The organism is Sphingomonas caeni (genome assembly GCF_026013415.1).
Classification (GTDB): Bacteria; Pseudomonadota; Alphaproteobacteria; order Sphingomonadales; family Sphingomonadaceae; genus Sphingomonas; species Sphingomonas caeni.
Map to the genome: position 1 here is coordinate 1 of NZ_JAPDOK010000002.1, position 56,307 is coordinate 56,307.

The following is a 56,307-nucleotide window of genomic DNA, read 5'->3' on the forward strand; positions in this document are numbered from 1 at the left end:
CGCGCCGCATACTTCCTCGCCTTCATCCACCTCGCCGCAGCCATGATCTGGATGCGTTGAATGTCGATTCGTCCTAGTTGACCGCATCCGCTCCCTGCTTACAACGATGTAAGCTCAGGAGAGGATCGCATGGCCGAAGCCTATATCGTCGAGGCGGTTCGCACCGCCGGAGGCCGCCGCAACGGCAAGCTGATGGGCTGGCACCCCAATGATCTGGGCGGGGCGGCGCTGTCGGCGATCGCGGCGCGCAGCGGGATCGATCCCAAGGCGATCGACGATGTGATCATGGGCTGTGTCGGCCAGGCGGGCGAGCAGGCGCTGCATATCGGGCGCAACTGCGTGCTGGCTTCGACGCTGCCGCAATCGGTGCCGGCGGTGAGCATCGACCGGCAATGCGGCAGCTCGCAGCAGGCGATCCAGTTCGCGGCGCAGGCGGTGATGAGCGGCACACAGGACGTGGTGATCGCCGCGGGGGTCGAACATATGAGCCGCGTGCCGATGGGGACCAGCGTCGCGGGCGGCAAGCCGTTCAGCGACGCGGTGTTGGCGCGATTCGGGGTACGCGGGTTCAGCCAGTTCACCGGCGCGGAGATGATCGCGAGGAAGTACGGCTATTCGCGCGAGCAGCTCGATGCCTATGCGCTGGAGAGCCACCGCCGCGCCGCTGCGGCGACCGAGCGGGGGGATTTCGATGGGGAGATCGTGCCGCTCGAGATCGAGGGCGGACATCATACGATCGACGAGGGCATCCGCTTCGACGCGACGCTCGACGGACTGGCCTCGCTCAAGACCCTGGTCGAGGGCGGCGCGATCACCGCGGGCAATGCCAGTCAGATCTGCGACGGATCCTCGGCGGTGCTGGTGGTGTCGGAACAGGCGCTCAAGGATCACGGGCTGACCCCGCTGGCGCGGATCGTCAACCTGACGGTGACCGCGGGCGATCCGGTGATCATGCTCGAAGAGCCGCTGTTCGCGACCGACAAGGCGCTCAAGCGCGCCGGGATGACGCTCGCCGATATCGACCTGTACGAGGTCAACGAGGCCTTCGCCCCGGTGCCGCTCGCGTGGCTGGAGCACACTGGCGGCGACCCCGCGAAGCTCAACGTCAATGGCGGCGCGATCGCGCTGGGGCATCCGCTGGGGGCCTCGGGCACCAAGCTGATGACGACGCTGATCCATGGCTTACGCAGGCGCGGGCTCAAATACGGGCTCCAGACGATGTGCGAGGGCGGCGGCATCGCCAATGTGACCATCGTCGAAGCGCTGTGAGGCTGGCCTTCTTCATTCCTCCCCGGAACGGGGAGGGGGACCGCCGCCGAAGGCGGTGGTGGAGGGGGCCCCGCTCTCCCCAAATTCCAGCGCTCGCGGATGGCGGGGCTCCTCCACCAGCCTGCGGCTGGTCCCCCTCCCCGTCCCGGGGAGGAATTTAGTGGGCGCCCTTACCGGCGTCCGCATCATCGAGTTCGCCGGGATCGGCCCCGCGCCGTTCGCGGGTATGATGCTGGCGGATCATGGCGCCGAGGTGATCCGGATCGAGCGGCCGGGCGAGGGCTTCATGCCGCACTCGCTGGCGCGCGGGCGGCGGTCGATTTCGCTCGATCTCAAGACTGCCGAGGGCGCGGCGCTGGCCCGCCAGCTCTGCGCGACGGCCGACGGGCTGATCGAGGGCAACCGGCCCGGCGTGATGGAACGGCTGGGGCTGGGGCCCGAGCTGCTGCTCGGCGACAATCCGAAGCTCGTCTATGGCCGCATGACCGGCTGGGGACAGAGCGGGCCGCTCGCCCAGGCGCCGGGGCACGACATCAATTACATCGCCGTGTCGGGCGTGCTCGAGGGGGTCGGCCATCCGGGCGGACGGCCGGTGGCGCCGGTCAATTATGTCGGCGATTTCGGCGGCGGGGGCATGCTGCTCGCCTTCGGGATGGTGAGCGCGCTGCTCGCGGTGAAGATGGGCGCGCCGGGGCAGGTCGTCGATGCGGCGATGACCGATGGCTCGGCTTTGCTCGCGACGATGAGCTGGGGGTTCAAGCGCGCCGGCCTATGGCCCGACGGTCCCGGCAACGCCATGCTGAGCGGCGCGGCGCCCTTCTACCGGACCTATGAATGCGCCGACGGCAAGTTTGTCGGGGTCGGCGCGATCGAGCCGCAATTCTGGGCGGCGCTGCTCGCCGGATTGAGCCTGAGCGACGATCCCGATTTCGCGCAGCAGCGCGATCCCGCGGCCTGGCCCGCGCAGACCGCCAAGCTCGAAGCCCTGTTCGCCGAACGCACCCGTGACGACTGGGCCGGGCATTTCGCGCCCGAGGCGTGCGTGTCGCCGGTCCTGACCTTCGACGAAGCCGCGGCGCATCCGCACAATCTCGCGCGCGGAACCTTCGCCTCGGGAGAGCCGGCCCCCGCCCCGCGCTTCTCGGCCACCCCCGCCGCCGCGCCTCGCCCGCCGGTGGTCGAAGCGGCGGACGCGGTGATCGCCGAACGCAAGGAACGCTGACATGCCCGTGCTCGACGTACCCCCTCCGGCTTGCATGCAGGACCCCGAGATCGTGCTGCTCGCCGACGCCGCCGCGCGCTTCTTCGAACGCGAGGCGACGCCCGAGCGCATCCAGGGCTGGCGTGACGCCGGACAGGTCGAGCGCGCCTTTTGGCGGCAGGCGGGCGAGGCGGGGCTGCTCGGCGCATCGATCCCGGCCGAATATGGCGGCGGCGGGGGCGATTTCCGGCATGAGGTCGCGCTTGTCGAGCAGGTCGCGAAGCATGGCGTCGAGGGCTTCGCGCTCTCGCTCCACAACGTCATCATCCTGCCCTATGTCCTCGCGCACGGGACCGACGAGCAGAAGCAGCGCTGGCTCCCGAAGCTCTGCTCGGGCGAGAGCGTCGCCGCGATCGCGATGAGCGAGCCGGGCGCGGGATCGGACCTGCAGGCGATCCGCACCACCGCGCTCAAGGACGGCAATGGCTACCGGATCAACGGCGCCAAGACCTTCATCTCGAACGGGCAGATTGCCGACTTCATCATCGTCGTCGCCAAGACCGATCCGGCGGCGGGCGGCAAGGGCGTGTCGCTGCTGATCGTCGATACCAACGATGCCGAGGGCTTCCGCCGGGGCAAGGCGCTCGACAAGATCGGGCAGGATGCGCAGGACACGTCCGAGCTGTTCTTCGACGATGTCTGGGTGCCCGCCGACAATCTGCTGGGGCACAGCGAGGGCCAGGGCTTTCGCCAGCTGATGGCCGAACTCCCCCGGGAAAGGCTGATCATCGCGGTCGGCAGCATCCAGACGATGGAACGCGCGCTTGCGTGCACGATCGACTATGTCAAGGAGCGCGAGGCGTTCGGCCAGCGCATCTTCGATTTCCAGAACACCCAGTTCAAGCTCGCCGAGTGCAAGGCCAAGGCGACGGTGGCCAAGGTGTATGTCAACGACTGCGTCCAGCGCTACATGGACGGGACGCTGGACCTGACCACCGCGGCGATCGCCAAATTGTTCGCCACCGAGGCGGAGTGGGAGGTGGTCGATGCCTGCCTCCAGCTGCATGGCGGCTATGGCTATATCAACGACTATCCGATCGCGCGGCTGTGGCGGAATGCGCGGGTCCAGCGCATCTATGGCGGATCGAGCGAGATCATGAAGCTGCTGATCGCGCGGTCCTTGTAGGCGGGCGGTGCCGCCCTATGTCGGGGAGGTGACCGAACCGCGCGCCTCTGACCCGAGCGACGTGCCGACGCCGCTGCGTTCGGCGGCCGGCGCGGTGTTCGGGATCGCGGCGGCGCTGCTGCTGTCGCTGCTCGGCGGGGGCGTCCATGCCACAAGGGCGCATTCGGCGGTCAGCGTCGCGGTGGCGGATCAGTGCCTGCCGAGCGCGGGCGACCGCGCCGGCGATGCGCGGCGGGCGGTCCATCCCAAGGGGGCGAACGCACGGCGCCCCGATTTCGACAGCGGGCTCGCGCTGGCCGCGTTCGGTTTCGCGCTTCCCTGCGCCGCTCCGCAAACGGCGCGGCACCGGGCGGTCGCCGGCGCGCAAGCCCGGACAAGCTGGCCCTCCACCACTCGGGCACGCGCGCCTCCGCGCGCCTGAGTCCTTCCCCCGTTGACGCAATCGCCCGCCCGGCCCCGCGCCGCGCGGGTTCCGACGACTGCGCGCGGCCGCCCCCAGGGAGCGGCTGCGCGAAAAGAGGCAATTCGCATGATCATCGAACATGAAGACAATCCGAGCTGGTCCGTCCCCGCCACGCGCAAGCCCGCGCCGGGCCCGGTCGACGAGGTCGAGACCCTGCTCAAACGCTATCCACTGCTGAGCACCGAGGAGACGCGGCGCTGCGTCGCCTTCCTCGCCGAGGCGCCGATCGCCGAGCGCGGCAGGCTCTCGGCGCGGCCCGGCATGGCGGCGAAGATGGACCAGCTCCGCCGCGACCATCCCAAGCCGTTCAAGCCCTCGATCGCCAGCTATCTTATGTTCGGCACGCTGATCGCCGCGATCCTGGTGTCGGGTTTCCTCGTAGCTGGATGATGCCCCAAGGTCCGCGCGCGACTTCCCGGTGCGCGCGGACCCCGGCGCGGCGTGGCGCCCCTCCCGTCTTTCCCCGGGGGGCGTCACGCCGTTGACCGGCGGCTAGAGATCGAACTCCACGCCCTGCGCGAGCGGCAGCGTCCGGCCGTAATTCACATTCTGGGTCTGGCGGCGCATATAGGCTTTCCACGAGTCCGAGCCCGACTCGCGCCCGCCGCCCGTCTCCTTCTCGCCGCCGAACGCGCCGCCGATCTCGGCGCCGCTGGTCCCCATATTGACGTTGGCGATGCCGCAATCGGAGCCGGTGGCCGACAGGAACGCCTCACCCTCGCGCAGATCGTTGGTGAGGATCGAGGAGGAAAGGCCCTGCGGCACGTCGCGCTGGATCGCGATGGCCTGGGCGAAGTCGGTGTAGCGCAGGACATAGAGGATGGGCGCGAAGGTTTCCTCGCGCGCCAGGTCGCTCTGCGCGGGAAGTTCGGCGAGCGCGGGGCGGACATAATTGCCGTCGAGCTGCTCGCCGCCGGTGACCTCGCCCTCGGCGCGGGCGCGGGTCAGCGCCGAAGCCATCGCGGCGACGGCCTGGCTGTCGATCATCGGGCCGATCAGCGTCTCGGGATCGCGCGGATCGCCGATACGGAGCGACGCGAACGCCTTTTTCAGCCGCGGGATCAGCGCGTCATAGACCGAGTCATGGACGATCAGCCGGCGCATCGTCGTGCAGCGCTGGCCGGTGGTGCCCGCCGCGCTGAAGGCGATCGCGCGCACGGCGAGATCGAGATCGGCCGAGGGGCAGACGATCGTCGCGGCATTGCCGCCGAGCTCGAGCAGCGAGCGGCCGAGCCGGGCGGCGACGGCCTGCGCGAGCGCGCGGCCCATCGGCACGCTGCCGGTGGCGGAGACGAGCGGGATGCGCGGGTCGGCGGCGAGCGCCGCGCCGGTCTCGCGGCCGCCGGTGACCAGCTGGGCGAGGCCTTCGGGAGCGCCGAAATCCTTGGCGACGCGGTCGAACAGCGCCTGGACGGCGTGGGCGGTGACGGGGGTCTTCTCGCTGGGCTTCCACAGGACCGAATCGCCGCAGACCAAAGCGATGCACGCGTTCCACGCCCAGACCGCGACGGGGAAGTTGAACGCGCTGATCACCGCGACCGGCCCCAGCGGATGCCACAGCTCGCGCATATGATGCTCGGGGCGCTCGCTGGCGATGGTGAGGCCGTAGAGCTGGCGCGAAAGCCCGACCGCGAAGTCGCAGATGTCGATCATCTCCTGCACTTCGCCCACGCCTTCGGAGAGGGGCTTGCCGGTTTCGATGGTGACGAGGCGGCCGAGCGCGTCGCGGTGGGTGCGCAGCGCCTCGCCGAACTGGCGGACGAGTAGGCCACGGACCGGAGCCGGCACGCTGCGCCAGGCCTCGAACGCGGTCACCGAGGCGGCGATGGCGGCGGCGGGATCGGCATGGTCGGGAACCTGCGGCATCGGCGTGCCGTCGATGGGGGAAGGCAGACCGGTTTGCGGGAGGGGACAGCCCAGGACCTCGAGGATGGCGGCGGCCTCGGCGCCGGCGGGGGGGAATGTGCTCATGATGGCTTCCCTACCCTCACCGTCATCCCGGCGAAAGCCGGGGCCCAGAACCACAGGCGACGCGGCAGCGTTACGCTGGGTCCCGGCTTTCGCCGGGATGACGATTTAGGGGCAGGGTTGAAGCCGGTTCGGCCGAGGCGTACCTCGCCTCCATGACCGACTCCACCGCCCCGCTCGCCTATATCGAGAGCCATCTCGACGACACGCTCGACCGCCTTTTCGCGCTGATGCGCGTCCAGTCGGTCTCGACCGACCCAGCCTATGCGCCCGAATGCCTAAAGGCGGCGCAATTGCTTGCCAACGAGCTGACCGGGCTCGGCTTCGATGCCCGCGTCGCGCCGACGCCGGGGCACCCCATGGTAGTCGCGCATCACGACGGCCCCGGCCCGCATATATTCTTCTACGGCCATTATGACGTCCAGCCCGTGGACCCGCTCAACCTGTGGCGGCGCGATCCGTTCGACCCCGCGATCGAAACCAAGGCCGATGGCGCCAGGATCATCGTCGGGCGCGGCGCCTCCGACGACAAGGGGCAGTTGCGGACCTTTGTCGAGGCGTGCCGGGCGTGGAAGGAGACGACGGGCGCCCTCCCCTGCAAGGTGACGATCCTGTTCGAGGGCGAGGAGGAATCGGGATCGGTCAGCCTCGATCCCTTCCTGCGCGCCAATGCCGAAGAACTGAAGGCCGATTTCGCGCTGATCTGCGACACGCTGATGTGGGACGCGGACACGCCCGGCCTGACCATTGGCCTGCGCGGCATGGCGGCGGGCGAGGTGACGATCCACGCGGCCAGGCGCGACCTCCACTCGGGCCTGTACGGCGGCGCCGCGCGCAATCCGATCCAGCTGCTCGCGACGATCCTGGGCGAGATGAAGGACGCCGACGGCCATGTCACGCTCGACGGCTTTTACGACGGCGTCGATCCGGTGAGCGCCGATGTCCGCAAGTCATGGGACGCGCTCGGCTTCGACGATGGCGAGTTTCTCGGCGATGTCGGCCTGCGCGTCCCGGCGGGCGAGAAGGGCACCGACGCGCTCGAACAGATCTGGGCGCGGCCGACCGCCGAAGTGAACGGCATCTGGGGCGGCTATACCGGCGAAGGGTTCAAGACGGTGATTCCCGCCGAGGCGCATGCGAAAGTCAGCTTCCGGCTGGTCGGGCGGCAGGACCCCGACAAGGTCTGGGCGGCCTTCGAAAAACATGTCCGCGATCGCCTCCCCGCCGATTGCAGCGCCGAGTTCGCCTCGCGCGGCCCCGGCAGCCCGGCGGTCAGCGTGCCGAGCGACAGCCCGCCGCTTGCCGCCACCCGGGCGGCGCTCGACGCCGAATGGGGCAAGGCGGCGCTGATCGGCTGCGGCGGGGGCATTCCCGTCGTCACCTCGATCCGCACCATCCTGGACATGGACACGGTGCTGGTCGGCTTCGCGCTGCCCGACGACAATATCCATTCGCCCAACGAGAAGTACGAGCTGAAGAGCTTCCACAAGGGAATGCGCAGCTGGGTGCGGATCCTGGGCGCGCTGGGCGAGATGAAGGCCGCGAAAACGGTACAGGCGGCTGCGGCGTGACATTGTCCTCACCCCGGCGAATCGGCTAGAATCGCCGCGTTCGGGGTTGGGGAGTTGCTCATGTCGCGTTTGCTTGCCCTATCTGTGTTGGCGTCCGCCGCGCTGTTGCTCGCCGGCTGCAACCCCGCTGCACCGCCGCCCGCCAACAATGATGCGGCCGCGCTGGTCAACGAGGCCGAGCCCGCCGCGCCGCCACACCTCGCCGACACCGCGCCGCTGCCCGCAGGGGGCTTGAGCGAATGGCTGGTCGGCACCTGGTCGTTCGAGAAGGAATGCGCGAGCGACTTCGTAGTCCACTACAACGCCGACGGCAGCGTCGATAATTCGGGCGATGTCGGCACCTGGAAGGTCGCCGACGGCAAGATCACCGAGACGATCACCGAGCGCGGCGATCTGGGCGGCGAGGCTGCGCAGAAGGTCAATCCGCCCGAGGTCCGCAGCTTCGCGGTCGAGCGGATCGACCAGAATCACGGCGTGGTGACCTCGCCCTTCAACGGCAAGAAGGTCCCGATCCTGCGCTGTTGAGCCCGCCGCTGGCGGGGTGTTGAGCCCGCCGCTGGCGGGGTGTTGAGCCCGCCGCTGGCGGGGTGTTGACGGCGTGGGGCGTCAGGGCGATAGCAGGGCATGGTTCCCCTTTCGTTCGCCGGCCACGATCTGATGGCGCTGCCCGAGGGCGCGCTCTACTGGCCGGCGCGGCGCGCGCTGCTGGTGGCGGACCTGCATTTCGAGAAGGCGAGCTGGTTCGCTGCGCGCGGGCAGATGCTGCCGCCCTATGATTCGATCGCGACGCTGAGCGCGCTGGGCGGCCTGGTCGCGCGGACCGGCGCGGCGGAGCTATGGTGCCTGGGCGACAGCTTCCACGATTCGGCCGGGTGCGAGCGGCTGCCGGCGGAGGCGCGGACGTTGCTCGAGGGGCTGACCGCGCGGCTCGACTGGCACTGGATCACCGGCAATCACGATCCCGTGGTCGATCCGTTCGGCGGGTCGATCGCCGAGGAGGCCGAGGTCGACGGGCTGCTGCTGCGCCACGAGGCCGACCCATGCGAGGTGCGGCCCGAACTGTCGGGGCATTTCCACCCCAAGCTGCGCGTCAGCGTGCGCGGGCGGCTGGTGTCGCGGCGCTGCTTCGTCGCGACCGGCACCAAGCTGATCCTGCCCGCGTTCGGTGCGCTCACCGGCGGGCTCGACGCGCATCACCCCGAGATCGTGCGCGCAGTGGGGCCCCGGGCGGAGGCTTTGGTCGCGGTCGAGGGGCGGCTGCTGCGGTTCCCGCTGGCGGCCTAGGGAGGCCGTGCTCCGGCGAAGGCCGGAGCGCTGTGTTCGAGGGACATCGGTTGCGGCCAAGGCTCCGGCCTTCGCCGGAGCACGGGATCGATTCAACGCGTCCGGATGATCTGGCCCGCGCATTCGACGGGCCCGGGGCCGCTGATCGTGCAGGTCGGAGTCCCCCCGATGGTCACCCGCCCCAGCCCGAGCGCGAAGACGCGGACCGTATAGCGAACGCCGAGCCCGATATCGCCCGAGCTTTCCGAGACGATCGTCGCGTCCCCCGCCTGCAGCTTCGCCGCATCGATCTGCCCTGCCCCGTTCAGCCGCAGCCGGGCGCGGCGCGCGTTTCCGGCGGCGGCGATCCGGCCGGTGCCGATCAGGGTGAGGTTGAGATCGTCGGTCTGGAGCGCGGCGATATCGATCGTCCCCGCGCCGCTCACCGCGACATCGATGCGGTCGCCGCGCATATCCTCGACCTTCACCTGCCCGCCGCCATTGACGAGCAGCCCGCGCAGCGCCGGGGTGGTGAGGATGATCCGGGGCGACCCCGCCGCCTCGCCGCGGGCGAGGTTCCAGCCCTGCGCGCCTGCGCCGACGACGAGGGTAGTTCCATCGACATGCAGGTCGAGCCGGTCGAGCAGCTTCGAATCGCCCTCGGCGCTGGCGTGCGTCGGCCCGCGCACGATCTCGACCGTGAACGGCCCGTCGACGCGGACGCGGTCGAAGCCCGAGACGATGAAGGTCTTTTCCTGCGGCGATGCCGAGGCGGTCAGCAGGAACAGAGCGACGAGGGCGAGCCAGCGCATGACGCTGACTCGCACTCCGTTACGTCACGCGCAAGGCGCCGGCCGCCCAAATTATCCGCAATGCGCCTCGCCCGATCCGATCGTGCTGACCTTGCACTTGGCCGCGCCGCCCAGATCGACATCGCCCGAGCCCGTGATGCTGATATCGGCGTCGCCCTTGACGGTGCCGGTCACGTTGCCCGATCCAATCACCGAGACGCGCGCGCTGGTCGCGGTCATGCCCTTGGCGTCGATATCGCCCGAACCCGCAACCGCCGCCGAAAGCTGGCTCGCAGTGCCCGAGACCTTGAGGTCGCCCGATCCGCCGATCGCGAGATCGACATTGCCGCCGGCCACCGCCGCGACGGTCAGATTGCCCGATCCGGCCACGGCGCCCTTGAAGTCGCCCGAGACCTTGTCGACGTCGAGATCGCCCGAGCCCGAGACGGTCGCCCCGCTGAGCGCCGGCATGGTGACATGGATGCGAATGCCATCGTGATCGCCCCAGTTCCAATGGCTGTTGCCCTTGCGGCTGATGCGGAGCGTGCCGTTGGTGACCGTGATCTCGAGCTCTTCGAGCAGCTTGGAATCGCCCTCGGCCTTGACCGAGAAGGCGCCGCCGACCTTGACATCGACATCGTCCGATCCGCGCAGATCGATCGCGGTGAAGCCGGTCGCATCATAGCTGCGGCTGGCTGCGACACCGCTCAGCTTTCCGTCGTGGCGGCTGGCGCCGTCATGGTCCCAGCTCGCATGGCAGGCGCCCAACAGCGGCAGGCAGGCGGCGATCAACAGGATGCGCATGGCTTTCCCTCTCTGATATCTCGTGTGTTGGTGATGCAATACACTAGTTCGCGGGCGATGGGAAGACCCTTCCCCTTCCGTCATCCCCGCGAAAGCCGGGACCCAGCTTCTTCTCCGCGCGTCAGCACAATTCAAAAAGAGGAAGGAAGAGGCTCACGCAAAGACGCGAAGGCGCAAAGAGCGTGATCCTTGCTGAAACCTCTTCGCGTCTTCGCGTCTTTGTGGGAAATCTGGAATCAGCTGGGTCCCGGCTTTCGCCGGGATGACGGTTGGTTAGGCTACTGTCCGGACAAAACAAAAGGGGCGGCCACAAAGGGCCGCCCCTGTTGCTTGCCGGAAAGGTCCGCGGCTTATGCCGGCACCTTGTCCTTGTTCCAGATCGCCGCAGACTTGCGCAGGATATCGAGGATCTTCTCGAGCGCGGCCGGCTCGAGCACTTCCTCCATCGCGGCCAGCTCGCGGGCGAGGCGCGAGGCCGCCGCTTCGAAGATCTGGCGTTCGGAATAGCTCTGCTCGGGCTGGTCGTCGGCGCGGAACAGGTCGCGGACCACTTCGGCGATCGACACCAGGTCGCCCGAATTGATCTTCGATTCATATTCCTGGGCGCGGCGCGACCACATGGTGCGCTTGACGCGCGGCTTGCCCTTGAGCGTCTCGAGCGCTTCCTTGAGCGTCTTGTCGCTCGACAGCTTGCGCATCCCGACGCTCTCGGCCTTGTTGGTCGGAACGCGGAGCGTCATCCGCTCCTTTTCGAAGCGGAGCACATACAGCTCAAGCTGCATGCCCGCGATTTCCTGTTTCTGAAGCTCGATCACACGGCCAACGCCGTGCTTGGGGTAAACGACATAATCGCCGACATCGAAGGACAGCGCCTTGGCAGCCATTTGCACTTAGCCTTTCCGTGAATACCGGCCCCGACGGGTTAGTGGCGTCGCTCGCTGGCGCGAAGCGGCGCTGCGGGCGGCGAATCGGGGCAATTTTCCTTGCGTTCTCCGGACGAAGGGCAATTTTTCCTCCGTCTCCGCCCATTTAACACGTTTGCAACAAAATTACCAGTGTTGCATCGCACACACGCGCAAGAAAGTTGCGCGATGCTGAAGGTTCCTGTGGACGGAGCGCAGGGCGCCTTGTGGATAACCGCCAAAACGGCGGGGAATTACGATCCCGAGCCCGGATTCGACGAGAAATATTTGTCGAACTTGCCGTCTTCGCCCTTGTGCGCATCGGCATCGGCGGGAACGTCGCCCTTCTGGGTGACGTTGGGCCATTCCTCCGAATAGGTCTTGTTGAGCTCGAGCCACTGCTCCAGCCCGTTCTCGGTATCGGGCAGGATCGCCTCGGCCGGGCATTCGGGCTCGCACACGCCGCAATCGATGCACTCGCTCGGATTGATGACGAGCATGTTCTCGCCCTCGTAGAAACAGTCGACCGGGCAGACCTCGACGCAGTCCATATACTTGCACTTGATGCAGGCGTCGGTGACGACATAGGTCATGGCGATGCGGCTCCGTACGGTGTTGCGCTCCTGCTATGCCCGTGATTCGCGCCCGTCAATCAATCGGGGCTTTCTGCGAGACGTTCTTATCTTTTTGCGCTGCGCTGGGCCGCGGCACCGGCCCGCTCGTCGAGCGTCAGCTCGACATAACAAGCCCGCGCCTCGGCCGGGGGGCCGCGGCGCGTGGGGAGCGCTTCTATCCGGACGACGCGGATCTTGTGGTCATGGGTCAGGAAGGCAAGGACGTTGCCGGGGCGTACGGCCGCCGCGGCCTTCTCGATCCTGCGGCCGTCGATGCGGAGATGGCCGCCATGCGCCAGATCCTGCGCCCAGCCGCGCGTCTTGGTGAGCCGCGCGAACCAGAGGAAGCGATCGAGGCGCATGCTGTCAGCCATCGCGCAACCCTGCGAGCGCGGCGAAGGCGTTGCCCTCGGGCGCGGCCTTGGGCTTGGCCGCGGGGGTGAGGCCCTGCCAGATCCACGCGCCCTCCCTGCCCCGCGCGGTGCGGAAGCCGAGCTGCGCCATCAGCCGCGCGAGCGTCTCGGGCTGGAGCCCCATCGAGGTGGCGAGCGCGGGATCGGGGATGAAGGGCTTCCTCCCTTTGCGCGACTCATGCGCGGCGCAGGCGATGCGCTCGACCAGATCGACGCGGACGGCCTGGCTCCCAAGCGGGCGGAAGCCGTGCGCGAGATCGGCGCCGGGGGCGCCCCGCGGGAGGACGGTGGCGCCATCGGGCGGGCCGGTGTCGAGCCCCACCAGCATCCGCCGCCAGCGCGCGGCCCCTGGCTTGAGCAAGCCCGGGGCGAACAGATCGAGCGTGCCGATGGTCACCCCGATCCGGCGCAGCGCCTGCCGCGCCTGGGTGTCGAGCGCCTCGACCATCGGCCCCGCGGCCCGGCGCGGAAGCAACCCGCCCGCTTCGATCAGCGCGCCGGCGATGGCGCGCAGGCGCGGGCCGGCCTGCGGATCGCGGGTGGCGGCGTCGAGCTTGGCGAGGACGGGGAGATGGCGCGCGAGCTGGGCGGCGAACCACGCCTCGAGGCGCGCCTGGATCGCGCCGCGGGCCTGTGCATCGAGGACATCGAGCGCGCGGTCGAGGATGATGCGCGGCCGGGCGAGGTTGGCGCCGGGGTGAAGTTTGGCCACCACGCTACCCTCCCAAACCACCGTTCGCCCTGAGCTTGTCGAAGGGCTGTTCTTCTTCTCGGCGGAAGGGAAGGACTGTGCTTCGACAAGCCCAGCACGAACGGATTGAAGGGTCAGTTCGTGATCCTCAGCTCCCGCCAGCGCCTCCCCCCGCTTCCTCAACTCCGCCCCCAGCCGTTTCTCCGCCGCCGCGAGCAGCATCCGCTTGTCCGCCGCACGCGCATCGGGATCGACGATGAAACGGAACCCCTCGAGCCGCCCCAGCGCATGTTCCTCGACGCTCACCTCGCCATCGTCGCCGATCGTCACCGGCAGGCTGCTCGCCCCCGCCCCGATCTGGCGCAGCAGCACCGTGGTGCGCTTGTCGACGAAACGCTGGGTGAGGCTGGCGTGGAGCGCGTCCGAGAGCCGCTCCTCGATCGCCCGCGTTCGCTCGGCCCAATGCTCGGGGCTCTCCAGCCAGTCGGACCGGTGCGCGATATAGGCCCAGCTGCGCGCCGCGGCGATGCGGCCGGCGATCGTCTCGACATCGCCGCCCATCTGATCGAGCCGGGCGATCTCGTCGGCGAACCATTGATGGGGGACGTGGCCCTGCCCCTCGCTCAGATGCCCGAACAGCCGCCCAACGAAACGCGCATGCGGATCGGCGCCGAGCTTGCGGAAATCGGGCAGCCCGCACGCCGCCCAGAGCCGCCGCACCATGACCCGAGAACCTACTCTGTCGCGCACCCAGGGCTCGTCGGCGAGGCGCTTGAGCACCGCGAGATCGACCGCCTCGGGGGCAGCGCGGAGCACCGGTTCGAACGGCTTGCGCTCGAGGCTGGCGATGAGGTCGTCGATGCTCGAAAGGTCGGGCTCGCCCTCGCGCCAATAGAGATGTTCGAGCCGGGGCACGCGGTGCGCCTCGATCGCGAGCACCTCTTCCGGGGTGAAGGCCTCGGGCCCTTGCTCGTGAAGCGCGCCGAACGTCCCGTCCTTCTGGTGCCGCCCCGCGCGCCCGGCGATCTGCGCCATTTCGGCCAGCGTCAGGCGGCGCTGGCGGCGCCCGTCGAACTTGTGGAGCGAGGCGAAGGCGACATGCGCCACGTCCATGTTGAGCCCCATCCCGATCGCGTCGGTCGCAACGAGATAATCGACCTCGCCCGCCTGGAACATCGCGACCTGGGCGTTGCGGGTGCGGGGGGAGAGCGCGCCCATCACCACCGCCGCGCCGCCGCGCAGGCGCCGCAGCGCCTCGGCCACGGCATAGACTTCCTCCGCCGAGAAGGCGACGATCGCCGAGCGGCGCGGCAGCCGCGACAGTTTCTTCGCCCCGGCATAGCCGAGCGTCGAGAAGCGCGGGCGGCCGACGATCTCGGCCTCGGGGACCAGCGCCTTGAGCATCGGCTTCAGCGAATCGGAGCCGAGGATCATCGTCTCCTCGCGGCCCCGCGCGCGGAGCAACCGGTCGGTGAAGACGTGGCCGCGCTCCGGGTCCGCGCCCAGCTGCGCCTCGTCGAGCGCGACGAACGCCAGCTCGCGGTCCAGCGGCATCGATTCGGCGGTGCACAGGAACCAGCGGGCATTGGCGGGCAGGATCTTCTCCTCGCCCGTGAGCAGCGCGACTTCGCCCGGCCCCTTCATCCGGACGACGCGCTCATACACTTCCCGCGCGAGCAGCCGCAGCGGGAAGCCGATCATGCCCGAGGCATGACCGCATAGCCGCTCGACCGCCAAATGGGTCTTGCCCGTGTTGGTCGGTCCGAGAACGGCAGTGATGGAGGAACGCGCGAACCGACTCATTATGCTCTTTTGCTTGATCGCCTCTCGGCGATGAGCGGTGCCGGCCCGCTCCCCCACCCGGCCTCCCATAGGCTACTAGAGTAAGGGAGGCCGGGTGGGGGAGCGGGCCGCACCGCGACTCAAAGACAGTATAATCTCGTACCGAGTCGCGCCTTAAGCAACACTCCCGGATAGCCATTTGTCGTTAACCATGTTGGTTTAGTTAGCGAATATCGTGAAAGCTTCCCTTCATCTTGGGTGTGGCACAGGTCACCGCAGGGTGAGCTGCCGTAAGGGCCGGTTAGTTTGACTTTAAGCACCTCCTTCCACAGTGATCATGGCCATGCCGGGGGTTACGGCACGACCATCGACAACGATCCTTTGTGGGGGCAGCGCGCCTTGTTCACGCGCAATGACTATGGACTGGAAGGTGGCGGCGGGAGCGCGAAGGCGCGGCCCGGACTGATCCAGCGCCATTTCCCCGATCTCGATCTCACCCCCGATCTCGGCTCGCGGATCGGCACGCTCACTTGGTATCGCGGCGCCGCGACCTGCATCGGGCTTTGCGCGCTCACCTTCCTGATGTCGCCGGGCTTCGAAAATCCGATCTACGGCTTCGCCCCCGCCGCGCTCAAGGGCAAGGACTATGAGGCGACCAGGGCGCAGTCGATCGCGCCGCTCGCGAAGGGCGCCACCACCGGCTATCACATGGCGGCGACCAAGTTGGTCGCGCCGCTCGCCGACACCCCCGAACGCCCGCAGATCGAGATCAACGCCAAGCTCGCCCAGGGCGGCTCGCTGATGAGCGTGCTCAAGCGCTCGGGCGTGGGCGGCGGCGATGCCGATGCGACGGTCGCGCTGATCGGCAAGGCGCTGGCGCTCGGCGATATCGAGGGCGGCGTGCCCGTCGACATCACGCTCGGCCGCCGTTCGGACAAGACCCAGCCGCGGCCCCTCCAGGCGCTGGCCTTCCGCGCGCGCTTCGATCTCAATCTCCAGATCACCCGCGGCGCCAATGGCGAGCTGTCGCTCAAGGAAATGCCGATCCGGATCGATAACACGCCGCTGCGCGTCCAGGGCGAGTTCGGGCAGAGCCTCTATCGCGCCGCGCGCGCGGCGGGCGCGCCGGCCAAGGCGGTCGAATCCTTCATCCGATCGGTCGGCACGCGGATGCCGATCAGCCGCATGGGCGCGGGTTGCCGCTTCGACATCATCGTCGAGCAGGCGCGCGCCGAGACCGGCGAGGTCCGGATGGGCGAGCTGATGTATGCCGGGATCACCGGCTGTTCGAACAAGATGCAGCTCGTCCGCATGACGATCGACGGGCGCGACGAATGGGTCGACAGCTCGGGCCGCGGCGAGCGCCGGGGCAGCATGGCGATGCCGACCCCCGGCCGCATCTCCTCGGGCTTCGGGATGCGCCGCCATCCGATCCTCGGCTATGTCCGCATGCACAAGGGGATGGACATCGCCGCGCCCTGGGGCACCCCCGTCTATGCCGCGAGCGACGGCGTGGTCCAGTTCGCGGGCCGCGCGAGCGGCTATGGCAACCTCATCCGCATCGCGCATGCCGGACCCTATGGCACCGGCTACGGCCATCTCAGCCGCATCACCGTCCGTCCGGGCCAGCGCGTCCGGCGCGGCCAACTGATCGGCGCGGTGGGCAATGTCGGCCTCTCGACGGGGCCGCACCTCCATTACGAACTTTACCGCAACGGCATTCCGATCAATCCGCGCTCGGTCGCCTTCTCGGTCGAACGCCAGCTCGACGGCGGTGCGATGGCCGCGCTACGCTCGCGGCTCGGACGGCTGATGGCGGTGCCCGTCGGCGCCGGCGCACGCCCGCACGAGGACGACGAGGACTGAGTCACCTCCCGCGAAGCGGGAAATCAGCTGAACCTTCTTCTCTTCGTGTCTTTGCGTCTTTGCGGAAATCTATTTTTCTAGAATTTCCGCAAAGACGCGAAGACGCAAAGAAGAAGCCGGATCCCGCTTTCGCGGGGATGGCGTTTTGGGGTGGGAACTTATTTCCCCTGCGAGCGCCAGCGCTTGATCGTGCGTTCGAGGATGCCGTCCTCGCCGCCTGTCTCGCGCCACAGTTCGGAGAAGAGCGGATCCTCGGAGGCCGGGCGCTTGCTCTCTTCGAGACTGTCGAACAGCAGGCGGACCGGGGTCGAGACGCCCTCGCCCACCGCGATGCATTCGCGGTTCCGAAGCGCGGGAATCGAATCGAGGAAGCCGCGCGCGCCCTCGGGCATCGCCGCGCGGACGAACGCCTGGTCGCGCTCGTTGTTGAGGCGCATCGACAGGATCGTGCCGCACTGCGAGAGCACGCCCTCGGCCAGGTCCGAGGGCCGCTGCGTGATCAGCCCCAGCGACACGCCATATTTGCGGCCTTCCTTGGCGATCCGGCTGAGGATGCGCCCCACCGACGAGCCATCGGCGTTGCGCTCGTTGGGAACGTAGCGGTGCGCCTCCTCGCAGACGAGCAGGATCGGGCGCTTGGCTTCGTTGCGCGACCAGATCGCGAAGTCGAATACCATGCGGCTGAGCACCGCGACCACCACCGACGTGATTTCGGAAGGGACGCCCGACACGTCGATGATCGAGATCGGCTTGCCGTCTCCGGGAAGCCGGAAGATGCGTGCCAGAAAGGCCTGCATCGTATCCGCGACGAGCATGCCCGAGAACATGAAGGCATAACGCGGATCGGCCTTGATCTCGTCGATCTTGGAGCGGAGGCGCAGATAGGGCGCCGTATCGGTCGCCTTGTCCATCTTGCCCATTTCGAGCTGGATGATCTGGGTCAGGTCGCTCAGCAGATAGGGGATCGGCGCATCGACGGTGAGCTTGCCGATCTCCTGCGACAGGCGGTTCTTGCCCTTGGCGAGCAGGATGCACTTGGCGAGGATATCGGCATCGACCTGACGGTCCGATCCGTCGGTGGTCACGAAGACCTCGCAATGCTCCTCGAAATTCATCAACCAGTACGGCATCTGCAGGTTCGAGACGTCGTAGAGCGCGCCGATATTCTTGAACGCCGACGAATATTCGCCGTGCGGGTCGATCATCACGATATGACCCTGGGGCGCGGCTTCGCAGATGCGGTGGAGGATCAGCGCGGCGCTGGTCGATTTTCCGGTACCGGTCGAGCCCAGCAGCGCGAAATGCTTGCCGAGCATCGCATCGATATAGAGCGCGGCGCGGATGTCCTTGGTCGGATAGACGTTGCCGATCTCGATATGCGCGCGGTCCTCGGCGGCATAGACCTGCTTCAAGTCGGCGGTCGAGACGGGGAAAACCTGGGTGCCGGGCACGGGGTAGCGAGTGACGCCGCGGCGGAAGCGGTAGAGCTTGCCGGTCAGTTTCTCCTCATCGCCTTCGCCCAGGAAGTCGATCTGCGCGGCGATCCCGCCATCGGCGAGCTTGAGCGAACGAACGTTCGCGATGAGCCAGGTGCCGCCGACGCGGACCTTGACCTGGCTGCCAACCGTACCGGCATTGGCGATCGCGATATCGGTGCTGGCGTTGCAGGCCTCGAGCGCGGCCGAATCGAACATCACGACGCTCGACGAACCGGCGATCTCGATCACCGCGCCGATCGCGCGCAAGGGCGTCTGGGAAGGCAGGGCCTCCGCTGAAACTGGCGCTGCACCTTCAAACGCGCGCGCGCCAAACTGGCCTTCCATCGGCTGCTCCCCGTTACCCCGGAGATCACCATGCGCAAGTGGAGGTAAAGATTAGGTGTTTGCGCGCTTTTTGTTTGGGGTACCGCACCAGCCCGCTCCCCCACCCGGCCTCCCTTACTTTAGTATTCCATGGGAGGCCGGGCGGGGGAGCGGGCTGGTGCAGTAAGCTCAGCGCAGCCGAAAAAAGCGTTAGAATCTTCGCCAGATCGCGCCGGCGCCCCAGCCGAGCAGCACCGACAGCGCCACCGCGACCAGGCCGTAAATGACCGAATAGCGGTCGGCCGAGCGCGCCACGAAGCGCTCGAACCCCGATTTGCGGATATCGATCGGGCGCACCGCGGCGGCGAGGACGCGGCCGTCGCGAATCAGGAAGGTCTCGGCGGTGAAGCGCCCGACCGGCACGCGCGCCGGGATGGTGAGCCGGGCGCGATAGAGCACGCCGCTGGTGATCTCGACCGCGCCAGGCGCCTCGTAATAGAGCCCGCCGCGCTTGCGCAGGTCGACCAGCCCCGCGTCGAACCGCCGCTGGACGTCGGGCGAGGCGCCCGAAGCGGGGGACAGGGCGAGGCTGTCGACCCCGAGCTCGTAGATCGCGCGGGTGCGCTCGTCGACCAGGGCCTTGATCGGCTTGGACGAGGCGATCGCGTAGAAGCTCGGCGCCGAACGGTAGCGCATCCGGTCGGCATTGACCCAGATGCCCGCGACCTTCTCCTTCTCGCGCACCAGCACCGATTGGGTGGGCCCCTTGATCACCACCACCACGTCGGTCCTCCCGCTCTCGGCCGGGGCCTGGCCCTTGGGATAGAGGATCGCGCCGAACAGCAGCAGGTCCGCGCCGGTGAAGGAGTAAGCGATCTCGATATCGCGCTGCGACACATCGGGGATGAGGACCGGCTTTGCCGGACTCTGGGCCTGGCCCAACAGCAACGGCGCCAGCAGGATCAGGGCGCTTTTTCTAATGAGTGCCGCACCGGCCCGCTCCCCCACCCGGCCTCCCTTACTATAGGGTATCCTATGGGAGGCCGGGTGGGGGAGCGGGCCGGTGCGGCGTTTCAGCGAAGCTGAAACCTGACGGAGAAAATCGCGCTTCACAGCAGTTCGACCGAATAGATCTCGTCGGGCCGCCAGGCGAGACCGAGCAGCATGCGGATCGCGACGACGAGCACGATCACCGCGAGCGCGAGGCGGAGCTGCTCGGGCTTGGCCTTGGAGGCGAAGCGCGCGCCGAGCTGCGCGCCGACCACCGATCCGAGCAGGAGGAGCGCCGCCAGGACGATATCGACCGCCTTGGTGGTGGTGGCATGGACCATCGTCGCCCAAGCGGTGACGAACAGGATCTGGAACAGGCTGGTGCCGACCACCACCGCGGTTCCCATGCCGAGCAGATAGATCATCGCCGGCACCAGGATGAACCCGCCGCCGACCCCCAGCAGCATCGTCAGGATGCCGGTCAGGAAGCCGAGGATCACCGGGGCCAAGGGCGAGATATAGAGCCCCGAACGGTAGAAGCGCCACCGCAGCGGGAGCATCGCCACCAGCGGATGATGCCGCTTGCGCCGCGGCCTGGGCGCGATCCCGGCGCGCGCCGCGCGCATCGAATAGATGCTCTCATAGAGCATCAGCCCGCCGATCGAGCCGAGCATGAGGACGTAGAGGATCGCGATCACCGTATCGATCAGCCCGCGCGCCTGGAGCAGGGTGAACAGCCCCGCACCGGCGAAGCTGCCCAGCACCCCGCCGAAGACGAGCACCATCCCCATCTTGATATCGACCCCGTCGCGGCGGAGATGCGCGAACACCCCCGAGACGCTGGCGCCGGTCACCTGGCTCGCGGCGGAGGCGGCGGCGACGGTGGGCGGGATGCCGTAGACGATCAGCAGCGGCGTGGTGAGAAACCCGCCGCCCACCCCGAACATCCCCGACAGCAAGCCGACGCCGAGCCCCAGCGCGACGATCACGAACGCGTTGACCGAGAGATTGGCGATGGGGAGGTAAAGGTCCACGATGGAGGCGATAACGCGGCTGGGCGCTGAGCAAAAGGCGTCGGGTTCAGAAATCGCCCTTCCTCAATCCTCCCCCGCCAGGGGGAGGTGGCGCCGAAGGCGTCGGAGGGGGAGGAAACGTGCCGCTATGTTGGGGATTCCTCCCCCTCCGTCAGCTTCGCTGCCACCTCCCCCTGGCGGGGGAGGATTTCAGAAATCGCTCCCCAGGGTCAGCGCCACGCCCGAGCCGGGCCGCGCATCGCCCGCGACGCGCTGGCGCCAGTCGAGCGCGAGGCGGAAGCGCTGGCCGCGAACGGGGACGGTGAGCGTCGCCGACGGCCCCAGATCGAGCCGCGCCGCGTCGCGCTGCGCCGCTCCCCAGGCGCCCGCCCCGAGCGCGAGCCGCGTGCCCCCGATCGGGTGCGTCGCCCGCACCGCGCCATCGGCATAGGGCTCGATCCGCGCGCGCCGGATCGCGCCCGCCTGGCCGTAGGATTCGAGCCGGAAGCCGCCGGGGATGCGGGTATCGACCCCCGCGACCAGCCCCAGCCCCGGCCCGCCCTTCCCGCCATCGACGGCGATCCGCTGCTCGGCGACGAGGCGGACGGGCGCGCGCACCGGCTGCCACTCGACCCCGACCGCCGCCTCGCGCCCCGGGCCCGAGAGCGGCGTCACGAAGCGGCCGAACAGCGCGATCCGGTGGCGCCGGTCGGCCAGCCACGCGATCCGCATCCCGGCCTGGCTCCCGCCCAATTGCCCGCCGGGCGCCGCGCCGATCCCGCTCCCCTGCCGCAACGTGAGCCAGCCGCTGGCGGACCAGCGCGACGGCGCGGGATCGAACCGGGTCTGGGCGGCCTCGGGCGCGGCGGGACCGGGGGGTGCGTCGGTATATTCGGCGGCGCCGAACTGGAAGACGCCGAGCGTCGCCAACTCGACCCGGACCGGATCCGAGGCCGGCGCCGGAAGGATCGCATGGTGCAGGCGGAGCGGAACGGCGGTGGCGGGGATCACGGGGGCCGGCGCAGCCGGGATCGCCCGCGCCTCGGGCACCGGCGCCTCGCGCGGCGAGAAGGACGGGAGCGGCAGCGCCTGCCGGATCGCCTCCGGAAGCGACCCGGTCTGGGGCCACAGGATCGCGACCCGCACCACCACCCAGCCGATGGCGACCAGCGCCAGGAACCGCAGCGGGCGTCCCTTGCCGTGAACCATCGCGGTCATGCGGCGGCGCGCTCGTCGTCGGGGAAATGGTGGGCGGTCTTGTCCCATTCCGGGACGGCGCCGGCGAGCATGCGGACATAAGCGAACATCGCCCGCCGCGCCGCCATCAGCGCGATGACGTTGCCGATGATCACGCGCGGGATCGAGAGCAGGGCGTCGCGCCAGCCATAGGCGCCGCCCGTCACCGCCGCGCGCACCAGCAGCCGCCAGCCGAGCAGGCCGAAATTGACCGCGAGCAGCCAGCGCATCGAGGGCGCCAGCGCACCTGGGGTGATTCCGCTCAGCGCATGCACGGTGAAGGAGAGGCCCCATAGCAGCAGCGCGGCATAGGCGAGCGCCAGCACCGGAATTTCGAGGATCGCGCGCCGGTCGCGCATCCGCATCCAGTGATCGCCGATCCGTCCGGGCGCGCCCCAGCCGGTCCGGTCCCAGCCGGCGAGCGCGATGCCCGTCATCCAGCGCGCCTTTTGCCGCACCGCCGCGCCGATCTGGTGCGGGAAATAGGCCTCGACCGCGATCGGCCGGCCATAGGGCCGCTCGGGCGCCCGCACGAACGCGGTGCGCCCGCCCATCGCCGCGACGGTGAGCCCCAGCTCATAATCCTCGGTCAGGCTCGCCTCGTCGAACGGCGCCCCGCCCCGCGCCGCGGCGATCCGCGCCAGCATGCCGCGCCGGATCGCGCAGCCGACGCCTGCGAACGGCATCGCCGCCCCCAATGCCTGCCGCACCACCAGCTCGCGCGCATGCGCCTGGGCGAACTCGTCGCAATAATGGCCCGAAACCAGAGGCGACCCGCGCTTGCGCAAGGGCCGGACGGGCAGCTGGACCGCGTCGAAATCCACCAGGCGCTCGGCGAACAGCCGCAGCTCGAGCGGATGGACCCGGTCCTCGGCATCGTGGAGCACCACCGCCAGCACCTCGTCCCCCGCCTCGTCGCGGAGCAGGGCGCGCCACAGCGTGTTGAGGCAATCGGCCTTGGTCGTCCCCCCCGAACGCGACCCGATCACGAGGCGGATCCGGTCATCCTCCTCGGCGACATCGGCCACCGCCGCGATCGTCATCGGATCGTTGGGATAGGTGCCGACATAGATGCGGTAATCGGGGTGATCGAACCGCGCGAGCGCGGTACGCAGCATCGGACCGATCACGCTCGCCTCGTCCCAGGCGGGCACGAACACCGCGATCCGTCCCGGCGGCAGCGCGGGAGACCGCTTTTCGGCCGCAGACGGACCATAGAGCCAGCCGCGCATCCAGCCCCGTGCCGCGCGCGCGCCATAGACGAGATCGACCAGCAGATCGTCGAGCCCGCCGATCAGGAACCAGATCGCCGCGAACAAGGTCGCCTCGCGCATCAGCGCGTCGAGTATGATGAGACCGGCTTCCCCCACCCCGTTCCCCCCGATTCGGAGGAGACCTTATCCGAAGCGGAGAGACCGCGATCAACCCGCTGTCCCGGAACATGCTTAATTCATTGCTGGACTCGGCCCCGCGCCGGTTTAGTCTCCCCGCGCTGCCTGTAGGGGGACGGTCGAAATGAAGCTCGCTGCACGTGTCGCGATTCTGGCTCTGGCACTGTCGCCGATCGGTGCGTTCGCCGCCTTCGGCGACAATAGTCCCCAGGTCGAAATGGCCACCCCCGGCATCGGCGACGGCGCGATCGAGCGCTTCACGGTGCGCTTCACCGAGGCGATGGTGCCGCTGGGCGATCCCCGCGCCGAAGCCCCCTTCAAGGTCGAATGCCCGGTCGCGGGCGAGGGCCGCTGGGTCGATCAGACCACCTGGGTCTATGAATTCGCCAACCCGCTCCCCGGCGGCACGACCTGCAAATTCTCCTTCCGCGACAAGCTGCGCAGCCTCGCCGGCTATGCCGTCACCGGGCAGAGCGAGTTCACCGTCGATTCGGGCGGGCCGATCGCGCGTGCGGTGCTGCCGGGCGCGTTCGGCGACGATATCGAGGAAGACCAGGTCTTCCTCGTCGCCGCGAACATGGGCGTCGACCGCGCTTCGGTGTCGGCGAACGCCTATTGCTCGGTCGACGGGGTGGGCGAGAAGATCCCGGTCGACGTGCTGGGCGCCGACATTCCCGCCAAGCTGCTGAGCGACCTCGGCACCGATCGGTGGGAGGTGCGCAACTTCCTCGAATCGGCGGGACTGCCGCAGACGCTCCCCGCCAAGGCCGAGGACCGCGCCAGGGCGACCGAGAGCCTGGTCGCGGTCAAATGCCATCGTCCGCTCCCGCCGGGCCGCGACATGGCGCTGATGTGGGGCAAGGGGATCAAGAGCCCCTCCGGCCGCCTCGCGGGCGCCGATCAGCGCTTCGACTATACGGTGCGCAAGCCCTTCACCGCGCGCTTCGAATGCTCGCGCGTCAATCCCCAGGCCGGGTGCAGCCCGGTCGAGGATGCCTGGGTCCGCTTCAGCGCGCCGATCCCGCGCGAACAGGCGGCGGCGGTGCGCATCAAGCTTGCCGACGGCAAGGAATTGGCGCCGGTCATCAGCAAGGAGGATGAGCGCAAGGCGACGCTCTCCGATCTCAAGTTCAAGGCGCCGCTCCCGGTCGCGCAGACCGCCAAGCTGGTCCTGCCCGCCGATGTGAAGGACGAGAGCGGGCGCGCGCTCTCCAACGCCGAGCGCTTCCCGCTCGACGTGCGGTTCGACGAGGCGCCGCCGCTGGTGAAGTTCGCCGCGGACTTCGGCATCCTCGAATGGAAGGAAGGCGGCGTGCTGCCGCTCACCGTCCGCAATGTCGAGGGCCAGCTCGCCGCCAGCCAGCTCACGCTTTCGGGGCAGTCGCTCAAGGTCGACAGCGACGGCGAGGTCGCGCGCTGGCTGCGGGTGATCGACGATGCCGGCGACGACAAGTTCGACGAAGTGAAGCGCGGCAAGGAGACGCTGCGCATCAACCAGACCGGCACCAAGTCGATCCTCAAGGGCGTCGCGGGCGGATCGACCTTCAACCTCGGCCTGCCGAGCGCGGGCAAGGAATTCGAGGTGATGGGCATCCCGCTCAACAAGCCCGGATTCTATGTCGTCGAGATCGCGTCGCCGCGGCTCGGCGAGGCACTGCTCGGGCGCAAGGCAACGCGCTATGTCTCGGCGGGGGCGCTCGTCACCAACATGGCGGTCCATTTCAAATGGGGCCGCGAGGGGTCGCTCGTCTGGGTGACCGCGCTCAACAGCGGCACCGGCGTCGGCAGCGCGGACGTGCGCGTGACCGACAGCTGCACCGGCCAATTGCTCGCCCAGGGCAAGACCGACGCCTCGGGGCGCCTCGGCGTCCCCGCCGGGCTGCCCGAGCCGGCGAGCTATGGCAGCTGCAACGACAATAGCAGCCAGCATCCACTGATGATCTCGGCGCGTTCGGGCGAGGATTTCAGCTTCAACCTCACCGCCTGGGGCGAGGGCATCAGCCCCAGCGATTTCGAGCTCTCCTATGGCTGGAGCAAGCCGGATCAGATTCTCCATACCGTGTTCGACCGCGCGCTCGTCCGCCAGGGCGAGGCGATCCATATGAAGCATATCCTCCGCCTGCCGGTCGCCGCCGGCTTCAAGGCGGGTGAGCCCCTCACCGGCACGCTGCGCCTGTCGCATCGCGGCTCGGACACCCAGTTCGATATCCCGCTCAAGATCGACGCGAGCGGATCGGGCGAAACCGACTGGACCGCCCCGCAGGGCGCGCCGATGGGCGATTACGACCTGCAGGTGATCGCCAAGGACAAGGATGGCGACGAGCGGACGATCTGGACCGACCAGTCGTTCAAGATCGACGAATATCGCCTGCCGACGATGAAGGCGAGCGTCAGCGGTCCCAAGGACCCGGCGATCCGCCCAACCACCATGCCGCTCGATCTGTTCGTCGGCTATCTCTCGGGCGGCGGCGCGTCGAACCTGCCGGTCGAGGTTCGCATCGGCTATTTCGACGGCAGCCGCACTCCCGCCGGTTATGACAGCTACACCTTTGGCGGCCGCGCGCTGGCCGAGGGGGTCACCGACCTGAACGGCGACGGCGACGAGGAGGAGGATAGCGGGTCGGCGCTGCCGCCGACCCAGACGCTGCCGGTGACGCTCAACGCCGAGGGCTCGGCGCGCGCCACCGTCGATGTCCCTGCCACGCTCGAGCTCGACAGCAACATGCTCGTCGAGATGGATTATCAGGACGCCAATGGCGAGGTGCTGACCGCATCGAGCCGCATTCCGCTCTACGCCTCGGCGGTCCAGCTCGGCATGAAAACCGATGGCTGGCTGATGAAGCAGGACGATATGCGGCTGCGCTTCGTCGCGCTCGACGTGTCGGGCAAGCCGATCGCCAACCAGGCCATCTCGGTCGAGCTCTACAGCCGCGAGATCCTCACCGCCCGGCGCAAGCTGATCGGCGGCTTCTACGCCTATGACAACAAGGTGAAGGTGACCAAGCTGGGCGCGACCTGCTCGGCGACCACCGACAGTTTGGGGCTAGCCCAGTGCCAGATCAACCCGGGCGTGTCGGGCGAGGTCTATGCCGTCGCCACCACCAAGGATGCCAACGGCAACGTCTCACGCTCGGTGCGCTCGGTATGGCTCGCGGGCGAGGATGAATGGTGGTTCGGCGGCGACAATGGCGACCGCATGGACGTCATCCCCGAGAAGCAGGAATACAAGGCGGGCGAGACCGCGCGCTTCCAGGTGCGCATGCCCTTCCGCGAGGCGACCGCTTTGGTCACCGTCGAGCGCGAGGGCGTGCTCTCGAGCTTCGTCGTCGGCCTCAGCGGCACCGATCCGGTGATCGAGGTGCCGATGCCGGGCGATTATGCCCCCGACGTCTATGTCTCGGTCATGGCCGTGCGCGGCCGCGTCGAGGGCTGGTCGCTCTGGTCGTCGAACACCGCGCGCGACTGGGGCCTGCCCTTCTTCTCGAAGGACGGCGCCAAGCCCACCGCGACGGTCGATCTCGCCAAGCCCGCCTATCGCGTCGGCATCGCCAAGGTGAAGGTCGGCTGGGACAGCCACCGGCTCGGCGTCACCGTGAAGGCCGACCGCGAGAAATATGCCGCGCGCGATACCGCGACGGTCGATGTCGCGATCAAGGGCCCCGACGGCAAGCCCGCCGCGAGCGCCGACGTCGCCTTCGCGGCGGTCGACGATGCGCTGCTCCAGCTCGCGCCCAACCCCAGCTGGGATGTGCTCACCGCGATGATGGGCGAGCGCCCCCTCTCGGTGCTCACCTCGACCGCGCAGATGCAGGTCGTCGGCAAGCGCCACTATGGCAAGAAGGCGGTCGAGGCCGGCGGCGGCGGCGGCGGCGATCTCTCGGGGCTCAACCGCGAGAATTTCCAGCCGGTGCTGCTGTGGCAGGGCAAGGTGGCGCTCGACGCCAATGGCCATGCCCAGGTCAAGGTTCCGCTCAGCGACGCGCTCACCAGCTTCCGCCTCGTCGCGATCGCGACCAACGGCGCGCAGCAGTTCGGCACCGGCGAGACCAGCGTGCGGACCGCGCAGGATTTGAGCCTCTTCTCGGGCCTCCCGCCCCTGGTGCGCACCGGCGACAGTTTCGGCGCGACCTTCACGCTCCGCAACGGCTCCGACAAGCCGATGCGCGTCACCGCCTCGGTCAAGCTCAACCCCGAGATCGCCAAGGGCAACCCGATGACGGTCGATGTGCCCCCGGGCGGCGCGGTGCCGGTGGTGTGGAACCTCAAGGCCCCCGCCAACGAGAGCAATCTCAGCTGGACCGTCACCGCCAAATCGGCCGACGGCAAGGCCAACGACCAGATCACCGTCACCCAGGAGGTCGCGCCCGCCGTGCCGGTCGAAACCTGGCAGGCCAGCATCGCGCGGGTGGGCCCCAATACCAGTTTCACCATCGCCCCGCCCGTGGGCTTCATCCCCGGGCGCGGCAGTATCGACGTGACGCTGATCGATACGCTCGCCCCGCCGCTCCAGGGCGTGCGCGATTACATGACCATGTACCCGTATAATTGCCTCGAGCAGCGCACCTCGCGCGCGATCGCCAATGGCGATGGCGGCGCCTGGACGCTGATCGCGAGCGAGCTGCCCGCCTATCTCGATGAGGACGGGCTGCTGCGCTATTTCGCGTCGGGCAATTTGCGGGGCTCCGAAGCGCTGACCGCGTACATCCTCTCGGTCACCGCCGAGGCCGGATTGCCGCTGCCCGAAGGGCCGCGCGCCAAGATGCTCGAGGCGATGAAGGCGGTGCTCGACGGCCGCCTGCGCCACGAGGATTATGAGGATGTCCGCTACCAGAAGGTCGCGGCGTTCGCGGCGCTGGCGCGGCAGGGCGCGGCGACCCCGGCGATGCTCGGCCAGCTCGCCTTCCCGCCCGCCGACATGCCCACCGCCTTGCTCTCCGACTATATCGTCGGGCTGCAGAAGACCGAGGGCCTCGCCAACGGCAATGCACTGCGCGCCGATGCCGAGAAGATCCTGCGCACGCGGCTCGTGTACGAAGGCACGCGGATCGATCTGGTCGACAAGGACAACCAGCCCTGGTGGCTGATGTCCTCGGGCGACGAGGCCGCGATCAAGGCGCTGCTCGCCACGCTTGGCCGGCCGGGCTGGCAGAATGACTCGGGCAAGATGATGATCGGCGTCGGCGCCCGCCAGACGCGTGGCCATTGGGATACCACCACCGCCAATGCCTGGGGCGCGATCGCCGCGCGCAAGTTCATGGCGCTCTATCCCGCCGAGGCGATCGCCGGAGTGACCACCGCCAGCCTCTCCGGCACGTCGATCACGCGCAGCTGGCCGTTGCTCGAGCCGCAACGCAGCTTCAGCTTCGCGCTGCCTTCGGCCAGCACGCCGCTGACGATCGGCCAGTCGGGCGGGGCCGGGCCCTGGGCGCTCGTCTCGGTCAAGGCCGCGGTGCCGCTCACCCAGCCGCTCAACGCCGGCTACAAGATGACCAAGTCGATCGAGGTGGTGCAGGCGTTCAAGCCGGGCCAGCTCACTCGCGGCGATGTCGTCAAGGTGACGATCACGGTCGAAGCCACGGCGGAACGCAACTGGGTGGTAATCAGCGATCCCGTCCCCGGCGGCGCGACGGTGGTGTCGAACCTGGGCGGCCAGTCGCAGATGCTCGCCGATGCGGCGGGCAGCGGATCGGGGGTCCAGCCCAGCTATGTCGAACGCGGCCGCGACGCCTGGCGCGCCTATTTCGGCTGGGTGCCGCGCGGCAGCTTCACCGTCTCGTACGTGATGCGGGTCAATTCGGCGGGCACCTTCAGCCTGCCGGCGACGCGGGTCGAGGCGATGTACTCCCCCGATATCCGCTCGCAGGTGCCCAACCAGCCGATGACGGTGGCGCAGCGGTGACGTGAGCGACGATCAGAGTGAAACGAGTACGTCACCCCGGCGAAAGCCGGGGCCCAGCTTCCTTGCTCTCCGCGAGCGCGCCGGCACTTGGGTGGAAAAGGTAAGAAGCTGGGTCCCGGCTTTCGCCGGGATGACGGTTGGGAGAGTTCGCGGCCTGATCCGCGATTGGGACGAACGCGGCTGGCGCGGAGTCTTCACCCCACCGCGCATCGTCCTGATCGCCTCGCTCACCCTGATCGCGGCCTATGCCGCGCTCGACTGGCGCACCCTCCCCCCGCCGCTCCCCGATTACGCCACCGCCAAATCCGCCTACACCCCGTCCGAAGCCTGGCTCTACGACCGCAACGGCCGGCTGATCGACAGCGCCCGCGTCAATTTCGCGGTGCGCCGCCTCGCCTGGACCCCGCTCGACCAGGTCTCCCCCGCGGCGCGCACGGTGATCCTCGCCGCCGAGGACAAGCGCTTCGCCAGCCATGGCGGGGTGGACTGGCTCGCGGTCGGCGGCGCGATCCGCAACAGACTTGAGGGCAAAAGCGGTCGGGGCGCCTCCACCCTCTCGATGCAGGTCGCCGCCTTCCTCGCCCCCGAGCTCGACCGGCCGGGATCGCGGGGCGCCTGGACCAAGCTGCGCCAGATGCGCGCCGGCATGGGGCTCGAAGCGCGCTGGTCCAAGGACCAGATTCTCGAGGCCTATCTCAACCTCGCGGGTTTCCGCGGCGAGGCGCAGGGGATCGGCGCGGCGGCGCTCGGGCTGTTCGGCAAGACTCCCGCGGCGCTGACCCGCGACGATGCGCTGCTGCTCGCGGCCCTGCTCCCCGACCCCGGGGCGAGCGCGGACAAGATCGCCAAACGCGCCTGCGCGCTCGCGCATGAAAGCGATTGCACCCGCTTCACCGGCATGGCCGCCTCGATGCTCGGCCCCGCGCGCAGCCTTGCGCTCGATCCCGGCCTCGCCCCCCACCTCGCCAACATGCTGCTCACCGAGCCGGGGATGAAGATCACCACCACGATCGACGCCTCGGTCCAGCAGGTCGCGATCGAGGCGCTCAAGCGCCAGCTCCAGGGCCTGGGGGGAACGCGCGCGCGCGACGGGGCGGTGGTGGTGGTCGACAATGCCACCGGCGATATCCTCGCGATGGTCGGCGGGATCGGCGGCAATTCGACCGCACCGTCGGTCAACGGCGCCACCGCCTATCGCCAGGCGGGGTCGACGCTCAAACCCTTCCTCTACGCCCAGGCGATCGAGAAGGGCTATCTCACCCCCGCCTCGATCCTCGACGATTCGCCGGTCCAGCTCGACACCGCCTCGGGGCTCTATGTCCCGCAGAATTACGACAAGGGGTTCAAGGGCCCCGTGTCGGCGCGGGTGGCGCTTGCGGGCTCGCTCAACGTCCCCGCGGTTCGCACCCTGCTGCTGGTCGGGGTCGAGGCGTTCCGCGACCGGCTGTTCGACACCGGCTATGCCGGGCTCACCGAAGCGGGCGACTATTACGGCTTCAGCCTCGCGCTCGGCTCGGCCGAGGTGACCCTGGTCGAGCAAGCCGCCGCCTATCGCAGCCTCGCGCTCGGCGGGCGCTGGACACCGTTGCGCATCGTCAAGGGCGACGCGATCGACGGCGAGCGCCGCACCACCAGCCCCCAGGCCGCCTGGATCGTCGCCGACATGCTCGCCGATCCCAATGCCCGCGCCGCGACCTTCGGGATCGATTCGGCGCTGCGCCTCCCCTTCTGGGCCGCCGCCAAGACCGGCACGTCGAAGGCAATGCGCGACAATTGGTGCGTCGGCTTTTCGGACCGGTTCACCGTCGCGGTCTGGGTCGGCAATCTCGAGGGGGATCCGATGCGCGCGGTCTCGGGTACCAGCGGCGCGGCGCCGGTGTGGCGCGACGTGATGATGGCGCTCCATGCCGGCCAGCCCGGCAAGGCGCCCGCGCGGCCCGCTGGCATCGACGAGCGCCGCGTGACCTTCGCCGGCGGCATCGAACAGCCGCGCCGCGAATTTTTCGTGGCGGGCACGGGCATGACCCAGGTCGCCGCCACGCCCCCCGAATCGCGCCGCCCGCGCATCACCAATCCGGTCACGGGCAGCGTCTATGCACTCGATCCCGACATCCCGCCCGAGCGCCAGCGGATGGCGGTGGCGGTGGGTGGCGATGTGACGGGGCACCGGCTGCTGCTCGACAAGCGCGATCTCGGCAGCGCCGACTCGCACCCGATGATCCTCGCCCCGCCGGGGCGGCACACGCTGAAGCTGATCGATCTGAGCGGACGCGTGGTGGACCAGGTTCTCTTCACGGTGCGCTAGAGTCGGATTCATTCCCCTCTAACCCGTCATCCCGGCGAAAGCCGGGATGACGGATAGGGTTCAATCTTGGCGGATCACACTCTAGCGGGCTCCTGCTTTCCGCAATCCCGATCAATTTTCATTTCCGAGGCGAACCAAATGCGGATTCCCGCGTTGCGCACCTTGGTCCCTCCCCTTTCGGGACTGGTGCCTGGGGCACCGGCCGCGCCGTCCCCCAACAGCGGCGCGGCCAGACCCCGGGGCGGATATCTCCACCCCGGGGCCCGGCTTTGCTGCGGTGACGAACCTCGCGCTACCGGGGTTACCAGTAGAAGTTGTCGATCACCCGGATCACGACGCCGCGGCGGGTATCGACCAGCAGCAGATCGTCATAGTGACGCACCCAGACCCGGCCATAGCCGGCGCGCGGCAGGTGATAGCGCCACGGGTCGTTGATCACATAGCGCGGACCGAAATAGTCGAACCCGATGCGCACGCCCGGACGGAAGTGCTGATAGCGGAACGGCGCGCGCCAGTTGCCGCGCGAATAATAGCCGCGATTGGAATTGCGGTGATCGCGCCAGTCATTGTCGCGCCAATTATGGTCGCGCTCGTCGAACCGGCGATCGGACCAGCCGCGGTCGCCGCGATCATGGCGGTCACCGCGATAATCATGGCGGTCGCCCCGGTAATCGTGGCGGTCGCCGCGATGCTGGGCCTGGGCCGCAACCGGCGCGGCCATCGGAACGATGACGGCGGCGGCAAGCGCGGCGGCGATGAGTTTCTTCATGATGTCCTCCTCAAAAGCAGTTTACCTGCTGGCAGGACGTCCTTCCCGGGACGTTCCCGCCTGCAGTTGCGTTTCTGGAGGAGTCGCGGTGAACCGACTTCGAACGCGACCGTCAGCCAATTGACAGAATGGTTACCGGACCGCCTTCTTGCGAAACTCGCGAAACAGCGCGTTTCGATACGGTGCCGGCCCGCTTCATCGGCGTGAGCCGATCAGATCATTGCCCTTCGCCGCCCGCCGGTGCGCCGCCCGCGCCGACCTGGCCGATATTGCCGAACAGATCGTCGAAGAAGCTGCGCTTGCGGCCCAGGGTCGGGGTGGTCTTGTTCGACGGATTGACCGAGGCGACCAGCTCGATGCCGGTCTGCTTCACCTCGGCGACATTGCCCGCGCCGTCGAAGGTCACGCGCAGCGTGACCTGGCTCTTCGCGTTGGGCGAGTTGTACGCCATGTTCGAGCTGTCGCGCGCGACATAATACCATTCCTTGCCGTCGAACTGGCTCACAAAGGTCGGGCGGCCGAGCGTCTTGAGCACCGAGTCGCGGTTATCGACGCCAGGCTGGATCGACGCGACGAGCTCGCCATCGACGACATAGCCCTGATGCGTGCGCACGGGGGTGCACGCCGCGGTGGCGGCAAGGGCGATAAGGACCGCGGCCGACGCGAGAGCGCGGACGGGAGCGCGGACAGAAAACACCGGCATCGAATTCTCCAGGCAATACGCCACACGCCGCGCATTGCGCGGCAACCAAGGCCTCAATATGCGCCTAATTGCGGCCAAACAAGGTCGCGGCTTATACGGAAACAAGATGCGACTGCTCCAGCGGCTGTTCGGCCGTCCCGATCGGGGAACGGCTCCCGCACTCTATCAGGCGGTGGTGGCGCGTGCGCGCGAGCCGCATTGGTATGCGCAAGGCGCGGTGCCCGACACGCTCGACGGGCGATTCGACATGATCGCGGCAATGCTCTCGCTGGTGCTGATCCGGCTCGAGGGCGATCCCGCGGGCGTGGCGCAGGGCGCGATGCTCACCGAGGTGTTCATCGAGGATATGGACGGCCAGCTGCGCGAGATCGGCATCGGCGACATCGTCGTCGGCAAGCATGTCGGGCGGATGATGGCGATGCTCGGCGGGCGAATCGGCGCCTATCGCGAGGGGCTGGCCGCGCGCGACCTCAAGGCGGCGCTGGTGCGCAACCTCTATCGCGGTGCCGAGCCGGCCCCCGAAGCGCTGGCGCATGTCGAGTCGGCCATGACCGCGCTGAGCGAATCGCTGGGGGGCGCGAGCATCAGCTCGCTGCTCGCGGGCGCGCTGCCGCGATGACCCCCGAATTCAGCCGCCCCCACCCGCTCGACCGGATCGGCGCGGGCGAGGTCTCGGTCTCGGTCGCCGCCGACGAAGGCGAGCGCGCGCGGCTGGCGCGGCGGTTCGGCCTGATCGCGATCGACGCGCTCTCCGCCGATTACCGCCTGCGCCGCGAGGGCGAGGCCGTCCATGCGGGCGGGCATCTCTCGGCCAGGGTGACGCAGGCCTGTGTCGCGACCGGCGATCCGGTGCCCGCGAGCGTCGAGGAGGATTTCGACCTGCGCTTCCTCCCCGAATCCGCTGCCGGCGACGAGGTCGAGATCGATTCGGAGGAGCTCGACACGGTCTTCTATACCGGCGGCGCGATCGATCTGGGCGAGGCTGCCGCCGAAACGCTCGCGCTCGCGCTCGATCCCTTCCCGCGCAGCCCGGAGGCCGCGGCGGTGCTCCGGGCGGCGGGGGTGATCGGCGAGGATGAGGTGGTGCGCTCGAGCCCGTTCGCGGCGCTCAAGGACAAATTCCCGAAATAGGCTCAGGACGGATCGGCATTCAACTCACCCTCCCCCGCCAGGGGGAGGTGGCACGCGTAGCGTGACGGAGGGGGAGGGCGGCGGCCACGTTTGTTTCGTGTCCTCCCCCTCCGACGCCTTCGGCGCCACCTCCCCCGCCAGGGGGAGGATCAACCTTGCTCGCTGAATGTCGATACTAGTCGTTCGCGGGCTCGCGCTCGATCGGCAGCGCCCAGCGGATCTGGTCGCGCAGCAGCTTTTCGAGATCCTCGGCGCCGACATTATGCGCCGCTGCGCGCTTGCGCAGCAGCGTGGCGAGCAGGCTCGCGCGGCTCGGCGGCGGCGCCGGTTCGGCGCGGCCCCGGGCGAGCGCGCGCGAGAGCTGGAGCGAGAGCTTGGTCATGCGTCCGCGCATGCCGTGGCCGACCTTATCAACTTCTTTCAGGGGCTGGTTAACGCGGCCGCGTCCAGAGATTCCCGGGCCTTTCCTGTGGATAAAGCCGCTTGCGGTTCCAGGCCGGGCCCAGGCTCCGCGCGATCCAGCCGAGTTTCCCGACGATGCCGGTCGAGACGCGTTTGTCCCATGCCGCCTCTCCCCGCTCGGTCACCTTGCACGCGATATCGCCATAGATCCCCGCCGCCGCCAGTACCGCCCAGGCCGAGCGGAACCCCAGTGCCGCGGTCCCCCCGCGCCCGCTTGCCGCATAGGCCGCCGCCCGCTCCGCCAGCTTCGCCGCCGCTGCCACACGGCCCTCGGCCAGCCATTCGGGCGGCAGGTAGCAGCGTCCGGCCGCCTCATCCTCGGCAATGTCGCGCGCGATATTGGCGAGCTGGAAGCCGATGCCGAGATCGCAGGCCCGATCGAGCACCGCCGCGTCCGTCACCCCCATCGCCACCGCCATCAGGCAGCCCACCGCCCCCGCGACATGGTAGCAATAACGGTAGAGATCGTCCTCGCTCGCCGGCCGCCACCCCTGGGCATCGAGCGCGAACCCCGCGACGACATCGCGCACCAGCCCTTCCGGCGCCCCGGTCTCGGCCAGGAAGATGCGCAGCCCGTCGAACCCTGCGTCGCCGATCCATTCGCCCGCGAGCGCCGCCTCGGTCCGCAGCCTGATCGCTTCGATCCGCGCCTCGGGATCGGCGACGGCATGGGCCCCATGCCCATGATCCTGCCCATCGGCGATATCGTCGGCGCGGCGGCACCAGGCATAGAGCAGCCACGCCCGCTCGCGCGTCCGCCGGTCGAACAGCCGGCTCGCCGCCGCGAAGCTCCGCGACCCGCGCGCGATCGATTCCCCCGCGGTCGCGACGATCGCAGCGCGGCCAGGCCGGGTCGACATTCAGCGAGCCAGGTTGATCCTCCCCCGCCAGGGGGAGGTGGCGCCGAAGGCGACGGAGGGGGCGGACACGGAACAGACGTGGCCGCCGCCCTCCCCCTCCGTCAGGCTATGCCTGCCACCTCCCCCTTGCGGGGAAGGATCAGCTGAATGACCGTTCGGCCTGGTTCTCACAGATCCTCGCGCTTCATATGGATGATGGGAACGGCGGCTTCGGCATTGGCCATCCTGTCGAGCAGCCCGTCGAGCGTGTCGTCGACCAGCAACAGCCCCTGATGCTGCGGCCGCACGAAGCCGACCGCGCCCATATGCTCCCAGAATTCGACGAGCTTGTCATAATAGCCCGCGATATTGAGCAGCCCGATCGGATCGCTGTGATAGCCGAGCTGCGCCCAGCTCAGCGCCTCCCACAGCTCGTCCATCGTCCCCGTGCCGCCCGGCAGGTTGATGAACCCGTCCGAGAGATCGACGAAGCGCGCCTTGCGCTCGTGCATCGTCTCGACGACCTCGAGGCGGGTCAGCCCGCGATGCGCCACCTCGGCATTGACGAGCGCGGTCGGGATGATCCCGATCACCTCGCCCCCGGCCGCCAGTGCGCTGTCCGCCACCGCGCCCATCAGCCCCAATTTGCCGCCACCATAGACGACACCGATCCCGCGCTTGGCGAGCCCATGCCCCACCATCCGCGCCGCCTCGATATAGACGGGGTCTGCGGGGGTCGCCGATCCGCAATAGACTGCGATACGCTTCACTTATGTTCTCCGATCATCAGCGCCGCCGTTGCCCGGGCGCTGCCCAGCACGCCCGGGATTCCGGCGCCCGGATGCGTCCCCGCGCCGACGAAGTACAGGTTCGATATGTCGTCGTCGCGATTATGCGTGCGGAACCACGCGCTCTGGCTCAGCAGCGGTTCGAGGCTGAACCCGCTCCCCAGATGCGCGTTGAGATCGGCCGCGAAATCGGGCGGGGCATAGCTGAATTGGGTGACGATCCGCGCGTCGAGATCGGGGATCAGCCGCCGCTTCACCTCGGCCAGCATCCGCGCTTCGAGCACCGGCCCCACCTCGCCCCAGTCCGCCGGGAACTTGCCCAGATGCGGCACCGGCGCGAGCGCGTAGAAGGTCGAATGCCCTTCCGGCGCCATGCGTGGATCGGTCGCGCTGGGATGATGGAGATAGAGCGAGAAATCCTCGGGCAACACGCCATGCGTGTAGATATCGTCGAGCAGCCCGCGATAGCGCGGCCCGAACAGGATATTGTGGTGCGGGATTTCGGGGAAGCTCCCCTTCACCCCGAAATGCACGAGGAACAGCGAGGGCGAGAAGCGCTTGCGCACCAGCCGCGCCGCGGTCCGCTGTGCGCTGCGCGAGCCCTTGAGCAGGTCGCGATAGCTATGGACCACATCGGCATTGCTCGCGACCATCTCCGCCGCCAGCTCGGCCCCGCTGCGGGTGCGCACCCCCGTCGCCCGGTCGCCCAGCGTATCGATCGCGGCGACCGGATCGCCGAGCCGCATCACTCCGCCCAGCCGCTCGAACAGGGCGACCATGCCCGCGACGAGCCGGTTGGTCCCGCCCTCGGCCCACCAGACGCCGCCATCGCGCTCGAGCTTGTGGATCAGCGCATAGATGGCGCTGGCGGTCATCGGATTGCCCCCGACGAGCAGGGTGTGGAAGCTCAAAGCCTGGCGCAGCTTCTCGTTCTTCACATAGTCGCTGACGATCGAATAGACCGACCGCCACGCCTGATGCTTCACCAGCGACGGCGCCGCGCGCACCATCGACATGAAGTCGAGAAACGCGACATGGCCGAGCCTCAGATACCCCGCCTCATAGACCCCCGCCGAATAGGCGAGGAAGCGCCGATAGCCCTCGATATCCTCCGGGCTGAGCCGCGCCAGCTCGGCGCGCAGCTGCCGGTCGTCGTTGGAATAGTCGAACCGCGTCCCATCGGGCCAGCTCAGCCGGTAGAAAGGCGAGACGGGGACGAGCTTCACATCCTCGCTGATATCGCGGCCCGAAAGCCGCCACAGCTCGCGCAGGGCATCGGGCGCAGTGATCACGGTGGGGCCCGCGTCGAAGGTGAAGGTGCCGGCTTCGGTTGGCTTCTCCCAGAAATAAGCCCGCCCGCCCGGGCGGTCGCGCGCCTCCACGACGGTGGTGTCCACCCCCGCCGATTGCAGCCGGATCGCGAGCGCCAGCCCGCCAATCCCTGCGCCAATGACGACCGCGCGCCTCATCTCTTCTTTCCCATGACCGCCGACATCGCGCGCTTGACCGGCACCGGCGGCTTGCCGGCGAGGATGCGCGCGCGATCGACCATAGACGATTGCCCCGCATAGAAGCGCGCGATCAGCCCCGCGTCCAGCCGGTAGAAGCGTTCGAGGATGCGATAGCGCTCGCCCGGCTCGGCCGCGCGGAACAGCATTGCCGCGAGCATCCGGTAATAGCCGCGCCGCTTCCACTGCTTGCGCGCGAAGCCGTGGAGCAGCTCGTGCAGCGCCGCCCCGCCCAGATCGCTCGCCCGGGCCACCAGCGCCGCCGCCTTGACCGCATCGGGCAGCGCATAGCTGGTCAGCGGGTGGAACATGCCCGCCCGCGCGCCCGCCTTGGCGACCTTGCTGCCCCCCGACACCCAATAGCCCTCGAAATCGCCCCCCATCACCACCGGCAGCGATCCACCCTCCTCGCGCGTCACCCGCTCGACCTGCCAGCCGCGCGCCGCGACCCATGCGTCGATCCGCGCCGCCGAGGCGTCGATGTCGAAATCGGGCGTGTCGCTGTAATAGGTATCCTCGACGAAGGCCCGCGTCGCCGCGAAGGGCAGGGCATAGAGGAACCGGTACCCGTCGATCTGCTCGACCGTCGCGTCCATGATCATCGGATTGGCCAGGTCGTGCGCATCGCCCAGCGCCATCTCGCGGCCATAGAATTTCTGCCAGCCCAGATCGAGCAGCCCCAGCTCGCCCGGTCCCCGGCAATCGATCACGCCCTTGGCCTCGATCCGGTCGCCATCCGCGAGCACCACCGCGGTGCTGCTCGCCGCCAGGACCTTGCGCCGCATCATGAGCGCATCCTCGGCCAACGTCTCGCGCACCACCCGGCCGAACCGCTCGGATTCGATCGTGTAATAGGGCAGCCGGATCGTTCGCCGGTGGGCCGGGAAGGCGACGTCGTAGCGGCTCCAGCCGTACGAGATGAGCGGCGCCACCAGCCAGCGGTCGGCGGCGGCGACATCGGTCGCGAAGAAGGACCAGAGATGGTTCCCCCCGATCCGCTTGCTGCCCTCGATCAGCCTTACCGCGCATCCGGGCCGCTTCTTCGCCAGCGCCAGCGCGATCAGCCCGCCCGCAAGTCCCCCGCCTACGATTGCGACGTCGCAGTGGTGGGTGGTCGGCATGGCTTCGCCTAGCGCACGCCGCGCGCCTTGTGAATCCCACCACGCCAGTCCTCCCCCGGAGGGGGAGGGGGACCATCCGCAGGATGGTGGAGGGGTAGTCGCCACGAACGGTATCGCCTGCGGACAATACCCCTCCGTCAGCTACGCTGCCACCTCCCCCTCCGGGGGAGGATTTACCGTCAGAAAAAATGCCCGCCCTCGCCGGAGCGAGAGCGGGCAGTGGATGGGAGCCGCCGTGATGCGAGCGAGCTCCGGAGATCAGGCCGCCTGGAGCAGCGGATATTCCTCGGCCATCGCCCGCGCGATCGAGGGCCGCGCGCGCAGCCGGGCGCGATAGGCCTTGAGCACCGGCCAGTCGGCCAGCGCGATCCCGGCATGTTCGCACCAGTTGAGGATGACGAGCAGATAGGCGTCGGCCACGGTGAAGCCGCCCTCGAGATAGTCGCGGGTCGCGAGATGGCTCGACAGATGATCGAACGGCTTGCCCACCCGCGCCGTCGCCGCCGCGCGCTCCTCGGGTCCGGCGCTGCGCCCCAAAAGCGGCGTGAACACGCCCTTGTGCAGCTCGGTCGAGACGAAGTTCAGCCACGCCAGCATCCGGTAATGCGCATCCGAAAAGGCCGGCGGGGCGAGCACGCCTTCGGGCGCCAGCTCGGCGATATAGCTGAGCACAGCGGGCCCCTCGCTCAGCACGAAGCCGCCGCGCGTCTCGATCGCGGGAACATAGCCCATCGGGCTCACCGCGGTGAAATCGCGCCCGTCGGGCAGCGGCCGCCCGGGCTCGACCCGGACATAATCCGCGTCCAATTCACCCTCCTCGATCGCGATCCGCGCCGCCAGCGAGCAGGCAAAGGGCCGGAAATAGAGCTTCATCACGGCGCCTCCTTCTTCTGGCCCTTGATTTCTATACCATCTCGCATACAAATAGGGCAGTCAAGGATTTAAATGCAAACCGGTACAGAAATAGCACGACCGAGAGGACGCCCGCCCGGCTTCGACCGCGACGTGGTCCTGCGCGCCGCGCTCCAGCGCTTCCGCACCTATGGCTTCGCCGCCACCTCGCTCGACGAACTCGCCGACGCGACCGGGCTCGCCCGCCCCAGCCTCTATGCCGCGTTCGGCGACAAGCGCTCGCTCTACCTCGCCGCGCTCGCCCGCACCCATGACTGGCTGACCGAAAGCTTCCGCCAGCTGCGCGAGGCCGACCGGCCGATGCCCAGGATGCTCCGCGCGGTCTTCCGCGCCGGGATCGATACCTATCTCACCGGCGAGGTCGGCCCCTCGGGCTGCATCGCGGTCAACACCGCCGCGACCGAGGCGGTGACCGATCCCGATATCCGCGCCGCGCTCGCCCGCATCCTCGAGCTCGAGGACCGCGAGATCGAGGCCGCGCTGCGCCAGGCCGGCAGCCCCACCCCGCGCGCCCACGCCAATGTCGTGACCGCCGTCCTCCACTCGCTCAGCGTGCGGGCGCGCGCCGGCGAATCCCGCGAAGCCCTTGAACGCATCGCCCAGGACTGCACCGACCTGATCGTCGCCGCCTCCGCAGTCGACAGCCCGCCGCCACCCGCCTAACCTCTCGCACAGGCGAAGAGGGAGGATGCAGGTGAAAAGACGCACATTGCTCAAGGGGATGTCCGCGCTCGCCGCCGCCCCGCTCGCCGGACCCGCCTTCGCCGCCGCCAAGCCCCGCGCCCCGATCGACGAATGCGCGCATGGCGACGTCACCCTGCTCGACGGCCTCGCCCGCACCCAGGCCGACCGGACCCTCGCCGCCCTGATCGCGATGGACGAGGACATGCTGCTCCGCCCCTTCCGCGAGGCGGCGGGCATGCCCGTCGGCCCCGCCCATTTCGGCGGCTGGTACGATCGCGCGGCGGAGTTCGACCCGCCGCGCAACATGACCGGCTTCATCCCCGGCCACAGCTTCGGCCAATATGTCTCGGCGCTCGCGCGCGGCTATGCCGTCTCGGGCAACGCCGAGGCAAAGGCGAAGATCGACCGCCTCCTCGCCGGCTTCGCCCCCACCATCACCCCCGATTTCTACAAGGGCTATCCGCTCCCCGCCTATACCTATGACAAGCATGTCGTCGGCCTGATCGATGCCCACACCTATGCCGGCAACCGCCAGGCCAGGGCGTTGCTCGCCCGCGCCACCGATGCCGTCCTCCCCTGGCTCCCTGGCCGCGCGATCGACCGCAGGGTCGCCGAGAAGGGCCACTATGCCAATGCCGCGTTCGGCTGGGACGAGACCTACACGCTCCCCGAAAACCTCTATCTCGCCGCCGAGCGCATGGGCGGTGACCGCTACGCCAAAATGGCGCGCGCCTATCTGCTCGACGGCACCTATTTCGCCCTGCTCGCGGCTGGAAAGAACGACCTGCCGCACCGTCACGCCTATAGCCATGTCAACGCGCTCGCCTCGGCGGCAAAGGCCTGGCTGGCCGATGGCAATCCGATGCACCGCGACGCCGCGCGCAACGGGCTCGGCTTCGTCATCGACCAGAGCTATGCGACCGGCGGCTGGGGCCCCAATGAAGGCTTTGTCGAGCCCGGCACCGGCGCGCTTGGCGAGCTGCTGGCAAAGGGCCAGGCCAGCTTCGAGGCGCCCTGCGGCACCTATGGTCACTTCAAGGTCGCGCGCTATCTGATGCGCATCACCGGCGACAGCCGCTGGGGCGACTCGATGGAGCGGCTCTTCTACAATTCGGCGCTCGGCCTGCTTCCGCTCCAGAGCGATGGCCGCGCCTTCTACTATGCCGAATATGCCGATGGCAGGACCAAGGATTATTATCCCGCGCGCTGCCCCTGCTGCTCGGGCACGATCGGTCAATTGACCGCCGATTACGGGATCAACGCCTATCTGCGCGACGAAACCGGCCTCTACGTCAATCTCTACACCAATTCGCGCGCGGTCTGGCGCCGCCGGGGCGAACCCGTGCTGACGCTCGATCAGCGCCCCGATTATCCGCTGACCGGCGATATCGCGATGGCGGTCAGTGCACCGAGGCCGGTCAGGATGGCGCTCCGCCTCCGCATCCCCGCCTGGGCCGGGCCTGCAACGCGAGTCGCGGTCAATGGCGGCCCGCCCCAGCCGGTGACGCCCGGCCGCTTCGCCACGATCGACCGCGTCTGGAAGGATGGCGACGGCATCGCCCTCTTCATCGATCGCCCGCTCCGCCTCGAACCCGTCGATGCCCAGCATCCGAACCGTGTCGCCTTGGTCCACGGGCCCCTCGCGCTGTTCGCGATCGGCAGCGACATCCCCTCCTTCACCCGCGCGGAATTGCTCTCGACTCGCCAGGCGCCCAACCCCGCCGACCTCGTCTGGACCCTCGAAACCGGCGGCCGCCGCCAGACCTTTCTCCCGTGGTTCGGCATCCAGGACGAGAAGACGCGGCTCTATCAGGCGGTGGTGTGACGCGTCGGTATCGGCCCGTCTATTCCTCCCTCGCTGCGCAGACAGCGGGGGAGGTGGCACGCGAAGCGTGACGGAGGGGGCTTCACACATATCAGCACGCTATGACGCGAGCGGTGAAACCCCCTCCACCACCGCTTCGCGGCGGTCCCCCTCCCCCGCAGGTGCCCTGCGAGGGAGGAATTGAGCGCCCTCCTCCTCTCCGCCCTCGCGATGATTCTCATCGTCGCCATCCGCTACCTCGTCACCGGCGGCGCCTTCGCCCTCGCCACCCGCCTCCGCCACCCCGGCCTCTACGCCGGCCTCACCCCGCAGATCCGCCGCGAGATCGGCTGGAGCCTCGCCTCCGCCGCCATCTACGGCATCCCCGCGGGGCTGGTCGCCTGGGGATGGGCGAACCATGGCTGGACCCAAATCTACACCGATCCCGCCGCGTACCCCCTCTGGTATCTCCCCCTCTCGGTCCTCCTCTATTTCCTCGCGCACGATGCCTGGTTCTACTGGACCCACCGCCTCCTCCACCGCCCGGCGCTGTTCCGCCTCGCCCATGCCGTCCACCATGCCAGCCGCCCGCCCACCGTCTGGGCGGCGATGAGCTTTCACCCGCTCGAAGCCGTCACCGGCGCGATCGTCATCCCCGGCCTCGTCTTCCTGATCCCGATCCACCCCGCCGCACTGGGCATCGTCCTCGCGGTCATGACGCTGATGGGCGTCACCAACCATATGGGCTGGGAGCTCTTCCCCCGCGCGCTGGCCCAGGGCCGCTGGCTGATCACCGCCAGCCACCACCAGCGCCACCACGAGCGCTACGCCTGCAATTACGGCCTCTATTTCCGCTTCTGGGACCGGCTCTGCGGCACCGATGGCGGCGCCGCCGACCTGCGCCGCTGAGGCTTGCCGCTCGAATCGGGAGCGAATAACGCCAAGGAGCGTTTCGAATACGCAATGTCCGGAGCTTGCCTGTGCCGCGTATTCTGTTCCTGCTGCCCCTGCTGATCGCCAGTCCCGCCCTCGCGCAGGAAGCGGATGCCCCCGCGCCCGCGCCCCAGATCGATCCGGCCAGGCTCGACGGCGATTCGCTCTCGATCGGCGCCGCGATCGGCTTCACCCCCAGCTATGAGGGGTCGGACGACCGCGTCCTCGCCATCGTCCCCGGCGTTCGCGGCCGCCTTTCGCGGATCAACTTCACCCTGAGGGGCAACCGCTTCTGGGCCGATATCGTCCCCACCAAGGGCGGCCCCGGCTGGGACGTCCAGCTCGGCCCCGTGGTCAGCGTCAACTTCAACCGCTCCGCCGCGATCGTCGACGCCCAGGTCCGCGCGCTTCCCCACCGCCGGACCGCGGTCGAGGTCGGCGGCTTTGCCGGGATCGGCAGGCAGGGCGTGATCACCAGCGATTACGACAAGCTCAGCCTCAGCGTCGCCGGCACCTATGACATCGCCGGCTCGCACAAAAGCTATGTCATCACCCCGTCGCTCGATTACGGCACGCCGCTCAGCACCAAGGCCTATATCGGGATCAACGTCTCGGGCGATTATATGGGCGAGGGCTATGCCGGCACCTATTTCAGCATCGACACGGCGGGCAGCACCGCGAGCGGCCTCCCCGTCTTCACCGCGCATCGCGGCTGGAAGGACTGGACCGTCAGCACCGTCGGCGTGGTCTCGCTGACCGGCGACCTGACCGGCGGCCTCGCGCTGATGAGCGGCGTCTCGTACCGCCGGATGCTGGGCGACGCGGCGGATTCGCCCGTCACCCGCATCGCCGGCTCCCCCGATCAATGGACCGGCCTGCTGGGGCTCGCCTACACCTTCTGATCCCCGCTTGATCGCGGTCGCTGCCCGGCTACCATGGCGCGGGGGCAGGAATGGCGAAGCGCGGCGCGGAACCCGAAGGCATTGGCGGCTGGCTGGCGGCCCTGCTCGTCGCGATCGGCGTGATCGGGCCGGTCTTCTACCTCTATCTCATCTACGGCGCGCTCACGGCGCAGGCCAAGCTCGTTGAATATGGCGCGGATAGCCTGGCGATATACCGGGTCCAGACCGCCCTCTGGACGCTCAGCCTGGTCAAGCTGGTGCTCGCCTGGAGCATCGTCGGCGCGATGCTGCGCTTCCGCACCCGCGCCGCGCTGCGCTTCGCGATCGCGGGCATCTGGATATTGGGGGTCGGCATGGTCCCGGTCGATTGGGCCGCGATTGCGCTGGCCGGCGCCGCGCTGCGCGGCGAAGAACCCTTCCAGGTGCCGCTCTGGACGGCGGCGATCTGGATCAGCGAGGGGCTGATGCTCGTCATCCCCGCCACCGCCTATCTCCTCCGCTCGAAGCGCGTCGCGAACACCTATCTGCGCGCCGGCGCGAAAAGCCTCGAAGAGACGTTCGAATAGCGCTTCCCCCCGCCAGCCCCCGCGCCTACAACCGCCCCATCCCCGGGGGACCGCTGACGCGCGGTTGAGAGGGAGGCAGCAGCCTCCGACCCGCTGAACCTGATCCGGCTGACACCGGCGTAGGGAGTGGGCGGCTTCACCGGAAGCCCGTTTTCTCCCGCGATGATTGGAGAAGACGCATGGCCGACATCCCCGCCCAGACCGAGCTCAAGGTCACCACCGGCCCGATCCGCGGATCGAAGAAGATCCATGTGGGCCCGCTCGGCGTCGCGATGCGCGAAATCCATCTCGAACCCAGCTCGGGCGAGCCCCCCCTGCGCGTCTATGACTGCTCGGGCCCCTATACCGACCCGCAAGCCCGCATCGACATCATGGCCGGCCTCCCCGAACTCCGCTCGGCCTGGATCCGCGCCCGCGGCGATGTCGAGGAGGTCGCCCAGCGCGAGGTCCGCCCCGAGGATAACGGCCAGCTCGGCCCCGACCGGTCCGGCGGCGTCCAGCCCTTCCCCAATGTCCGCAAGCGCGTGCTGCGCGCAAAGCCCGGCGCCAATGTCAGCCAGATGCACTATGCGCGCCGCGGCATCATCACCCCCGAGATGGAATATGTCGCCGTCCGCGAAAATCTCGGACGCGAGCAAATGGCGCACCTGCGCGACGGCCAGGATTTCGGCGCGTCGATCCCCGATTATGTCACCCCCGAATTCGTCCGCGACGAGGTCGCCAGGGGCCGCGCGATCATCCCCAACAACATCAACCATCCCGAATCCGAGCCGATGGCGATCGGCCGCAACTTCCTCGTCAAGATCAACGCCAATATCGGCAACTCAGCCGTCGCCTCGGACGTCGCCGCCGAAGTCGACAAGATGGTCTGGTCGATCCGCTGGGGCGCCGACACCGTGATGGACCTCTCGACCGGCCGCAACATCCACGACACCCGCGAATGGATCCTGCGCAACTCCCCCGTGCCCATCGGCACCGTCCCCATCTACCAGGCGCTCGAAAAGGTCGGCGGCGTCGCCGAGGAGCTGAGCTGGGAAATCTATCGCGACACGCTGATCGAGCAGGCCGAACAGGGCGTCGATTATTTCACCATCCATGCCGGCGTCCGCCTGCCCTATATCCCGATGACCGCGAAGCGCGTCACCGGCATCGTCAGCCGCGGCGGATCGATCATGGCCAAATGGTGCCTCAGCCACCACAAGGAGAGCTTCCTCTACACCCGCTTCGAGGAGATCTGCGAGATCATGAAGGCGTACGACATCGCCTTCAGCCTCGGCGACGGCCTGCGCCCCGGCTCGATCGCCGACGCCAATGACGAAGCCCAGTTCAGCGAGCTCGCCACCCTGGGCGAACTCACCCAGATCGCCTGGAAGCACGACGTCCAGGTGATGATCGAGGGCCCCGGTCATGTGCCGATGCACAAGATCAAGGCGAACATGGACAAGCAGCTCGAAGCCTGCGGCGAGGCCCCCTTCTACACGCTCGGGCCCCTCACCACCGATATCGCCCCCGGCTACGACCATATCACCAGCGCGATCGGCGCCGCGATGATCGGCTGGTTCGGCACCGCGATGCTCTGCTACGTGACGCCGAAGGAGCATCTCGGCCTCCCCGACCGCGACGACGTCAAGGTCGGCGTCGTCACCTACAAGCTGGCCGCCCACGCCGCCGACCTGGCAAAGGGCCACCCCGCCGCCAAGCTCCGCGACGACGCGCTGAGCCGCGCCAGGTTCGAATTCCGCTGGCGCGACCAGTTCAACCTCTCCTTGGACCCCGACACCGCCGAGCAATATCACGATCAGACCCTGCCGGCGGAGGGCGCCAAGACCGCCCATTTCTGCTCGATGTGCGGGCCGAAGTTCTGCTCGATGAAGATCACCGCGGAAGTGCGCGAATTCGCCGCGAAGCAGAACCAGAGCGCCGAGGTGTTCATCGCGGCGGGCGAGGCGGACTTGTCAGCCGAAGCCTTGGCGCAGGCTGAAGAAGGCATGGCCGCGATGAGCAAGGTGTTCAAGGAAACCGGGAGCGAGTTGTATATGGGCGCCGGCGGGCGCGAGCGTGATTGAACAAGGAGACTCTGGCGGGGCTCCGTCTCCAAGCAGACTTTAGGTCGTTAAGCGAGCTTGTTGGCCGGTAAGTACGCCTCACCGGTCTCGTCCGCGTGCCGCCAAAGCGTTGCAAGCAGCTCAGGCAATGTTTCACCGCCGGAGAGCACACGCATAAGATGCGTGCCATCGATGCATATAAACTTCAGCGATCCTTTGCCATTCAGCGCTTTAAGTGCATCAGGCGAGTAGCCATTAATGGAAATATAGACCCCTCTAGTATCAGCGGTTTTCCCATCGATTTTGAAAATGAACGCGCCAAATTCTAAACCGGCGATAGGCTTCTTTACCCACTTCGCTTCCACAAGATTGGTCCGTGAGCGCCATGAAAACGACCCGTCGATTTGTTCTCCGATCAGTCGGAACGACTTTCTCGGATCGAGATTCTCAAACTCAAACAAGTCATTGAGGAAGGATTCGAGAAGATACCCGCGGGCTTGAGCATTGCCCTCTGTCGAGAGATTCATAAACCGCTCTCGTAGCGCATCTCGTTCGGACTGCGATTTTGCGAGAGCCGCTGATCGACGGCGATCCTGTTCAGATCGTTGATGGGTGCGTCGGTCCTCTTCCTCCTGTCTTGCGCGCTGGCGGGTTTCGGCGTCGGATTCCCGCTTCGCTTTCAAAGGTAGTGTCTCAGTTTCAAATTAGGGCCGAGGGCTAACCCTTCAATCCGAGCCTTGGCCTTCCTTCACGCGTGGGCTTCTCTTCCGTTGGAAGGGGCGTAGCGGGCGGCATGGGATCAGTAGCAGGCATCCCGTCCATCGGAAGCGCCTGTTGTGCCACAGGGATGATGCTCGGATCGAAGGTGCTTAGCGAGGCGATCCAGTCGCGCGTATCGGGGCAAACCCACCCCGCCACCTCCAAGATGGTTTCGTGATCCCGGACGAGGTCACGGTGGATAATTCGGCAATGATGCGCGACCCGATTGCGCAAACGGCGGATCGAGTTGAGGGCGCCTTGGACTGCCTTGCGCTCTGTGCCCTTTGGCCGATGCGGGAAGGCGCGCCAAAGGCACTTTCTCCAAATCTCAGTCTCGTTTTTCGGGCCTAGGACGCCAACCCAAAAACCGAACCGAAGGTTCGCGATCACGTCACCATGGGTGTAGTCGCGGGGCTGCCCATCTTCCTCAGACACATCGCTCAGTGCGTTATAAACATCCTGGCACTGCGCATGCTGCAGTTTGATAGTCTTCAGGTCGGTCCACTCTTGACCAAAAGTAGTCCTAAATTGCTCATCAATGGAATTACGCACCGTAACTTCTAAGCCCTGAAGTGGTCCATAGAAGTCGGCGCAAAGTCTCGTATTGACTTCGTACAATCTTATAGCTGTTTCAACATTCCCTTCCGCCATGGCGAGATAGGGCCCCAACCTGTCGTCGGTGACAGTGCGTCGAATAGCGGCAAGCTTGTCGGGAGCGTAGCTGAAATTCACTTGATTTTTACGCTTTCGAGCCTACATAGGCGCCATATGCCCCGGACTCGCCTCTCAACGATGCGGCCGGGGCCACCCCCTCAGACTGACTGTTTCGAGCGCGCCTTGTAAGGCCCGCGCAGCTTGGGCGCTGGCGCCATTGCGTCCATCTTAGCGACAATATCGTCAAACCCCCACAGCGTATCCGTAATCCCAGCCGCCATAGCGGGTGTGACCTTCAGTGTTTTGTGAATACGACAAAAGTTGTAAAACACAAAATACAGCGCCAGCGCGTGAATATGGTTGTCGAGCTTCTTTGAGAATGCGTTCGTCAGACGAGTAAAGCGGCGCATCGACATACGCATAGTGAGGTTTTGGCGCTCGACATAGCTGGTAGAGACGTGGGCAATATCCGGGTTGCCCTCGCGGCGGACCTTCTTGGCCCCGATGCACTCAGCGGGGCTGTAGCGGCCCGGCGCGGCAATCGTGGGGCCGTAGAGTTTCACAAGCTGCGCGTAGTCCACGTCGGCGCCGAACGCGCCCTCAACGGCTTCAAGATAGGCGCGGTGTCCGTCAGTGGTGAGTTGCACGCGATTGGCGAGACGGGCACGCAGATCGTCCATAAGCACCATCGCGCTTTCGCCCGAACGGTCGCCGACATAGTAGCTCACGATCAGCTTGGTATCGGCATCAATCGCGGTCCAAGTCCAAACGTCGCCAGCGCCGTCAGGGGCCGCTTTCGCGGTCGCGACATTCTTTTGCTTGGCATGGCAGAACGACCAGATTTCGTCGCACTGGATGCGGCTCGCCTTCACGTTGCGGACCGTGTCGTCATGCAGGATCAGTGCCGCCTCTCCGGCCTCCACAAGCAGCTTGCTCACCGTGTTGATGCTCACGTCCGTAATGCGGCTGATCGAACGCATGGAGCTACCCTCGCACAGCATGGCGAGGATTTGAGTGCGCTTGGCGAGAGGGAGCTTGTTCATACCCATTGAATATGAACTTTTATGCTTAGTGTCAAGCATTCACTGTTTGGCTCTTTACCCAATCTTAACTTGACATCCGGCATAAAACTATCATAGTGATAGGTAATGGCCAATCCTGATTCGGGCAAGGTAGTTGTCCAATTCCGTCCCCTGCCGTCACAACTTCTGGCAATGGTCCAGTCGGCGGCGGCGGAATCGAGAAACGTGAGCTTCGGCTCACACGCCTTGGATCGGATGGAGGAGCGAGGCATCACAACGTTGGATGCGCTTCGCGTTCTTCGGTCGGGAGAAATCAAAGGAGGTATTGAGGCAGGACAGAATGCCGGAGAGTGGAAATGCAAAATTATCAAACAGATCAAGGGGACACGAGAGGTCGGCGTAATCACAATAGTGATGAAAACAGGCCGCCTTTTTGTAAAGACAGTGGAGTGGGAAGATATATGAACCGCGAAGACTTCTACCTATCAGGTGAAGACGTCCGCGAGCCGATCCGTTACCGCGCCTGCGGACTGGACGGGATTTACCTTCACAATGGCTACCGCGTTGAAGAGCATGACGGAGAAGAGCATATTGCCGTGACCGACGTGGATGGGTTGCATAACGCCATTGGCAGGCACCTTGTCATTCACAGAAAAGGCCTCTCTCCAAAGGAGGTCCGATTTCTCAGAAATACGATGAACCTCACGCAAGCCGAAATGGCCGAACGCCTTGGCAACAATGCTCAGTCTGTTGCGCGATGGGAGAAAGGCGAGACGGAAATGCCTGGGACGGCCGAAAAGCTGTTGCGGGCTGTGTTTCTGGCGTCGCTGATGAGCGATAGCGAGTTGGTTCAATTGCGAGATTTCTTGGTGAGCCGTCTTAACGAGTTGGACCAGATCGACGAATCTGCCGACACTCCAGCAGAGTTCCAATTCTGCGAACATTGGAGCGAGCGCGAGAAGATTGCAGCATAACGTAGCGGCGGCGCGACGAACCGTGCCGCCGCTATTTGCTCCACCGCTTAGCTGCTGCGGCCTTCGCAATCTCACTCCTACGTTCCGGGGTCATGCCCTCGGCACGCGCCTTTCCGCCCTTGCGACCCATCTCAGCCGCCGCACTGGACAGCCTTTCGTCCCGCTCGTCCTCGATCTCGCCGGTAGCGATGCGACCGATCATCACGGCTAGGCCAATGGCGTCGGCGGGGCGCTTCTCGCCATTAGGACCCTTGGGCATTCAGCACCTTTAGAGCTGCATTCACGGCACGCGCAGAGTTGTCCACGTCAGCGCGCAAATAGTCGATCAGTGCCCTATTGCCGGTCGCCGACGCCGCGTCGTGCCGGCTCTTTGCGCGCTCATAGCTGTCGAACGCCCTTATCCAATCTTGGATCGGACCAACGTCTAGGATCATCGTTGCCTCCATGCTTTCCGCTAAGCATATAGGAGAGCGGCCCGGCTGGCGACAGGGATCAGCGGCTAATTTGAAACTGAGACACTACCCTTTCAAACCATCGATTGCGTCCTTTGCTGCTAGCGTCGCGTCTGAAAAGTTTCCGCCGATAAGCGCCGTCACAATCGCAGCGACGGCGCGATCACCGCCCTCCCCTGCTGCGCTGAGGTCAGCGAGAATCTCTTGCACAACGAAGCGCTTTGGAGCGCGGCTGTATTCGCGATGGATCGCAGCAGACGCCTTATCATCCGCGCGCTTGCGTGCGCTGTCCAACGTCGTGCGCGCGACACCAGATCGAAGCAAAAAGGCGTCGAGTGCGTTATGATACTTAAAGCACTCACTGAGCGCGTCCTCGACATATCCTAGTATGGCGGCGTCGAATGGCATTCAGAATTATCCCCTTTTTGCCAATCTGGGGACCGTCGTCCCAATACTCAATATTTGTCGCCCTAGTGACGGTGAGTGACGGTGACAGGTGCAATAACCCCTAGTCCCATCCGCATCGCCGCCGTCGCCAGCAAGGCCGCCGCACCAAGTCAGCGCGATATAACTTCAGTGCACGATTTCGCGTAACGGAGTTGCCGTGGTAATCACCTCAGATGGACGGGGACGGCGATGATGGGGCGGTGGCAACGCTCCAAGCGCAGATTGAAGAACTGTACGCGCTTGTCGCTCCGCAGATGGGAGCCGCGAGAGAGCGCCTTAGATCTGGAGAAACACGCTTAGTCCACTACACGACGGCTTCGAACGTCTTGAACATTCTGCAAAGCGGCGAGATTTGGCTTCGCAACGTGCGTTGCATGAATGACTATTCCGAAGTCGGGCACGGCGTCGATGCGGTAATCCAAGCCATTGGCGGAGAGAGCAACGAAAGGCGAGACCGTCTTCTGACGGCTTTTAACCGTCTGGCGCCGGGAGAAGCGCTCGGTGGTATACAAGCGATCGAGCCGTGGCTTCAGACTCTTAGGACCCATACATTTATTGGCTGTTTCTCGGAGCACGATCCAGAAGAAGATCATCTCGGTCGCCTGTCACTATGGCGCGCCTATGGCCGGGGCACCTCGGGTATAGCGCTCGTTCTAAATTCCGCTCCATTCATGGCAGAGACGGACGAACTCAAGGCTTATTCGACACCGGCTATATACCTGCATCCCGAAGACATAAGTAAGAGCTTCGATGATTCTATCGACAGGCTTAACGAACTTGAAACATGGAGATTTGACCTTCCACAAGGGACAATAGCCAATTTCGTTTTCTTCTGGTTACTTACATTATTTACAAGTCTAAAGCATCCTGGCTTCCGCGAAGAACGTGAGTGGAGGATCGTGTATTCACCTCGACTACGAAGCTCTACAACGATAAAGAAACAGTTGGTGTCAGTGAACTCGATTCCTCAGGAAATACATAAGATCCCCCTGATAAATGATCCGACAAATGGCTTATTTGGTGCCGACCCGGACTCACTCATACATCGCGTTATTATTGGGCCCACTGAATATCCAATAGCCATCGTCGACGCCATTATTGAGGCGTTGCATGACGCGGGGGTCTCCGAGCCAGAGGCGAGAATTGTTATTTCTGATATACCGTTGAGAGGTTAGTTTTAGGCCGCTGCTCCCAACGCCCCTCCTCCAACGCCCAAATCTGCGCGTCCGATGCCGCTTTCGCCGCGTCGTACTCGAGACATCGCCGCGCCAAGTCTTCCCCCAAAAAACCCCTTTCCTATTTGGATTCCCCCTGCTCCAAGCTCGTAGATGAGCAAGCGATCAGACCCCGCAGCCTTCGCGCGCGCCGCTGGTGCCGCCGAGCCCGCCACCCTCGCCGAGCCGGCGCCCGCGCCCGATCCCGCGCCGCCCGAAAGCGTCAATGCGCTCACCGTGCAGGAAGACCCCGCCCCGCCCCCCGAACCCTATGACCCCGCCGACTATCGCTGGGTCCCCGTCCGCCGCAGGCCGCGGCTCGATGGCTGGACCGAGGAGAAGCAGCGCCGCTTCATCGAGACGCTCGCCGATACCGGGCTCGTCAATGTCGCGGCGCGGGCGGTCGGGATGACGCGGGAGGGCGCCTATGCGCTGGATTACGGTGACAGTTTACTAAATGCACCAAACCTAAGCACCCCTCACCGATAAACCTCCCGCCGATGCGCCACGCGCACCACCAGGATCAGCACGCGCTCATCCTCGATCCGCGCCACCACCCGGTAGTCCCCGATCCGCCAGCGCCAATATCCCGCATGCTCCCCAACCAGCGCGCTGCCCAGCGTGCGCGGGTCGTCGAGCACCGCGATCCGCTCCTCCAGCGTCCTGATGATCCGCGCCGTCACCGCTCGGTCGAGCTTCTTCAGTTCCTTCGCCGCCTCGGGCAGGAACTCAATCCTCCAGGCCAAGCTCGGCCTTCAGATCGGCAAGCGGGATCGCGTCGCCGTCGCGGAAATCGCGCAGCCGCTCCTCGGCGAGGTAAAAATCCTCGAGATCGTCGAGATGCGCCACGATCGCTTCGCGCGCATAGAAGGTCTTGGTTCGCCCCGTCCGCGCCGCCAGCGCCTCCAGCCGCGCCTCGGTTTCCACATCGAGCCTGACCGCGAGCATCGCATATCTCCTTCGCTATACATGTATAGCAACGGCATCGTTGGCGCAAGCATATGGAAGGCAAAAAAACCTTTCCTATTTGGATTTCGCCTGCTCCAAGCTCGTCAATGAGCAAGCGATCAGACCCCGCAGCCATCGCGCGCGCCGCTGGTGCCGCCGATCCCGTCACCTTCGTCGGACCGGTGCCCGAGCCGCTCCCCGAAAGCACCGGCACGCTCCTCCCGGCGGCGTCCAGCGCCACGCTCCCCGCCCCCGCTCTCGACGCCAACGGCTTCGATCCCGACGAATTCGAATGGCGCCCGGTTCCCCGCCGCCCGCGCGCCGATGGCTGGACGCCCGAGGTCCAGCGCGCCTTTGTCGAGGCGCTCGCCGATACCGGCATGGTCGAATCCGCCGCGCAGGCGGTGAACATGTCGGTCCAGAGCGCCTATCGCCTGCGCCACGCGCCCGGCGGGGAGGGTCTCGCCCGCGCCTGGGACGCCGCGCTCGCTTATGCCGCCAATCGGCTTGCCGATATCGCCTTTCAGCGCGCGATCGAGGGGGTCGATATCCCCGTCTTCGATCGCGACGGATGCCGCATCGGCTCGAAGCGCAGCTATAATGACCGCCTGCTGATGTTCCTGCTGCGCGCCTATCGCCCGGATCGCTTTCGCCTCGCCCATCTCGACACGCGCGCTGCCGACGAGCCGGCCCCGCCGCCCGCACCTGAACTCGCCACGGCGCTGGCCGCGCTGATGCCCGTCACGCCCGCCGATCCGCACTTGCTGATGCCGCCCGAACGGCTCGAAGCGCTGGCCGACGGCGCCCGGGCCCGGGCCGAGGCTTATGACATCTATCCCGATCTGGACCGCGAGACCTATCAGCGCCGCATGATCGAGGAGGATCATCCCGTCGCGCATACGCGCCGCCGCCTGCGCCATGCCCGTGCGCGTGATCGCAATGAGGCCGATCGCGCCCTGCTGGCCGAGCTCGACGGTGAAACCCAGGGTGACGCATGACGCCGCACTGGCCTAACTTTTGCCTAACCTTCCGCGATCCCTCTCGCCGCTCAATCTGCTACACCCTCACCCCATGCGCTCCCGCAACCCCCTCTACGTCATGGCCAAGCCCCCGCCTGAGGCGCAGGCGGCGATCGCCGCCCTCCCCCGCAACGATCCCTCGCGCGGTCCCGAGCTCCTCCACGTCACCCTGCTCACCTTGTTCGATCTCCACCACGCCCCACCCGAATGGCTGCCCCAGGTCATCGCCGCGCTCGACACGCTCGACGCTCCGGCCTTCCCCCTCGCCTTCGACCGGATCGAGAACCGCAAATGCGTCACGCTGCGCACCCGCGATCCGCTCGCCCAGGCCCGCGCCTTCCAGGCCGCGCTGGTCCGCCACCTGCTCGAGCGCAAGGCCCCGATGATGCTCGGCACCACGCCCGAGCCGCACCTCACGATCAACTATCGCGGCGATCGGCTGCGCGCCCAGAAGATCGCGCCGATCGGCTGGACGGTGACGGAAATCCTGCTGATGGAAAGCGTGGTGGGCAAGACCACCCATGTCGAACATGGCCGATGGCGCCTCCGCGCGGCCTAGAGCGTATCGACATTCAACCTTCTTTCCTCCCTCGCTCGCAGAGCGGGGGAGGTGGCAGCGAAGCTGACGGAGGGGGCTCACCCCTATCGTCGCGCCCAGGGTGGGTGGTGAAGCCCCCTCCACCACCCACCTTCGCTCCGCTACGGCGGGCGGTCCCCCTCCCCCGCGGGTGCCCTGCGGGGGAGGAATCAACGTCGAATGTCGATACGGCCTAGGCCCCGGCGCGTCCGATTTATCTCCCGCCGACAACATGATAGAATGGCCACGCGGCCCCGGCAGCCCTCGCCCCGGCCCGCCGCGCAAGGGAGAGCCCCCATGCCCCGCCTGCTCCGCCACCTCCTCCTCGCCGCCGCCCTCCTCGCCCCCGCCGCGGCGCACGCGCAGGACGCGCCGGCCGCCGACGGCCAGATCGTCGTCACCGGTGTGCGCCCGGACAAGGCGGCGATCCAGAGCTTCGTCGATGCGACGGTCCCGCGCCTGCCCGGCCAGGACCAGCTCGCGCGCTTCCACTGGGCGATCTGCCCGGTCGCGGCGGGCATGCTCCCCGAACAGGCCGCCGCGGTCGCGAAGCGCATCCGCTCGGTCGCGCGCGCGGCGCATATCGATGTCGCGGACGAGGGCTGCGCCCCCAATCTCTTCGTCATCGTCACCTCGGACAAGCCGGGCTTCCTCGCCGCGCTCGCGAAAAGCCGCCCCGAATATTTCGGGGGCCTGTCGCGCGAGCAGCGCCGCGCGCTCGCCGATCCCGCCAACCCCGTCGCCGCCTGGCATCTGGCCGGCGCGCCGCTCGACGCCGCCGGCCAGCCGCTCGACTATGACGCGGACGGGGGCTTCTACGTCAACCGCACCACGCGCCCGCCCAGCCGCATCGCCTTCGCGGCCCGCCCGCAATTCGCCGCCGCGATCGTGGTGATCGATGCGCGCGCGCTCGACGGCCTCACCACGATCCAGCTCGCCGATTATGCCGCGATGCGCACCCTGGTCGCGAGCGATCCCGCCAGACTCGGCGATACTCCCGCGCCCACCATCCTGCGCATCATCGGCGCCCCGATGGGCAGCGAAATCCCGCTCACCCTCACCAGCTGGGATCTGGGCGTGCTCAAATCCTTCTATGCGAGCGATCCGAAAGTATCGGCCGCCTCGCAGCGCTCCGACGTCCGGCGGCGGCTGGCATCCGAGCTGGGCGGCGAAGGCGCGCGGAACTAACCTATCGATCGTCATCCCGGCGAAAGCCGGGACCCAGAGCCAAGCAGTGCATCGCTTGTGACCCTGGGTCCCGGCCTTCGCCGGGATGACGGTGCCACAGCTTGACTTGACCGGAACAAATATAGAACATGCCGCGCGAGCCAGTCGCCGGAGCCCCGCCATGTCCGATCATTGCCCCGATTTCGATTTCCAGCAGGGAAGCTGGCGCGTGAGGCATCGCCGGCTCCGGGCGCGGCTGGCGGGCTGCACCGATTGGGATGAATTCGACGGCACCTGCGAGCAGCGGCCCGTGCTCGGCGGCAACGGCAATATCGAGGATAATCTGCTGCACCTGCCCGGCGGCAGCTATCGCGCGGTGGCGCTGCGCGCGTTCGATCCGGCCAGCCGCCGCTGGGCGATCTGGTGGCTCGATGACCGCGCGCCGCACGCGCTCGAAATCCCCGTGACCGGCGGGTTCGAGGGGGGT

The 56,307-nt window shown here is 67.4% G+C and carries 54 protein-coding genes and 1 riboswitch (1 of these 55 only partly in view); of the genes, 27 read left to right on the plus strand and 27 right to left on the minus strand.

Going from position 1 to position 56,307, the window contains the following annotated elements; all coding sequences use genetic code 11:
* Positions 1-129 precede the first annotated feature (129 nt).
* The 5 genes from OF829_RS04635 to OF829_RS04655 all read left to right on the plus strand — a co-directional run bounded on the left by OF829_RS04635 (position 130) and on the right by OF829_RS04655 (position 4,509).
* Complete coding sequence (locus tag OF829_RS04635; protein WP_264938808.1) at positions 130-1,269, plus strand: acetyl-CoA C-acetyltransferase; 1,140 nt, start codon at positions 130-132, stop codon at positions 1,267-1,269.
* A gap of 160 nt (positions 1,270-1,429) precedes the next feature.
* A complete protein-coding gene (locus tag OF829_RS04640) occupies positions 1,430-2,491 on the plus strand; it encodes a CaiB/BaiF CoA transferase family protein (protein WP_264938809.1) in 1,062 nt (353 codons plus the stop codon).
* A 1-nt stretch (position 2,492) separates the two neighbouring features.
* A complete protein-coding gene (locus OF829_RS04645) occupies positions 2,493-3,656 on the plus strand; it encodes an acyl-CoA dehydrogenase family protein (RefSeq protein ID WP_264938810.1) in 1,164 nt (387 codons plus the stop codon).
* Between the two features lie 28 nt (positions 3,657-3,684).
* Complete coding sequence (locus tag OF829_RS04650; protein WP_264938811.1) at positions 3,685-4,077, plus strand: hypothetical protein; 393 nt, start codon at positions 3,685-3,687, stop codon at positions 4,075-4,077.
* A gap of 108 nt (positions 4,078-4,185) precedes the next feature.
* Positions 4,186-4,509 carry a hypothetical protein gene (locus tag OF829_RS04655; protein WP_264938812.1) on the plus strand — a complete coding sequence of 108 codons (324 nt, stop codon included), beginning with the start codon at positions 4,186-4,188 and terminating at the stop codon, positions 4,507-4,509.
* Positions 4,510-4,611: 102 nt separating this feature from the next.
* Here the strand turns inward: OF829_RS04655 and amaB are convergent, their stop codons facing one another.
* The gene (gene amaB, locus OF829_RS04660; RefSeq protein WP_264938813.1) at positions 4,612-6,090 is read right to left on the minus strand and encodes an L-piperidine-6-carboxylate dehydrogenase; all 1,479 of its coding nucleotides are present in this window, start codon (positions 6,088-6,090) and stop codon (positions 4,612-4,614) included.
* A gap of 152 nt (positions 6,091-6,242) precedes the next feature.
* Here amaB and OF829_RS04665 point away from each other — a divergent pair, with 152 nt between their 5' ends.
* From OF829_RS04665 to pdeM, 3 genes are all read left to right on the plus strand, one after another.
* On the plus strand, positions 6,243-7,658 hold the full coding sequence (locus OF829_RS04665) for a M20/M25/M40 family metallo-hydrolase (protein WP_264938814.1): 1,416 nt from the start codon (positions 6,243-6,245) through the stop codon (positions 7,656-7,658).
* 60 nt (positions 7,659-7,718) lie between these two features.
* Positions 7,719-8,183 carry a hypothetical protein gene (locus OF829_RS04670; protein WP_264938815.1) on the plus strand — a complete coding sequence of 155 codons (465 nt, stop codon included), beginning with the start codon at positions 7,719-7,721 and terminating at the stop codon, positions 8,181-8,183.
* A gap of 99 nt (positions 8,184-8,282) precedes the next feature.
* Positions 8,283-8,942 carry a ligase-associated DNA damage response endonuclease PdeM gene (gene pdeM, locus OF829_RS04675; protein WP_264938816.1) on the plus strand — a complete coding sequence of 220 codons (660 nt, stop codon included), beginning with the start codon at positions 8,283-8,285 and terminating at the stop codon, positions 8,940-8,942.
* 92 nt (positions 8,943-9,034) lie between these two features.
* Here pdeM and OF829_RS04680 read toward each other — a convergent pair whose 3' ends face one another.
* The 6 genes from OF829_RS04680 to OF829_RS04705 all read right to left on the minus strand — a co-directional run bounded on the left by OF829_RS04680 (position 9,035) and on the right by OF829_RS04705 (position 14,939).
* Positions 9,035-9,733: a DUF2807 domain-containing protein gene (locus OF829_RS04680; protein WP_264938817.1), complete on the minus strand. Its 699-nt coding sequence runs from the start codon at positions 9,731-9,733 to the stop codon at positions 9,035-9,037.
* Between the two features lie 51 nt (positions 9,734-9,784).
* A complete protein-coding gene (locus tag OF829_RS04685) occupies positions 9,785-10,516 on the minus strand; it encodes a head GIN domain-containing protein (RefSeq protein ID WP_264938818.1) in 732 nt (243 codons plus the stop codon).
* A 350-nt stretch (positions 10,517-10,866) separates the two neighbouring features.
* Positions 10,867-11,400: a CarD family transcriptional regulator gene (locus OF829_RS04690; RefSeq protein WP_264938819.1), complete on the minus strand. Its 534-nt coding sequence runs from the start codon at positions 11,398-11,400 to the stop codon at positions 10,867-10,869.
* Between the two features lie 272 nt (positions 11,401-11,672).
* Positions 11,673-12,011, minus strand: coding sequence for a ferredoxin FdxA (gene fdxA / locus OF829_RS04695; RefSeq protein WP_264938820.1), 339 nt, complete (start codon positions 12,009-12,011; stop codon positions 11,673-11,675).
* 86 nt (positions 12,012-12,097) lie between these two features.
* A complete protein-coding gene (locus OF829_RS04700; RefSeq protein WP_264938821.1) occupies positions 12,098-12,406 on the minus strand; it encodes an RNA-binding S4 domain-containing protein in 309 nt (102 codons plus the stop codon).
* Positions 12,399-14,939: a helicase-related protein gene (locus OF829_RS04705; RefSeq protein ID WP_264938822.1), complete on the minus strand. Its 2,541-nt coding sequence runs from the start codon at positions 14,937-14,939 to the stop codon at positions 12,399-12,401. The genes OF829_RS04700 and OF829_RS04705 overlap by 8 nt, the downstream gene beginning before the upstream one ends.
* 285 nt (positions 14,940-15,224) lie before the next feature.
* On the opposite strand from OF829_RS04705, the gene OF829_RS04710 reads away from it, so the two are divergent.
* On the plus strand, positions 15,225-16,784 hold the full coding sequence (locus tag OF829_RS04710) for a M23 family metallopeptidase (RefSeq protein ID WP_264938823.1): 1,560 nt from the start codon (positions 15,225-15,227) through the stop codon (positions 16,782-16,784).
* Positions 16,785-16,942: 158 nt separating this feature from the next.
* Here the strand turns inward: OF829_RS04710 and OF829_RS04715 are convergent, their stop codons facing one another.
* The 5 genes from OF829_RS04715 to OF829_RS04735 all read right to left on the minus strand — a co-directional run bounded on the left by OF829_RS04715 (position 16,943) and on the right by OF829_RS04735 (position 23,195).
* Positions 16,943-18,607: an ATP-binding protein gene (locus OF829_RS04715; RefSeq protein WP_264938824.1), complete on the minus strand. Its 1,665-nt coding sequence runs from the start codon at positions 18,605-18,607 to the stop codon at positions 16,943-16,945.
* Positions 18,608-18,796: 189 nt separating this feature from the next.
* Positions 18,797-19,594: a TIGR02186 family protein gene (locus OF829_RS04720; protein WP_264938825.1), complete on the minus strand. Its 798-nt coding sequence runs from the start codon at positions 19,592-19,594 to the stop codon at positions 18,797-18,799.
* A gap of 101 nt (positions 19,595-19,695) precedes the next feature.
* Positions 19,696-20,610, minus strand: coding sequence for a sulfite exporter TauE/SafE family protein (locus OF829_RS04725; RefSeq protein WP_264938826.1), 915 nt, complete (start codon positions 20,608-20,610; stop codon positions 19,696-19,698).
* Between the two features lie 189 nt (positions 20,611-20,799).
* On the minus strand, positions 20,800-21,807 hold the full coding sequence (locus OF829_RS04730) for a hypothetical protein (RefSeq protein WP_264938827.1): 1,008 nt from the start codon (positions 21,805-21,807) through the stop codon (positions 20,800-20,802).
* On the minus strand, positions 21,804-23,195 hold the full coding sequence (locus tag OF829_RS04735; RefSeq protein WP_264938828.1) for a glycosyl transferase family protein: 1,392 nt from the start codon (positions 23,193-23,195) through the stop codon (positions 21,804-21,806). The genes OF829_RS04730 and OF829_RS04735 overlap by 4 nt, the downstream gene beginning before the upstream one ends.
* 145 nt (positions 23,196-23,340) lie before the next feature.
* Here OF829_RS04735 and OF829_RS04740 point away from each other — a divergent pair, with 145 nt between their 5' ends.
* Both OF829_RS04740 and pbpC read left to right on the plus strand, forming a co-directional pair.
* Positions 23,341-29,115, plus strand: coding sequence for an alpha-2-macroglobulin family protein (locus OF829_RS04740; RefSeq protein WP_264938829.1), 5,775 nt, complete (start codon positions 23,341-23,343; stop codon positions 29,113-29,115).
* A gap of 130 nt (positions 29,116-29,245) precedes the next feature.
* Positions 29,246-31,420: a penicillin-binding protein 1C gene (pbpC, locus tag OF829_RS04745; protein WP_264938830.1), complete on the plus strand. Its 2,175-nt coding sequence runs from the start codon at positions 29,246-29,248 to the stop codon at positions 31,418-31,420.
* A gap of 301 nt (positions 31,421-31,721) precedes the next feature.
* Here pbpC and OF829_RS04750 read toward each other — a convergent pair whose 3' ends face one another.
* Positions 31,722-32,189: an RcnB family protein gene (locus OF829_RS04750; protein ID WP_264938831.1), complete on the minus strand. Its 468-nt coding sequence runs from the start codon at positions 32,187-32,189 to the stop codon at positions 31,722-31,724.
* Between the two features lie 217 nt (positions 32,190-32,406).
* Complete coding sequence (locus OF829_RS04755) at positions 32,407-32,892, minus strand: outer membrane protein assembly factor BamE (protein WP_264938832.1); 486 nt, start codon at positions 32,890-32,892, stop codon at positions 32,407-32,409.
* 106 nt (positions 32,893-32,998) lie between these two features.
* Between OF829_RS04755 and OF829_RS04760 the strand changes: the two genes are divergently transcribed.
* Entirely contained in the window at positions 32,999-33,511 is a 513-nt protein-coding gene (locus OF829_RS04760) for a ubiquinol-cytochrome C chaperone family protein (protein WP_264938833.1), read from the plus strand.
* Positions 33,508-34,023, plus strand: coding sequence for a YceD family protein (locus tag OF829_RS04765; RefSeq protein WP_264938834.1), 516 nt, complete (start codon positions 33,508-33,510; stop codon positions 34,021-34,023). The genes OF829_RS04760 and OF829_RS04765 overlap by 4 nt, the downstream gene beginning before the upstream one ends.
* Before the next feature lie 175 nt (positions 34,024-34,198).
* Here the strand turns inward: OF829_RS04765 and OF829_RS04770 are convergent, their stop codons facing one another.
* The 6 genes from OF829_RS04770 to OF829_RS04795 all read right to left on the minus strand — a co-directional run bounded on the left by OF829_RS04770 (position 34,199) and on the right by OF829_RS04795 (position 39,614).
* On the minus strand, positions 34,199-34,405 hold the full coding sequence (locus tag OF829_RS04770) for a hypothetical protein (protein ID WP_264938835.1): 207 nt from the start codon (positions 34,403-34,405) through the stop codon (positions 34,199-34,201).
* A gap of 49 nt (positions 34,406-34,454) precedes the next feature.
* Entirely contained in the window at positions 34,455-35,345 is an 891-nt protein-coding gene (locus tag OF829_RS04775) for a phytoene/squalene synthase family protein (RefSeq protein WP_264938836.1), read from the minus strand.
* Between the two features lie 167 nt (positions 35,346-35,512).
* Positions 35,513-36,094 carry an LOG family protein gene (locus OF829_RS04780; protein WP_264938837.1) on the minus strand — a complete coding sequence of 194 codons (582 nt, stop codon included), beginning with the start codon at positions 36,092-36,094 and terminating at the stop codon, positions 35,513-35,515.
* On the minus strand, positions 36,091-37,581 hold the full coding sequence (locus tag OF829_RS04785) for a phytoene desaturase (protein ID WP_264938838.1): 1,491 nt from the start codon (positions 37,579-37,581) through the stop codon (positions 36,091-36,093). The genes OF829_RS04780 and OF829_RS04785 overlap by 4 nt, the downstream gene beginning before the upstream one ends.
* Positions 37,578-38,741, minus strand: a complete 1,164-nt coding sequence (gene crtY / locus OF829_RS04790) for a lycopene beta-cyclase CrtY (RefSeq protein ID WP_264938839.1) — start codon at positions 38,739-38,741, stop codon at positions 37,578-37,580. The genes OF829_RS04785 and crtY overlap by 4 nt, the downstream gene beginning before the upstream one ends.
* 258 nt (positions 38,742-38,999) lie before the next feature.
* A complete protein-coding gene (locus OF829_RS04795) occupies positions 39,000-39,614 on the minus strand; it encodes a glutathione binding-like protein (protein ID WP_264938840.1) in 615 nt (204 codons plus the stop codon).
* A 72-nt stretch (positions 39,615-39,686) separates the two neighbouring features.
* Between OF829_RS04795 and OF829_RS04800 the strand changes: the two genes are divergently transcribed.
* From OF829_RS04800 to thiC, 6 genes are all read left to right on the plus strand, one after another.
* Complete coding sequence (locus OF829_RS04800; protein ID WP_264938841.1) at positions 39,687-40,316, plus strand: TetR/AcrR family transcriptional regulator; 630 nt, start codon at positions 39,687-39,689, stop codon at positions 40,314-40,316.
* A 31-nt stretch (positions 40,317-40,347) separates the two neighbouring features.
* Complete coding sequence (locus tag OF829_RS04805; protein ID WP_264938842.1) at positions 40,348-42,162, plus strand: glycoside hydrolase family 127 protein; 1,815 nt, start codon at positions 40,348-40,350, stop codon at positions 42,160-42,162.
* Between the two features lie 210 nt (positions 42,163-42,372).
* Entirely contained in the window at positions 42,373-43,050 is a 678-nt protein-coding gene (locus tag OF829_RS04810) for a sterol desaturase family protein (protein ID WP_264939574.1), read from the plus strand.
* Positions 43,051-43,121: 71 nt separating this feature from the next.
* Positions 43,122-43,976, plus strand: a complete 855-nt coding sequence (locus OF829_RS04815; RefSeq protein WP_264938843.1) for a MipA/OmpV family protein — start codon at positions 43,122-43,124, stop codon at positions 43,974-43,976.
* Positions 43,977-44,026: 50 nt separating this feature from the next.
* Positions 44,027-44,542: a hypothetical protein gene (locus tag OF829_RS04820; protein WP_264938844.1), complete on the plus strand. Its 516-nt coding sequence runs from the start codon at positions 44,027-44,029 to the stop codon at positions 44,540-44,542.
* 35 nt (positions 44,543-44,577) lie between these two features.
* Positions 44,578-44,685: riboswitch (TPP riboswitch) on the plus strand.
* Positions 44,686-44,721: 36 nt separating this feature from the next.
* A complete protein-coding gene (gene thiC / locus OF829_RS04825; RefSeq protein WP_264938845.1) occupies positions 44,722-46,608 on the plus strand; it encodes a phosphomethylpyrimidine synthase ThiC in 1,887 nt (628 codons plus the stop codon).
* A 47-nt stretch (positions 46,609-46,655) separates the two neighbouring features.
* Here thiC and OF829_RS04830 read toward each other — a convergent pair whose 3' ends face one another.
* The 3 genes from OF829_RS04830 to OF829_RS04840 form a co-directional block, all read right to left on the minus strand.
* Positions 46,656-47,270 (minus strand): hypothetical protein, encoded by a 615-nt coding sequence (locus tag OF829_RS04830; protein WP_264938846.1) that lies wholly within the window; start codon positions 47,268-47,270, stop codon positions 46,656-46,658.
* Positions 47,271-47,304: 34 nt separating this feature from the next.
* The gene (locus OF829_RS04835; protein ID WP_264938847.1) at positions 47,305-48,078 is read right to left on the minus strand and encodes a hypothetical protein; all 774 of its coding nucleotides are present in this window, start codon (positions 48,076-48,078) and stop codon (positions 47,305-47,307) included.
* A gap of 80 nt (positions 48,079-48,158) precedes the next feature.
* Complete coding sequence (locus tag OF829_RS04840; protein WP_264938848.1) at positions 48,159-49,043, minus strand: IS1 family transposase; 885 nt, start codon at positions 49,041-49,043, stop codon at positions 48,159-48,161.
* A gap of 105 nt (positions 49,044-49,148) precedes the next feature.
* On the opposite strand from OF829_RS04840, the gene OF829_RS04845 reads away from it, so the two are divergent.
* On the plus strand, positions 49,149-49,487 hold the full coding sequence (locus OF829_RS04845; protein ID WP_264938849.1) for a DUF4258 domain-containing protein: 339 nt from the start codon (positions 49,149-49,151) through the stop codon (positions 49,485-49,487).
* Positions 49,484-49,996 carry a helix-turn-helix domain-containing protein gene (locus OF829_RS04850; protein ID WP_264938850.1) on the plus strand — a complete coding sequence of 171 codons (513 nt, stop codon included), beginning with the start codon at positions 49,484-49,486 and terminating at the stop codon, positions 49,994-49,996. The genes OF829_RS04845 and OF829_RS04850 overlap by 4 nt, the downstream gene beginning before the upstream one ends.
* A 31-nt stretch (positions 49,997-50,027) precedes the next feature.
* On the opposite strand, the gene OF829_RS04855 is transcribed toward OF829_RS04850, so the two are convergent.
* Together OF829_RS04855 and OF829_RS04860 are read right to left on the minus strand one after the other, a co-directional pair.
* Complete coding sequence (locus OF829_RS04855; RefSeq protein WP_264938851.1) at positions 50,028-50,255, minus strand: hypothetical protein; 228 nt, start codon at positions 50,253-50,255, stop codon at positions 50,028-50,030.
* Positions 50,256-50,514: 259 nt separating this feature from the next.
* Positions 50,515-50,856 (minus strand): hypothetical protein, encoded by a 342-nt coding sequence (locus OF829_RS04860; protein WP_264938852.1) that lies wholly within the window; start codon positions 50,854-50,856, stop codon positions 50,515-50,517.
* Between the two features lie 212 nt (positions 50,857-51,068).
* On the opposite strand from OF829_RS04860, the gene OF829_RS04865 reads away from it, so the two are divergent.
* Both OF829_RS04865 and OF829_RS04870 read left to right on the plus strand, forming a co-directional pair.
* The gene (locus OF829_RS04865; protein WP_264938853.1) at positions 51,069-52,070 is read left to right on the plus strand and encodes a DUF2971 domain-containing protein; all 1,002 of its coding nucleotides are present in this window, start codon (positions 51,069-51,071) and stop codon (positions 52,068-52,070) included.
* 153 nt (positions 52,071-52,223) lie between these two features.
* Complete coding sequence (locus OF829_RS04870) at positions 52,224-52,598, plus strand: hypothetical protein (RefSeq protein ID WP_264938854.1); 375 nt, start codon at positions 52,224-52,226, stop codon at positions 52,596-52,598.
* On the opposite strand, the gene OF829_RS04875 is transcribed toward OF829_RS04870, so the two are convergent.
* Entirely contained in the window at positions 52,589-52,855 is a 267-nt protein-coding gene (locus tag OF829_RS04875) for a type II toxin-antitoxin system RelE family toxin (protein ID WP_264938855.1), read from the minus strand. The genes OF829_RS04870 and OF829_RS04875 overlap by 10 nt on opposite strands.
* On the minus strand, positions 52,839-53,057 hold the full coding sequence (gene relB / locus OF829_RS04880) for a type II toxin-antitoxin system RelB family antitoxin (protein ID WP_264938856.1): 219 nt from the start codon (positions 53,055-53,057) through the stop codon (positions 52,839-52,841). The genes OF829_RS04875 and relB overlap by 17 nt, the downstream gene beginning before the upstream one ends.
* Before the next feature lie 107 nt (positions 53,058-53,164).
* Here relB and OF829_RS04885 point away from each other — a divergent pair, with 107 nt between their 5' ends.
* From OF829_RS04885 to OF829_RS04900, 4 genes are all read left to right on the plus strand, one after another.
* Positions 53,165-54,055 (plus strand): hypothetical protein, encoded by an 891-nt coding sequence (locus OF829_RS04885; protein ID WP_264938857.1) that lies wholly within the window; start codon positions 53,165-53,167, stop codon positions 54,053-54,055.
* A gap of 73 nt (positions 54,056-54,128) precedes the next feature.
* Positions 54,129-54,635: a 2'-5' RNA ligase family protein gene (locus OF829_RS04890; protein ID WP_264938858.1), complete on the plus strand. Its 507-nt coding sequence runs from the start codon at positions 54,129-54,131 to the stop codon at positions 54,633-54,635.
* 315 nt (positions 54,636-54,950) lie between these two features.
* On the plus strand, positions 54,951-55,841 hold the full coding sequence (locus OF829_RS04895; RefSeq protein WP_264938859.1) for a hypothetical protein: 891 nt from the start codon (positions 54,951-54,953) through the stop codon (positions 55,839-55,841).
* A gap of 160 nt (positions 55,842-56,001) precedes the next feature.
* Positions 56,002-56,307 carry the 5' portion of a DUF1579 domain-containing protein gene (locus OF829_RS04900; protein ID WP_264938860.1) on the plus strand. Its footprint extends 165 nt past the window's final position, so only the first 306 of its 471 coding nucleotides appear in the window; it begins with the start codon at positions 56,002-56,004; its stop codon lies beyond the right edge, outside the window.

What these genes read in the sequence shown, in the direction of transcription:
- OF829_RS04635 (WP_264938808.1), top strand. Translation starts at nt 130, where the DNA reads ATGGCCGAAGCCTATATCGTCGAGGCGGTTCGCACCGCCGGAGGCCGC.
- OF829_RS04645 (WP_264938810.1), top strand. Translation starts at nt 2,493, where the DNA reads ATGCCCGTGCTCGACGTACCCCCTCCGGCTTGCATGCAGGACCCCGAG.
- OF829_RS04655 (WP_264938812.1), top strand. Translation starts at nt 4,186, where the DNA reads ATGATCATCGAACATGAAGACAATCCGAGCTGGTCCGTCCCCGCCACG.
- amaB (WP_264938813.1), bottom strand. Translation starts at nt 6,090, where the DNA reads ATGAGCACATTCCCCCCCGCCGGCGCCGAGGCCGCCGCCATCCTCGAG.
- OF829_RS04665 (WP_264938814.1), top strand. Translation starts at nt 6,243, where the DNA reads ATGACCGACTCCACCGCCCCGCTCGCCTATATCGAGAGCCATCTCGAC.
- OF829_RS04670 (WP_264938815.1), top strand. Translation starts at nt 7,719, where the DNA reads ATGTCGCGTTTGCTTGCCCTATCTGTGTTGGCGTCCGCCGCGCTGTTG.
- pdeM (WP_264938816.1), top strand. Translation starts at nt 8,283, where the DNA reads ATGGTTCCCCTTTCGTTCGCCGGCCACGATCTGATGGCGCTGCCCGAG.
- OF829_RS04680 (WP_264938817.1), bottom strand. Translation starts at nt 9,733, where the DNA reads ATGCGCTGGCTCGCCCTCGTCGCTCTGTTCCTGCTGACCGCCTCGGCA.
- OF829_RS04685 (WP_264938818.1), bottom strand. Translation starts at nt 10,516, where the DNA reads ATGCGCATCCTGTTGATCGCCGCCTGCCTGCCGCTGTTGGGCGCCTGC.
- OF829_RS04690 (WP_264938819.1), bottom strand. Translation starts at nt 11,400, where the DNA reads ATGGCTGCCAAGGCGCTGTCCTTCGATGTCGGCGATTATGTCGTTTAC.
- fdxA (WP_264938820.1), bottom strand. Translation starts at nt 12,011, where the DNA reads ATGACCTATGTCGTCACCGACGCCTGCATCAAGTGCAAGTATATGGAC.
- OF829_RS04700 (WP_264938821.1), bottom strand. Translation starts at nt 12,406, where the DNA reads ATGGCTGACAGCATGCGCCTCGATCGCTTCCTCTGGTTCGCGCGGCTC.
- OF829_RS04705 (WP_264938822.1), bottom strand. Translation starts at nt 14,939, where the DNA reads ATGAGTCGGTTCGCGCGTTCCTCCATCACTGCCGTTCTCGGACCGACC.
- OF829_RS04715 (WP_264938824.1), bottom strand. Translation starts at nt 18,607, where the DNA reads ATGGAAGGCCAGTTTGGCGCGCGCGCGTTTGAAGGTGCAGCGCCAGTT.
- OF829_RS04730 (WP_264938827.1), bottom strand. Translation starts at nt 21,807, where the DNA reads ATGACCGCGATGGTTCACGGCAAGGGACGCCCGCTGCGGTTCCTGGCG.
- OF829_RS04740 (WP_264938829.1), top strand. Translation starts at nt 23,341, where the DNA reads ATGAAGCTCGCTGCACGTGTCGCGATTCTGGCTCTGGCACTGTCGCCG.
- pbpC (WP_264938830.1), top strand. Translation starts at nt 29,246, where the DNA reads ATGACGGTTGGGAGAGTTCGCGGCCTGATCCGCGATTGGGACGAACGC.
- OF829_RS04750 (WP_264938831.1), bottom strand. Translation starts at nt 32,189, where the DNA reads ATGAAGAAACTCATCGCCGCCGCGCTTGCCGCCGCCGTCATCGTTCCG.
- OF829_RS04755 (WP_264938832.1), bottom strand. Translation starts at nt 32,892, where the DNA reads ATGCCGGTGTTTTCTGTCCGCGCTCCCGTCCGCGCTCTCGCGTCGGCC.
- OF829_RS04760 (WP_264938833.1), top strand. Translation starts at nt 32,999, where the DNA reads ATGCGACTGCTCCAGCGGCTGTTCGGCCGTCCCGATCGGGGAACGGCT.
- OF829_RS04765 (WP_264938834.1), top strand. Translation starts at nt 33,508, where the DNA reads ATGACCCCCGAATTCAGCCGCCCCCACCCGCTCGACCGGATCGGCGCG.
- OF829_RS04770 (WP_264938835.1), bottom strand. Translation starts at nt 34,405, where the DNA reads ATGACCAAGCTCTCGCTCCAGCTCTCGCGCGCGCTCGCCCGGGGCCGC.
- OF829_RS04775 (WP_264938836.1), bottom strand. Translation starts at nt 35,345, where the DNA reads ATGTCGACCCGGCCTGGCCGCGCTGCGATCGTCGCGACCGCGGGGGAA.
- OF829_RS04785 (WP_264938838.1), bottom strand. Translation starts at nt 37,581, where the DNA reads ATGAGGCGCGCGGTCGTCATTGGCGCAGGGATTGGCGGGCTGGCGCTC.
- crtY (WP_264938839.1), bottom strand. Translation starts at nt 38,741, where the DNA reads ATGCCGACCACCCACCACTGCGACGTCGCAATCGTAGGCGGGGGACTT.
- OF829_RS04795 (WP_264938840.1), bottom strand. Translation starts at nt 39,614, where the DNA reads ATGAAGCTCTATTTCCGGCCCTTTGCCTGCTCGCTGGCGGCGCGGATC.
- OF829_RS04800 (WP_264938841.1), top strand. Translation starts at nt 39,687, where the DNA reads ATGCAAACCGGTACAGAAATAGCACGACCGAGAGGACGCCCGCCCGGC.
- OF829_RS04810 (WP_264939574.1), top strand. Translation starts at nt 42,373, where the DNA reads ATGATTCTCATCGTCGCCATCCGCTACCTCGTCACCGGCGGCGCCTTC.
- OF829_RS04820 (WP_264938844.1), top strand. Translation starts at nt 44,027, where the DNA reads ATGGCGAAGCGCGGCGCGGAACCCGAAGGCATTGGCGGCTGGCTGGCG.
- thiC (WP_264938845.1), top strand. Translation starts at nt 44,722, where the DNA reads ATGGCCGACATCCCCGCCCAGACCGAGCTCAAGGTCACCACCGGCCCG.
- OF829_RS04840 (WP_264938848.1), bottom strand. Translation starts at nt 49,043, where the DNA reads ATGAACAAGCTCCCTCTCGCCAAGCGCACTCAAATCCTCGCCATGCTG.
- OF829_RS04845 (WP_264938849.1), top strand. Translation starts at nt 49,149, where the DNA reads ATGGCCAATCCTGATTCGGGCAAGGTAGTTGTCCAATTCCGTCCCCTG.
- OF829_RS04850 (WP_264938850.1), top strand. Translation starts at nt 49,484, where the DNA reads ATGAACCGCGAAGACTTCTACCTATCAGGTGAAGACGTCCGCGAGCCG.
- OF829_RS04855 (WP_264938851.1), bottom strand. Translation starts at nt 50,255, where the DNA reads ATGCCCAAGGGTCCTAATGGCGAGAAGCGCCCCGCCGACGCCATTGGC.
- OF829_RS04860 (WP_264938852.1), bottom strand. Translation starts at nt 50,856, where the DNA reads ATGCCATTCGACGCCGCCATACTAGGATATGTCGAGGACGCGCTCAGT.
- OF829_RS04865 (WP_264938853.1), top strand. Translation starts at nt 51,069, where the DNA reads ATGGACGGGGACGGCGATGATGGGGCGGTGGCAACGCTCCAAGCGCAG.
- OF829_RS04870 (WP_264938854.1), top strand. Translation starts at nt 52,224, where the DNA reads ATGAGCAAGCGATCAGACCCCGCAGCCTTCGCGCGCGCCGCTGGTGCC.
- relB (WP_264938856.1), bottom strand. Translation starts at nt 53,057, where the DNA reads ATGCTCGCGGTCAGGCTCGATGTGGAAACCGAGGCGCGGCTGGAGGCG.
- OF829_RS04885 (WP_264938857.1), top strand. Translation starts at nt 53,165, where the DNA reads ATGAGCAAGCGATCAGACCCCGCAGCCATCGCGCGCGCCGCTGGTGCC.
- OF829_RS04890 (WP_264938858.1), top strand. Translation starts at nt 54,129, where the DNA reads ATGCGCTCCCGCAACCCCCTCTACGTCATGGCCAAGCCCCCGCCTGAG.
- OF829_RS04895 (WP_264938859.1), top strand. Translation starts at nt 54,951, where the DNA reads ATGCCCCGCCTGCTCCGCCACCTCCTCCTCGCCGCCGCCCTCCTCGCC.